The following is a 56177-nucleotide window of genomic DNA, read 5'->3' as shown; positions in this document are numbered from 1 at the left end:
CCCTTCGCTGAAGGGCTTTCCCCGGCACTGCTTCTTCCCGATTGGTCTATCTCAAGCCAAGCCCGAAAGACTGGCTGCTGTCACGTTATTATTTTTTATTGGTAAGCGCCTCATCCAAAATGCGCGCCTGTTCCACTTTATGCGCTTCTCCGTCGCCTTCTGCAGGGCTCGAACGTTTGATGCGGCCATAATAAGCCACATCTTTGCCGGCTGCGATTTCACGCAGATACGGTTCTGCAAACGTCCAAGAACCCATGTTTTGCGGTTCTTCCTGGACCCACGCCAATTCTTTTGCATTCGGGTAACGGTCCACGATCGCCTGGATTTTCTCAGCAGGGAACGGATACAATTGCTCCACGCGGACGATGTGCGCCCAGTCGAAGCCTTTGCCGTCTTTTACCCGCTCAGCCAGATCAATGGCCATTTTGCCGCTGGCAAAGAGAATGCGTTCCACTTTCTTGTCTTTCGTGCCCATTCCCGGCTGCTCAATCACAGTCTGGAATTGGCCTTCAGCCAAATCATCCACTTCGGCTCCGACTAGCGGATGGCGAAGGAGCGATTTCGGCGTGACAATGATCAGCGGACGGATAGCTTCTTCTCCAAGCATTTTCGCTTGGCGGCGAAGAATGTGGAAATAGTTGGCGGCGCTTGAAAGGTTGGCGACCGTCCAGTTGTTTTCGCCTGCCATTTGCAGATAGCGTTCCAGGCGTGCGCTGGAGTGTTCCGGCCCCTGTCCTTCGTAGCCGTGCGGCAAGAGCATGACAAGTCCGGATTTCTGGCCCCACTTCGAGCGGCTGGCAGAAATGAACTGGTCGAACATCATTTGGGCCATATTGGCGAAATCGCCGTATTGTGCTTCCCAAAGGACAAGCGCTTTGTCGTTTTCAACGTTGTATCCGTATTCGAATCCAAGTACAGATGACTCGCTGAGCGGGCTGTTGTAGACAACAAATGAAGCGTTCGCTCCTGAGATATGGTGCAGCGGAACCATTTGTTCGCCGGTCTTTTCATCATGGAGCACCAGGTGGCGATGCGCGAATGTTCCGCGCTGTGCATCCTGGCCAGTCAGGCGGACTGGCGTGCCTTCCTGCAGGATGGCTCCGAATGCCAATGTTTCGGCATGCGCCCAGTCGATTTTGCCTTTGCCGTTGAACGGATCTTCACGGCGCTTCAGAATACGTGCCAATTTACCGAATGCAGAGAAGCCGGTCGGCCATGAAAGAAGTTCTGCGTTCATTTTTTCGAGCGCGTCGCGGCCGACGCCTGTCTGGATTTCCGGGAAACCGTTCAATACCGCTTCCGGAATCTCAAGTTTCAAATCGTCATCTGTTTTGTTTTCTTTTACCCGGTCATATGCTGCCTGCATTTCTTTTTGCGTATCTGCATCGAGCGCTTTCACTTCTTCTTCCGTCAAAACGTTCTCGGATGCCAATTGCTTGCCGTAGAGTTCACGAACTGTCCCGTGATTATGGACTCCGTGGTACATCATCGGATTTGTAACGAGCGGCTCGTCCATTTCGTTATGGCCATAACGGCGGTAGCCGATCAGGTCGATAAGAATATCTTTGCCGAACTTCTCGCGGTATTCGAATGCCAGGCGGGCAACAGCCACCACTTCTTCCGGATGGTCAGCGTTGACGTGGATCACTGGCACTTCAAATCCTTTGGCCGGATCAGAAGAATAATGCGTGGATCTCGAATCATATTGTTCAGTCGTAAAACCGATCAAGTTGTTGGCAATGATGTGGATCGATCCGCCGGTTTGGTAGCCGCGGATCCGGCTGAAGTTCAAGGTTTCCGTTACGACACCCTGGCCCGGGAAAGCTGCGTCGCCGTGCACAAGAATGGCATACGCTTTCTTTGCATCGATTTCAGGGATGCCTGCTTTGGATGTCAATTCCTGCGCTGCACGGGTCTGGCCGGCAACGACCGGGCTGACAATTTCCAAATGCGACGGGTTGTAGGCCAATTTGATGTTCGTCCCTTTAGGCGAAGTGTAAGCTGCACCCATATGGTATTTCACATCGCCGAACCAGCCTTTGGTGATTTTCACCGAACCGTCTTCCGGGAGGAAGGCTTCGTCGCCGACATGGGCGAATCCGGCAAACATCATTTCATACGGCTTGCGCAGGATATGCGTAAGCACATTTAAACGACCGCGATGAGCCATCCCGATCATGATTTTTTCTGTACCTTTTGTCTCGGACTGCCGAACCAATTCGTCGATGAGAACCACAAGCGAATCCACACCTTCGATGGAGAAGCGTTTTTGTCCGACGAATGTGCGGTGGACGAATTTTTCGAATCCTTCCACGTGTGTCAGAAGGTTCAAGATTTCCTTTTTCTCATCGGCAGCTAATGAAGGCTTGACTTCACCCGCTTCGATTTTGGCCTGCAGCCAGTTCCGCTCCTGCGGCTGCACGATGTGCGAGAATTCAAAAGCGACTTTATCGGTATAAAGGGATTTCAAATAAGAAATCGCTTCAAGTCCGTTGGTGATGTCCTTCGGGGCTTCAGCTAGAAGCAGCGATACCGGCACTTCCTTCAAGTCCTGGTCTGTCAACCCGTATGCCGATGGCTCCAAGCGCGACGTGTCCTTCGGACGGTCGTTCAGCGGATAGATATCTGAAGCAAGATGGCCATGGGCGCGGATCGCTTCAGCCAATTGGATGGCTGCGAGGACTTTGCCGAATTTATTCGAGTCCACAGCAGGTGCTGCCGAGGGTCCTGCAGCCGCTGATGGCTGCTGCAACGCATCGACCGGCGGACCGTATTGTCTGAAGAGCTCAGCAAATTCCGGATCCAGCAATTCCGGCGATTCTTGGAACAGTTCGTACATTTCCATCACATAGCCGAGGTTCGGCCCTGTAATCGAACTCCAAGGTGATTTTTCTTCTGAATAATTGGTAGACATTTAATAACCTCCAACTTATTGCCTTACGGCAGTCACTTTTGTTATATGTGTATCTTCCATATTTTATCACGCCTCCCACTAGACATAAAGCGGAAGGGGCTCAAGGTTTGGAGAACAAATTTCCATATCAATCTTACTACTTCCAGTAAAAAAAACAATGCTTTTGAGCGAAAAGATTCATTCCGATTCCATTAAAGCGCTTTCATTGCCAAAACGTTCCTGAAAATGCGCCGCTACACGTTTTCTATAAGGTCATCTGAATAGAAAAGCAGGGAATTCTTGCCGTTGCGTTTGGCCAGATAAAGTGCTTGGTCCGCCTTTGTAACCAATTCATCCAACGTCTGCCCTTGCTTCGGATATGTCGAAGCGCCCATTGTAGCCGTCGGCGCAAAATGGATGCCGTCGATTTCCCACCCTGCCGCCAATCCGTTCCGGATGCGCTGGACGATGTAGCCGATCTGCTCCTCCGCGCCGGCAGGGTCAAGCCCTGCCAAGGCGATGATGAACTCATCGCCGCCGACTCGGGCGACAATATCCTGTTTGCGGATGCTGTCCTGGATGGATTGCGCGAACCGGTAGATGAATTCATCTCCGACGTCATGACCATATTGGTCGTTTACCTGCTTGAAATCATCCCCGTCCATATAAACGACGGCCATCTGCTGGCCTTTGGCGTCTGCCTCTTTTTTCATCTCGACAAACTTCTTGACGATCGACAGGCGGTTCGGCAGCTTCGTCAGGCTGTCGTGATAGGCCATGAAGTGAAGTTTCTCCTCCAATTCCTTGCGGTCGGTGATGTCGAACATGACGGCGAGCATCTGTTCCGCACCGCCGTCCCGTTCAGACAATGGAATGATCGTGGTATCGATCCAGAAAAATTCGCCGGTCTTTTTCAGGCTTTTCAATTCGCCGCGCCAAATTTTTCCGGAAGAAACCGTCTGGCTGATGGCATTGTACTGTTCTTCCGAAATGACCGCTTTGCCGATCTTCGAAATATGTTCTCCCAGCAGGTCTTCCCTTTCATAGCCGGTCGTCCCTTTGAAATTGTCGTTGACAAACTGGATGGTCCCGGCCGGATCCCAAATGGCCACCAACGCTGCATAATTCAGCGCATCTTTATAGCTTTCAAGGATGTGCTCGGTTTTTTCAAGCTCCTGCTTCAACTGCACTTCATTGGTCAATTCGCGCAGCACGATGTGGAACGCCCGCACTTCCCCCTGTTCCTTGATCGGGGAGTAGTTCACGGAAAACGTCGCTGCCGTGCCATCCTTCTTGTTGCGTTTGATGACCATCGATTTGGCGGCATTTCCGGATTTGAAACTGTCAAGTTCCGCTTCGACTTGGCGGAAAGTCCGGGAATCGACAAATGGAAGCGAACTGTAGGGCTTGCCGACCCATTCCTCTTTGGCAGCACCGAAACTATTGGAATAGGCGAGGTTCATATCGAAGATCACCAGGTCGGAAGTGATCATCAGCATCGGGTCGACCGAGTTCTGGACGAGCGATTGGTAGAACAAATATTCTTCTTCCACTTTCTTCTGCTTGGCGACGTTCTTCGATATCGCCAGCATGAACACGTCGCTTCCGCTGCGGATCGGCGTCAAAAGGGTTTCATTGGTCTCATTGTTTTCGCTGAACAGATTGTAGTCCCGGTAAACATGCGGCGCATCGGTGTCCAGGGCAATGCAATACTGTCCTTTGATGTCCGTCGCCAGATGGGCCGGCATGATGGCATCGAGCGTTTCACCGGTCAAGTCCTTCCCGAATACAGCGATGCACGCCGGGTTGATGTATTCATAAATATAGGTCTCCCCGTCACGCCTCATGTAATAGACCAAACTGTCAGACTTGCCGTACAGCATATCCAATTGCATCTTCGTAAATGGTCCTAACATACACATCTCTCTTTTCTATTTAAACGAATTGATGGGTGATAGCTGAAACCTGTTCGATGAATTTTTCATAGTGCGCCTGCTCGCCGAGTTCATCGGAAGCGGTGAAGCGGCCTTCCCCTGTACCTTCTTCCCAGAGGAAGCTGTGCTTGGACACATACGTCGCATTGCCGGTCAAACGGAGCTCAAAGCTGCCGCCTTTTTGCAGGACATAACATTTGACCATGCCGCCCGGATTGTACACTGCCACTTCGCCGTAAGGCACGATGCCTGCGAGGCAGCTCACCAAGGCAGATGCGGTCATCGCAGTGCCGCAGGCATTCGTAAACCCGACGCCGCGTTCGAACGTTCTGACGAATATGCCGTCTCCCGCCTCGCTGGCATAGCTGACATTGACGCCGTCTGCGAAATACTCGTTCGGTCCGTTAAAAAGTTCTGCCCACTCTTTTTGGTGGCTGCTGTCCTTTTGCATGTCAGCCGGCACGATGCCGATCAGATGCGGATTCGGAACTGCCACCGCTGTAAAAGGGATATCCGCCGATATGAACGGCAAGGGCTTCAAGATCCATTCGCTATGATTTCCATAGGCCATCGGCAAATCTTCCAGACGGAATGATACCGGTGAAATCTCGACCGCATACATTTCGATGCCATCTTCCAGAACCGGTTCTTTTTTCACATGAAGATCTGCTTTCTTCGTTTCGATCACCGCCTCTTCAATGCCGTCCCGTTCACAGACGTAGCGGGCGACACAGCGAAGCCCGTTGCCGCACATCGAAGCTTCTGAGCCGTCCCGGTTAAAGACCCGCATCTTGGCTGCGGCCCTTAGGGAAGGAGCAACCAGCAGCAGGCCATCGGCTGATCCATCCTGCCTGCAAAGCTCAACCGCAAGCCGGCTGTGGCTTTCATGCTCTTCTGCCTCAAGCAGGTAAAACGTATTCATCGATCCATGGACTTTCAATAACTCTAATTCCATTGCCCTTCACCTCTAATTTTTCTTAGTATGCGCCGCCACCAGTTTCGCCATTTCATAAGCGGTCTTCGGCGGCTCTGCACGCGTCATATTTTCGATAAGCAGGTCTTCATCCATGTGCAATTTCTGCATTTCGGCCAGAAAGCGCTCCGGCGTCAGTTCTTCTTCCTCCACGACATGCGCGAATCCTTGCTGCAGGAACAGCCGGGCATTAAGCAATTGGTCGCCGCGGCTTTTCTGCCGTGAAAGCGGAATCAGCAGCATCGGCTTTTTCAATGCCAGGAATTCGAAGATCGAATTGGAACCGGCCCGTGATACCACAAAATCGGTCATGTGCAGCAAATGGGAAAGTTCATGCGTGACGTATTCGAATTGGCAATAATTCGGCACATCGACAAGCGTCTCGTCGATATTGCCTTTGCCGCAAAGGTGGATGATGTTGTATTGTTTCACGAGTTCCGAGAGATTGGTCCGGATCGCATCATTGATCATAGCCGATCCTTGGCTCCCGCCCATGACCATCAATACCGGCAGGTCGTTTTCGAAATGGCAGATTTCCCGACCTTTTGCCGCTGAACCGTCCATCAGCTCACTGCGGATCACCGAACCGGTACAAGTCGACTTTTCTTTCGGAACGTGCTTGAGCGTTTCCGTAAAGACCGTGAAGATATGGTTGGCAAACGGCATAGCAATCCGGTTCGCAAGCCCCGGCGTGACATCCGACTCATGGATGATGACCGGAATCGACAGGATCTTCCCGGCCATGGCGACCGGAACCGACACGAATCCGCCTTTCGAGAAAATCGCAGCCGGTTTTGTCTTCCGGATGACTTGCATCGCCTGCAGCAGGCCGGCTCCTACACGGAAAGGATCCGTAAAATTTTTGACCGAGAAATAACGGCGCAATTTGCCGCTTGAAATCGGATGGTACGGCACTTCAGGGAACGAATCGGGAATCAGTTCGCTTTCGATTCCGTCTTTCGATCCGATATACTCTACATTAAAATCCATTTTCAATAATTCCGGGATCAAGGCCTGGTTCAAGGAGACATGCCCGGCAGTTCCCCCGCCTGTCAATAAAATCGTACGTTTTTTCATCACTTAAATCCTACTCTCTTCTATGGATATTGCGCCAGCTTCTTTCGGGCGCGGCGTTCTGTGCGCCTTCTTCTATGCTATAATTGGTTATATTTGTTTGCATTGCATGGCATTAATGGAGGAATTGAATATGTTCGAAACTAAAACCAGACCAGAGAAACTCAAGATGCTCCTGAAAATCACTTTTCCGATTCTCGTAACGCAGATTGCGATGTACCTGGTCACATTCTTTGATATTTATATGACTTCGCGGTATGGCACTGAAGATCTGGCAGGTGTCTCGATCGGCTCATCATTCTGGTTCCCGGTATATATCGGGCTGGCCGGAATCTTGATGTCCATTACTCCAATTGTAGCACAATTGATGGGTGCCAAAAGAAAAAATGAAGTAAAAGACGCCGTGCAGCAAGGGATTTACCTGGCCATCTTCCTCGGTCTCCTTGTTTTCATCTTTTTCCTGACCGCCATCGATTTCCTGATCGGCATCATGGATCTGGAGCCAGCGGTCGCCGGCGTCGCCAAAGAATATATCTTTGCCCTAAGCTTTGGAGCCGTGCCCTTGTTCGTCTATAACGCACTTCGCTCGTATATCGACGCACTCGGCTCGACGCGGATTTCCATGATCATCTCGCTTTTGTCCGCTCCGATCAACGTCTTTTTCAATTACTTGCTAATCTTCGGAAACTGGGGCTTCCCTGAACTCGGCGGCGCAGGGGCCGGCTACGCTTCTGCCATCACCTACTGGATTGTCTTGTTCATCGCAGCATGGATCATCCAATCGTTGCAGCCCTTCAAGGAATTCGGGATATTCAAAAACTGGGCCCGTGCCTCTTTTGCCCGCTTCAAGGAAATTTGCCTGATCGGCATTCCGATCGGCATTTCACTGTTTGCCGAAACGAGCATTTTCTCCGCTGTCACGCTGATGATGAGTACATATGGCACCATCACAATAGCTGCGCATCAGATTGCGATCAACTTCACTTCGCTCTTGTATATGCTGCCGCTCAGCATATCGATGGGCGCTACGATCCTCGTCGGTTTTGAAGTCGGCGCACGCCGTTTCGGCGATGCCCGGCAATACAGCTGGCTCAGTGTGGCGGCCGCTGTCGGCTTCAGCTTTATATCTGCCTGCATCCTGTTTTTCATGAGAGAACCTATTGCCCGGCTCTACACGTCTGATCCGCAGGTTATTGCGCTCGCCGTCCAGTTTCTGGTCTTCGCCGCCTTGTTCCAGCTGTCAGATGCCATACAGGCCCCAGTCCAAGGCGCGCTGCGCGGCTATAAGGACGTCAATATCACCTTTGTTATGGCATTGATCTCTTATTGGGTCATCGGTCTGCCGGTCGGCTACCTGCTTGCTTCGTTCACTGGCTTTGAAGCGTTCGGCTATTGGATCGGCCTGATTGCCGGACTCACCGCCGGGGCAGCTACACTATCGATCCGGCTTTTGGCAATTCAAAAGAAGATGGCTATGCAATGAGGTTCGGCAAAAAATACCGACAACAAAAAAAGGAAAGTCCGGGCTTCCGCCTCCGGACTTTCCTTTTTCAATTCTGGCTTTTTTTCAGCGTGCCGCGATTTTCTTGTAGAGGGCTGACAAGCTTGCTTTGTCCTCTTCCGGCAGCTCCGATTCGCGGATGCGCCGGAGGGCAAGCTCCAGCTTTTCCGCTTTTGGTTTCCGGACCCGCGGATGCGTCAGTTCATCATCCAATTCGATCTGGATCTTTTTCTCCAGTTCTTCCTGGCTGCCGATCGTTTCGGTCCCGGATCGGTTCGCCCATAGTTTTCGGTAAGCTTCGATCATGGCAATTCCACCCCTTGAAGATTCTCTCCGATGACTACGATCTGCGGCTCAAGCTTCATGTATTCCGGCAGCCATTGTGCCATGCCGTACGCATATTGGAAAGCGTGGGGGTATTTGTCGCCTTCGAGCGGTACGTAGCCCTTGATGCGGTATACGCTCTCAGGCAGTTCCCGCAGCCAGTCTTCGAAACGCTCCCGTTTGACGGGTTCGCTGAATTGAAGGACGACAGCATTCAGATTCAATTTGGAAACCGGGGCTTTTTCAATTTCCCCTTTTTCTCTGGCGGCCATTTTCTGCAATGCGGCAAAAGGCACTTTCGCTTTGACCGTCTGTATAATCTGTGCGGAAGGATTAAGGGACTGGATTTCGTAGGATACTGTCCCTTGTTCGGCCTCCGACAACAAATCCATCTTATTGGCAAGGATCAGGTCGGCATGCCGAATCTGTTCCAGGTATAGCGAACGGACCTGAGGCGACAGCTGGCTGCGGCCGAGCCAGCGTTTGCTGTCTGCGACCGTGACGATGCCCTTGAAATGGAGGCGGTCGGCGAAAAGCGGCGAAAAGATGGCATCCAGCGCTTCAACCGGATGGGCTGCTCCTGTGGTTTCGATCATCAACACATCAAATTCTTCCTCTGCCAGCAGCGTCTGGATCTGGGCTTCGGATTTTTCCGAACCGGTACAGCAGATGCAGCCGTCGAGCAGCTCTTTCAAAGGGACGCCGTCTTCGACTGCTTCCGAATCGAAATTCATCTCGCCCAGTTCATTCATGAATACGGCCGGTTTCAAGCCGGCCTCTTTAGCCTGCTGGATCATGTGCTTCAGAAGCGTGGTTTTGCCGCTTCCCAAAAATCCGCTGAACAAATATACATCAATCATGCAAACCCCTCCTTTTATCCATTCGAAAGAAAAAGCCCGCTTCCGCGGGCTTGTCCTGTTACTCTTTAGGTTCTTCAGCCTCTTCTTCTTTTGCAGGCTCAGCTGCAATGCCGGCTTCTTCCATAACGATTTTCTTCGCTTCGAGAAGCTGTGGATCATCTTCTTCAATTTTCACACGAAGAGCATCCATGATGGCAAAAGCCGTTTCTTCTTTGACGATGCCGGTCGGTTCCAGTTTTTTGTCTTCCTGGAACTTCTCAACTGCTTCGGTCATCGTTTCTTCGAATACGCCGTCCACTTTGCCGACTTCGTATCCGAGGGCATCAAGCATTTGTTCAGCCGTCTTGACTTGCTCCGAAGTGGAACCGTTTTTCAATTCCACCGAGGTGTCAAGCACCGGCAACGATGCGTATTCCGGATAAGCCACTTTGACATCCGGATCGATCCCTTTTTCGTGGATCCAATTGCCGTCCGGCGTGAGCCATTTGGCAGTCGTGAATTTCAGGTTCGAGCCGTCTTCCATATCATTCGCTGTCTGAACGGTCCCTTTGCCGAAAGTTTTTTCGCCGACAAGTTTGACGTCTCCGGACTCGTTCATAGCCCCTGCCAGGATTTCAGAAGCAGAAGCACTGCCGCCGTCAATCAATAAAGTGACAGGCACTTTCACTTTTGTGCCAGGAGAAGACATGTAGATTTCCGGTTCTTCGCCTTTCGATTGCACTTCGAACAACTCTTCGCCTTCATCGATGAACAAGCTGGAGATATCGAGGGCCGTGGTCAAGAGACCTCCAGGATTCTGGCGGACATCCATGACCATTGCCTCCATGCCCTGTTCTTCCATATCGGAAATGGCTCCAAGCAATTCTTCGTACGTATTTTCCGAGAAGCTCGTGACTTGGATATGGGCCACATTATCGCCGATCATTTCAGCGTATACCGTTTCAATCGGAATTTCATCCCGGACAATCGTCACTTTGATCGGATCTGCCATTTCACCGCGCTGGACGGTCAATGTAACTTCCGTCCCTTTTTCGCCGCGGATCAACATGACGGCTTCAGAAGCGCTGAATCCTTGGATGCTTTCCCCGTCGACTTCCGTGATCGTATCGCCCGGCTTCAGGCCGGCTTTTTCAGCAGGTGAATTCTTGATCGGCGTTACGATATTGATATAGCCGTTGCGCTCCTGAATCTCCGCTCCGATGCCTTGAAAACTGGAAGAGATCCCCTCAAGGAATTGAGAAGCTTCCTCCTGGTTCATATAGTCTGAGTACGGATCATCCAATGATTCGATCATGCCGTTTATTGCGCCATTGACCAGCTGTTCGTTGTCAACATCCTCATAGTATTCCTGCTTCAGCTGATCGTACGCTGCGTAAAGTTTTTCAAATTCCCTCCGCTCCGGAGAACTCACTTCCACTGCTTTTTCATCGCCGAACGTCAGCGCAAAAACAGTCAATCCTGCGGTAAATAAAATCAGGGTGAACACAAGCATAATAAAATAGAATGTCTTCATCCGGATAAAATGGGCGGGCTTTTCTTCAACAGGCGATGCCGGCTCGTGGCCTTCGCCTGGGTGTTTTTCATCCATTACTTTCACCACTTTCGTTTATGCCGTTCATGCTGTCTTGATTTTACAAGCTTTTATTAAGATTTAAAAGAAAAAGACTGCAGCAACAGTCTTTTGGCCTTTTATTCTTGGATTGCAGCTTCGAGGGCTACGACGATCATGTCGTTGAACGTCGTTTGGCGCTCTTCCGATGTCGTCACTTCGCCTGTCAGCAAGTGGTCGCTGACTGTCAAGATCGACAATGCCTGGCGGCCGTATTTTGCAGCCAATGTGTAAAGCGCAGCGGACTCCATTTCTAGAGCTAGGATGCCGTATTGCGCCCATTTTTCGTGCTCCGCATAGTCGTTATAGAAGACATCTTCCGTAAAGACATTGCCCACACGCAAGTTCAAGCCTTTTTCAACGCCCGCGTTGTAGGATTTCAAAAGCAAATCGAAATCGGCAGTCGGCGCATAATCGATGCCGCCGAAAATGATTTCATTCATTTTCGAATCTGTAGAAGCGCTTTGGGCCAAGATGACATCACGAACTTTGACATCTTTGTGAATTGAACCGCAAGTGCCTACGCGGATCAGTTTTTTTACGTCATATTCGTTCATCAATTCCGTGATGTAAATTGAAATCGAAGGGGCACCCATTCCAGTTCCCTGCACAGAAATGCGCTTGCCTTTGTATGTACCGGTATAGCCGAACATGTTCCGGACATCGTTGTACAGGACTGCGTCTTCCAGGAAAGTCTCTGCAATGTACTTCGCGCGCAACGGGTCGCCCGGAAGCAGGATTGTTTCAGCGATATCGCCTTTTTTAGCATTAATATGAACGCTCATTTGAAAACCTCACTTTATTTTAGTCGTTCTAATCATACTGTTTTTTTCTTTCATGTGCAACGCATACCCTTAAAGCTGCACATATTCGTCCCACATGGCATCGAATGTGGATGCTTTGATGTGGGGATGCGCTTTCTCTTCAATATAGCGCGAGAGCTTCTCGAAATCCCGGGTTGTTTTCGGGAAGCTATGGTCCAGAAACATAGCTTCTGCAAAGCGCGAAAAGTCGTCCGGGACCAGTTTCCCCCTGTACTGCAATGCAAATTGGTAAAACGAACGGTCCATTTTCCATCCTCCTTACGGGAAGCAAAAAGCCCGGAGCGCAGCCCGGGCCGTTTGTCATTCAAATAATTGCTTGTATTGGGAAAGCCCTTCCGCGTCCAGCTGGTCTTTCGGCACGAAACGGAGCGATGCCGAATTGATGCAATAGCGGAGCCCGCCGAGCGATGATGGCCCATCCGGGAACAGATGCCCCAGGTGGGAATCAGCCGTGGCGCTGCGCACTTCTGTGCGTCTCATGCCGTGGCTGGTATCAAAGCTTTCTTTGATCTCGCTATCTTCGAGCGGCTTGGCAAAACTTGGCCATCCGCAATGTGCGTCAAACTTGTCCTTTGAGCTGAACAGCGGTTTTCCAGAGACGATATCGACATAAATGCCGTCTTCGAAATGCTGGTCATACTCGCCCTGAAACGGCGGTTCCGTGCCGTTTTCCTGGGTCACATGGTACTGCATCGGCGTCAATTTCGCTTTCAGATCCTCTTTCATATTCATCCACCCCAATTTCTTTCTATGAATCCCGCTCTGCCGGAACCGACTGAATAGCGGTTATAGTGAGCCGGGTTTTTCTTATAATAGTCCTGATGGTAATCTTCTGCCAAATAAAACGGCTTGGCTTCCAATATCTTGGTAGCGATCGGCTTATCGAATTTCCCTGATTCCCCAAGTTCCTTTTTCGACTTTTCCGCTGCAATGCGCTGTTCTTCGCTATGATAGAAAATAGCCGTCTGGTAGGATTGCCCGCGGTCGAAAAACTGGCCGCCTTCATCTGTCGGGTCGATCTGAGACCAGAATACATCCAGCAGCTTTTCATACGGAAACACTTCAGGCTGGAAAGTGATCTGCACCGCTTCATAATGGCCGGTGGTTTCGGAGCAGACTTGTTCGTACGTCGGATTCGGCACATGCCCTCCCGTATAACCGCTTACCACGCTTTCGATGCCATCATACGAATCAAATGGCTTGACCATGCACCAAAAACAGCCGCCTGCAAATGTCGCTTTTTCTGTCATCATCCAATCGCTCCCTTTTTATTGTCGAATTGTAACCCTTAGCCGGATATCGTCCTCTTTCAGATCGAACGAGGTCGCTTGGATAGATATGCCTTCCTCGAAAGGAATTTCCGTCAATTTCAGCAGCACATGCTCTTCTTTCGGCAGAACTTCCATAAAATCAGGCAGCTCCACCGAATCACGCAGCATCTTCAATGCCGATTCCGGCGGGATATCGAGCATGCCGACTTCCACTGATTTCTGCTTTAACAGAAGATTGCCGTCTTCCTGGACAAACGGGTCGAACCGCAGCAGGATCGGCAGCTTCACGCCGAATACTTCGAGTTCCGAGGACAAGCTGACATCACCGTTGACCGCCAGCGCCAGCGGCACCGGCGACCGGTCCATTTCCTTTTGGATATACGTGTTCGCAATGCCTTCAAAATCCTCTTTTGTCACGTTGACGACCAGGGAGTTCCCGTCCGCCTCTGTAATCTTCATCGCCGACGACTTGTCCAGGTTATGCCCCTGCGCCGGAATGGTGATGATCAGGAAAAAGCCCAGTATGGCAATTATATTCAAGCCGAGGGATATCAAAAAAGCCGCTCGCCATTTGTTCATTCATTGTCACTTCCTTACTCCGGGAAACTGAAGCCGCATTCCTCCATCCGTTCCAGCACCCGCTCGCTCATCAATTGATAGCCCTTGCTATTAGGATGGAAGAAATCGGTATGATAGACAAGGTTATCGTTCCCGGTGAACAAGTCGCTTACCGGCACGAAACAAGCCATCGGATCATTTTCCGTAATTTCTTCCATTGTACCGTTATAAGAGTCAATAATCTCGTCAAACTCCTCGACTTCATCCGTCACCAGTGAAAAAGGGTTGTAGATGCCAAGCGCAACGATCGGCACCGTGGGATTGAAAGAACGGATCGCCGCGTAGATGTTCTGATAGCGGCTTTCATACAAGACCAGCTCATCCATAAACGCTTCGAGGTTCAACTCGAACAGGTCCCGTTTGACGATTTTCATAATATCGTTGCCGCCGATCGTCATCATTACGTAATCTGCCTCGGCTAAAGGGCCGGCGAGCTCCCCTTTTTGAAACAGCGCAAGCAATTGGTCGCTTCTGCGGCCCCTTTTCGCGGTATTTACAATCATGGTCCCCTGGACTCCGGGCCATTCGCTGATGGCCGATGAAACACGGCCGACATAACCGCCCTCATTTTCTACATCTCCGACACCCTGGGACAACGAATCTCCTATTGCGGTGACCACGAGCGCATCCGGCACAAAGTTCGGCGGGACATTATAATCGGCCACAGCCGGCGGCACCCTTGGCGCTGCTTCTTCATTGCCAAAAATGAAAGATGGGCTGCATCCGGCCAAAACAATGGCAAGCAATAAAGCGGCAAACAGGATGCGTTTCACGAGCCATCTCCCCTTTTAAACAACATGCGCCGCACCCTATTCCGCATAAAACATGAAACCGATGGCTCCGATGCCTGTATGGGTTGAAATGACGGGCGTGGTGTAATCATATTTAATGTCCTGGAAACCACTTTCCCGGATCTTTTCCCGAAGCGGCTCAGCCATGGCTTGGCCGTCCGCATGGACAATCCCGACGCCTTTTACCGTCTTGCCTGCTGTCCGTTCCAAAAAGTCATCCATCAAGTAGGATACGACTTGTTTATAGCTCCTGGCTTTTGAAACCGGCGTGTATTCCCCGCCGTCAAGAGATGCAATCGGCTTGATCTTGAGGAACGACCCAATCATCGCCCTGCCTTTGCCGATCCGGCCGCCTTTCACCAGATTGTCCAATGTATCGACGACAACGAATAATTTCGTGTTTTCGCGCACTTTATTGACACGCTCTACGATTTCCTCCATCGATTTTCCCTGCTGTGCCATCTCAGCCGCTTCAATCACCTGGAAAGACAGCGCATAGGAGATATAGCGTGAATCGATGACCGTCACATCCGTATCGGTCAGCTGCGCTGCCGTACGGGCCGACTCTACCGTCCCACTCATTCCGCCTGTCATGTGGATGGACAGCACCTGCCCTCCGTCTTCCCCAAGCCGGTCATACAATTCCTTGAAAATGCCCGGTGACGGCTGTGAGCTTTTCGGCAGTTCAGGCGTTTTTTTCATCATCTCCAAAAACTCCTGAGGCTGGAGGTCCACCCGGTCAAGGTAGCTTTCCTCTCCGATTTGAATGTTCAGCGGCACGACATGCAGATTGTATTTTCCAATGACATCCGGCCGCAAATCCGATGTAGAATCGGTAACAATATGGATTTTCGACATGCAATCACTCCCTTTCCCCTTTATTCCCTACTAAACGAACGTCTAAAACCCGAATTTCTGGAGGCAAAAAAACAGATCTCCATCGATCTGCTAATCCGCCTTTTCATTCAGTGCAGCTTGGATCCGGCTTCGCACGTTGTCTACTGCCATTTTGGCATCCTTGTCTGCCAGCTCCTGAGCCCCGAAAGGCTTTAATACCTGCACACAGATACTGCCCGGCCTCACTTGGCTATTGTTCTTTTCCATGACTTCCGCTGTCCCGTTTATGGCAATCGGAACAATCGGGACCCCCGCATCGCGGGCAATCCGCATGAATCCGCTTTTGAATTCCTGAAGCCCTTCGCCTTTGCTCCTCGTACCTTCGGGAAAAATCAGAATCGAATGGCCATCCTTCAGCTTCGCCACCGTATCCTGAATGGACTTATAGGCGCTTCGCCGGTCGCTCCGGTCCAGGAAAACGCAATTCATCTCTTCCATATAGACAGGGATGACCGGGAATTTCTTTACTTCTTTTTTGGAAATGAATCCGAAGGGCTTCGGAATCGCTGACAGCAGCACCGGAATATCGAAATTCCCTTCGTGGTTGCTGACCAGCAAAGCCGGCCCCTCTGGAAGCCATTGAAGCCCGCTGACTTCGACATGGCTCCTTGTCCGTTTCATAATGCCTCCCGCCCATTTTTGAGGCTCACTATGAATCAGCTTGTCATACTCAGCTTTGTCCAACCCGTTTTTGCGGGCTTTGAACTTCTTCAGATTCACGGCGGCGATAGGCAGATAGCCGAACAGGTATGAAAATGTTCGCAATGAAGTCAACATGTTCTTATACGCTCCCTTTTCGCTCAAAGACAAGGTAGGAAAACGGAATGCCGTTGGAAACATGCTTTTCCGATTCAGAAACAAGCTCCCATTCAGCCCCATATTCCGGGAAAAATGTATCGCCGTCGTACCGCTTGTCGATCAGGGTTATATACAAGCGGTCCGCCTGCGGCAAAATCGAACGGAAAATCTGTTCCCCTCCGATCACCATCACTTCTTCATGCACTTCTTCTGCCAGGCGGATGGCATCGTCCAACGTATGGACAATGTCTACCCCTTCTGCGGCATAGGATTCGTTGCGCGTGACGACGATGTTCCGCCGTTTCGGCAACGGACGCCCAATGGATTCATACGTATTGCGCCCCATGACCATCCCTTTTCCGACGGTATGCTTTTTAAAATAGGCGAGATCCTCCGGGATATGCCAAGGCAGCTGATTGTTTTTGCCGATCACGCGGTCCGGGTCGTGCGCCACCATCAATGAGATCATTCCTTTTCCTCCTTATACAGCCACCGGCGCTTTGATGCGCGGGTGCGGGTCGTAGCCTTCGATGGTAATGTCGGACAGTTCCAGATCAAAAATGGATGCGACATCTTCATTGATTTTCACAGTCGGCAGTTTTTTCGGCTCCCTTGTCAATTGTTCTTTCACTTGTTCGATATGGTTCGAATAAAGATGGGTGTCGCCGGTGGTATGGACAAAATCGCCCACTTGCAGCTCGCATTCCCGGGCGATAAGATGCGTCAGCAAGGCGTAAGAAGCGATATTGAACGGCACTCCAAGGAATACGTCGGCACTCCGCTGGTACAGTTGGCACGACAATTTTCCGTCAGCCACATAAAACTGAAACATGATATGGCAAGGCGGCAAGGCCATGTCCCCGATAAATTCGGGGTTCCAGGCAGTTACCAGATGGCGCCGGGAATCGGGATTCGTTTTAATCGATTCGATGACATCCTTCAACTGGTCAATGGTCCCGCCGTCTGTTTTTGCCCATGACCGCCATTGTTTGCCGTACACCGGACCCAGGTCTCCGTACTTTTCGGCAAACCCCGGTTCATTCAGGACTTTGTCTTGGAAAATGGCCAATTGCTCTTTGTATGCCGCTGCAAATTCTTCATCTTTTTGCGACCGCCGGCCAAAATCGCTCATATCCGGACCTTGGAATTCATCGCTTTGCACCCATTGTGCAAACGCCCATTCATCCCAGATATGGTTGTTTTCCGCAAGCAGCGCCTTGACGTTGGTGTCCCCTTTTATGAACCAGAGCAATTCCGACACGATCAGGCGGAATGCCGTCTTTTTCGTGGTCATCAACGGGAAGCCTTCGTTCAGGTCATAGCGCATCTGATAGCCGAATACGCTCAATGTCCCGGTTCCTGTGCGGTCTTCTTTTTTAGTGCCATTATGTAGTATATGCTCGCATAAATCCAAATATTGTCTCATTTGTGTTCGCCTCCATTGTTATATTAATCATAACAAAAACACACAAAAAAAACTCCCCAAAAGCTAGGGAGTCAAGAAAGCCATTTCGGCGGTGTATTTTTGGACCAATAAATGTCGCCAAGCGCGATATGCTGCTGGAAACCATCATCGGCAACGTGATAGTGGAAGTTGAAGAAATAGCCTTCCTGCGGCTTTTTCTCAGTTCTCACATGAAACCGTATGGCATCTTCGTTTGTTTCCGTGTCGTAAATATGGAAAATCTTTTCGGAATGGTCGCCGGATGGTTTTTCCGAAATCGCCAGCTTGGCGATTTTACCGCTGTCGACCCTTGCCAAATACAGATCGATTGCACGCTGCATATTGGGCAGCACGGCCGTCTGGAATTCATCGCGGATCACCGGGCCGACCCGGGAGCCGAATTTCAGGTAAGCTTGCTCTTCAGCCCTTTTATGTACGGTATCCAAAATCGTGGTGGATTCGTAATAATATTCGCTCGGGTCTTGCCAATCATAAATAAATTGCTTATGCTGGTCGTCTTGAGCATGCGAATTGCTGGATGCTTTTTCATCTAGAAGCGATTCCCAGAGCATATGGCTTGGCGGGATTGCGCCTAATGTCAGAACAGCTACTGCGATAATTATGGACTTTTGCCACCAATTTTTCATCGTCATCACCTTCAATTTTGAACATTTTCGCAAATCTTTCTTTTCTGCGTTCCTTTAATTATACGATTTTCATGGGTAAAGGTTTCATCTTCTTGAAATTCATTGTACAATAAAGCTAATCATTTAGCTCTGTTTTTTCGAAAAAGGAGGAACTTTTACATGGATGCATCGTTGCTTATCGGAATTGGCCTATTATTCTTGATCGGTTATTTGACTTCATTAAGTTTTACCGACTAATTATTTCAAAAAAACTTCCTGCTGCCGGCAGGAAGTTTTTTCGTTTATTCCATAGTGCAATCGATTACTCCATAGTGGAATTTCGTATTCGGACGGACGCGGCGGGAAAATCCGAAGCGCTCGAAATCCCCGGACCGGAAATGCGCTTTTAAGACGACGCTTTTTTTGGCGACCCGCTTCGCCTCCTCGACCCACTCCTTGTCCAGTTGGCCTCCATCGGCTGCCGGCCGCAATGGTGAAAAGTTCGAAGCTTCTTGGATTGTTTCCGTGAACATCGGATCCATATAGACAACGTCCGCTGATTTTCCGGGCATGTTCCGCAAGATATTCACGGCTTTACCGCGATTCACTTCGATGCGACGCATGGCATCCGTCAGATGGGGCATAGCGGAATATTCCTTCAGCCCGTCTGCCACCACATAAGCGAGCACTGCATGGCTTTCACAGCCGATTACTCGGCCGGCCGCTCCGGTATGCACCGAAGCCACGATGGCATCCGACGCCATCCCGAGCGTGCAGTCGATAAACGTATCTCCGGGCGCCAGACCAGAAACTTCAATCAGCGGGTCTTGGTCAATCGGCCGTTTGGTACGGAAAGCGGAGGAGTTCGGATGAAAAAAGAACGGCTCGGTTTTGCCCAGAGGGTAAAACTCGAGCCGTTCTTTTGCTGCAACCAGGACATCAGCGCCTTCTTCAAGATGGATCTTGCCGATTGAACGCTTACGCCTGCTGACGAATGGCAACGATAGATCCGCCGCAGCTTTGGCAGCCAGCTCATCGGTCTTTCCGTTGGGCCGGTATGCCGTTGTCACGATCGTTTTCATTTTGCGGCTACCTGTCCCAGCACATCAGCCAGATGATTCGTAATTTCTTCCACGTCATGGTCTTCAATTTGTTCACGCGGAATGAAATATGCCAATTCTCCATCTTTCAAGAGTGCAATTGAAGGAGAGGAAGGCGGAACTTCTTCAAAAAAGCTGCGCATCTGCGCGGTCGCTTCCTTGTCCTGCCCGGCAAATACCGTCACCAGATGGTCCGGCTTGACTGCAGATCCTTTCAACGCTTCAATAACAGCCGGACGTGCAAGGCCTGCTGCACATCCACAGACGCTATTGATGACGACAAGGCTGGTGCCTTGCGCTTCCGCCATGTGGCTATTCACCTCTTCAGCTGTCAAGAGCTCCTTAAAGCCGTGAGAAGTCAACTCCTGGCGCATCGGCACCACGATGCCCTTCATGTATTCATCATATGCATTCATTTGTTCATCCCCCTTTATTATATTTCTTCCTTTTCATTCTATCGCACTTGCCGGAGAGATTCACGCTCTTCCACTTTTTTGGGGTTCTATAGCATCCGAAAATACGAAATTAGAATATTCTAAAATTAGTGTTACATTTATATTATATTTTCGTAAAAGCGCAGTTTTTTTGATAATTTTGTGGTATCTTGAAAACAACAAGATGTATGGATTCTTCAGACTTTTCTTAGTCACTTTCCATTTCCGGAAAGGAGAATGTCAAATGACGTTAGACAGCATTAAAGAAATGCTCAAGACCGTCCATTACTACAACACCGTCAACATCACCCAGACTTTCAGCAGAGAGGACGGGGCCAGCATCACCGCAAGATGCCTCAAAAACACAAAAATTCTGGAGGTTACATTTCCGGAAGAACAGAAAATCGAACAATTCACTTGTATCGAAAAAGCTGCAGCTGCCATTTACCAAGCGCTTACAGCCAATTCGATGTCTACAAGCTCCTGACGCTTCAGGGGCTTTTTTTATTCTTCGTGACATAGATGTATCAATCAAAAACGCCTGAAACGGCGTTCTCAATGGTCGTAATGCTTGTTGATGAAACCCAGCATGTCTTCGAACGAATCCTGATCGTACCATTCATAAGGCACCTTCTGATCGGCGATTCCGCTTTTGATCTGCAGGCTGGTTGCTGATAGCTGAACGATGCGCAAATCGTCCACGTCCTCCTCTTTTTCCCGGATTTCATGACCTGAAAAATGATCTTTGACTTTGCTGAAAAAAGCATCGCGTTCCGCCTCGTCTTTAAAATCCCATGATTCATATTTCCCCTGATGCAGCAATTCAATCGAAAAAATATCTTCTTCCATGGATATATCCCTGTCTTTTGCCATACCTGTCACCTCTCCTATTTAAGTCAGCTTACAGCAGTTTACCTTTTTCTCCCCTTGCGGAAACCTTTTTCCAAAATAAAAACCGGCGGATCGTCCGCCGGTTGCCTGCTTATTCTTCTTTCATCGATTGGCGCGCTTCGGTCATCTGCTTCCAGACCGACCCTTGCGCTTCTTCGCCTTGTTCGATTCGGGCGATCGCCATCTTCACTTGCAGCTTCACTTCAAACTCCGGATCATTTTCTGCCCGCTTCAACGCCGGCAATGCCTCTTCTGTCCCGGTTTCAAACAAGAACATAGCTGCACGCCAACGGACAAGCTTGTTTTTGTCTTCTAGGGCTTCCATCATGACGGGCTCAAACTCTTCGAACCCAAGATCGCTGATGGCATCCCCTGCGGTTCTCCGCACTGCCCAGCTCTTATCTTTCATCGCCCGGGCGATGTACGGAACGACTGCCTTGTCTTTGATGTCGCCTAAATAAATGACGGCTTGGCGCCGAATCGACATTTTTTCATCTTCTATCGCTCGAGCAAGCAGCGGCAGATCGTCCAGGCTCCCTTCGCCCATCTGTTCAAGCAATTGGAAGCGGGTCTGCCAATCGGGCACATTGAATTCTTCGATGGCTACTTTTCTTCCGCGCACCACTGCTCCCTGTACCTGTTCCTCGGACGGAGACACAAGCTGCTGCAGCCGTTCATCCGGATACGCTGCATTCAATTCTTCGACGACATGCTGGCCGATTTCCTCTTTATCGCCGTAGCGGACGCCATAATCCGCCCATTTCCGTTGAAGCAGGTAATTCTCTTCTGTCGGATCCATGGCTTTGGCCATGGCAGCTGTGAAGCGCTCCGGCATACCGAAGCGTTGTTCAGAAGAGCTGTCGAATACTTTCACTTGCAGCGGTATTCCTTTGAATTGCTGGACATGGACATAGACTTCACCAAAATGCTCATCCATCTCCATTTCTGCTCCGGCTGCTCCGTCCCCTTCACCGAAAACGCGCCGGACTTCTGCCAGAATCCCTTCCCAGTCAACTTTCGACAAGCGTTCCACCGCCAAGAAATCAGCTACGTGGTAAACGCCTTTCACGCCTTCGATATCCATGATTTTTCGGATTTCCTGCGGAGCCCCTTCCAAGTTTGTTTTTGAATAATTATGGCTCTTGCCGAAAGGCAATTCCTGGTCGATGATGACTTTCATTGTATTCGGGCTTGGTGTCGGTTCGATCGTTTTGATTTTCATGAATGTTCCCCCTGCTGAAATTTTATGATTCTGCAATTTCCTGGAGATACGTCCACCGCTCGATGAGACGGTCGTATTCTTCCGTCAATGCGTCGATTTCCTGAGTGAGTTGGTTCAGTTTTTCAAAATCCGCGCCTGCTCCTGACATATCGCTTTCTTTTTGCTCTATCTGCTGCTCCACTTCGGCAATGACATCAAGGATTGAATTAAACTCTTGCTGTTCCTTGAACGTCAATTTCTTTTTCTGCGCTTCCGGCTTCACGGGTACGGGGGCAGGTTCGAAAACTTCTGCCTCCGCCATTTCAGGCACAGCCTTCTCTTTGATGAATTCGGAATACAAGCCTTGGTATTCGACAATTTTGCCGGTCCCTGTGGTCCATAATTTCTGGGCGATCCGATCCAGGAAAAACCGGTCATGGGAAATCGTGATGACGACGCCCGGGAAGTTTTCCAGAAAATCCTCCAAAACGGAAAGCGTCTGGATGTCCAAGTCGTTCGTCGGCTCGTCAAGCAAGAGAATATTAGGCTGCTCCATCAACAGCTTTAGCAAGTACAAACGTTTCCGCTCGCCGCCCGATAGTTTACCGATTTGTGTGCCGTGGCCGTTTGAGGGAAACAGAAAGCGCTCGAGCATTTGGGTTGCCGACAAACGGACGCCTTTGGCCGCCTCATAATCACTTGATATTTCCTGGATATACTCAATCATTCGCTGTGATTCGTCCATTTCCGGCAAGTGCTGAGTGAAATGGGCAATCTTCACGGTGCTCCCATATTCTAATCGCCCTTCAGTCGGCTGGTACTCGCCAGCCAAAATTTTCATGAGCGTGGACTTCCCAGCTCCATTCGGACCGACGATGCCGATGCGGTCGCCTCCCTGCAAAAGAAAATCGAATCCGCTGAAAATGACATTGCTGCCAAAAGCCATGCCGACGCCTTCACCTTCAATGATTTTCTTCCCGAGGCGCTGGCTTTGCATAGAAAGCTCCAAAGACGTATTGTCGCTTTCCTTTTGGACGTTCTCCTTGATTTCATCAAAGCGCTGAATCCGGGCTTTCTGCTTGGTCGACCGGGCTTTGGCGCCCCGGCGGATCCATTTGAGCTCTGAACGGAAGCGGTTTTCCAGCTTCTGTTGGGAAGAAGCGGCCATTTCATCGCGAATCGCTTTGTTTTCCAGGTAGTCGCCATAGTTACCTTTATGTGTATACATTGTTTGATCGGCAATTTCAAAGATATGCGTCGACACCGCATCCAGGAAATAGCGATCGTGCGTCACGAAAAGCATGGCGCTGTTCATGCGAAGCAGTGTTTCCTGAAGCCACTCCGTTGAGACAGCGTCCAGATGGTTCGTCGGTTCATCGAGGAGAATTAAATCCGCCGGTTCGATCAACGCTTTTGCCAGCGCCACCCGCTTCCGCTGCCCGCCGGACAATTCGCTTATGTTCTGGTCGAACATGTCGATGCCGAGTTTTGTCAGGGCCGTTTTAGCAAGGGCATTGATGTCCCAGGCATTTTCTTTTTCCATCCCTTCCTGGATTTTCATCAATTCATCCTGCAATTGAGTTGAACTCGAATCGACCATCATGTTTTTCAAGGCTTGCTCATAGGACCGGTTCAGTGCCAGGATCGGCGAATCGCCTGAAAAAACCGTCTCAAGGACGGTGAGCGATTCGTCGAATTCCGGTTCTTGCTTTAAATACGTGATCTGGTATTTTTTCGGATGGTCCATCGTCAAGGAATCCGCTTCAACTTCACCGGCCACGATGGACATTAAGGTCGACTTCCCCGTACCATTAACGCCGATCAGACCCGCCCGTTCTCCTGGATAAAGTGAAAATTCGACTCCTTTGAAAAGCGTTTTAGCTCCAACCGTCTTAGTTAAATTTGTAATATTTAAGTGGCTCATTTATTCCCATCCGTTTCTTTTTGTAGTTGCTCTAAAAAGGATAGCATAAAAGCGTGACGCTCTTCAGCAATCTGCCTTCCGGCCTCTGTATTTATGCTGTCCTTCAGCTTCAGCAGTTTCTCATAAAAATGCGTCGTGCTGCTGGTCGGCTTGGACCGGTACTCCTCCTCGGTCATTTCCAAACGGGGCTCTTCCTGCCAATCATAAAGCTTGCGCCCTTTTGCCCCGCCGTATGCGAACGTCCGGGCAATGCCGACTGCCCCGATGGCGTCCAGCCGGTCTGCATCCTGCACAATTTCGGCCTCTATGGATGCAGGCGCTTTACCATTGCCGCCTTTGAACGAAACGGCTGAGATGATGTCGGTGATATGCTCCTTTTGTTCTTCATCCAGTCCGAGGCTTGCCAAAATTTCCGCTTCCGGATCTTCTCCGTGCTTTTTATATTTTGGATCGGAAACGTCATGGAGCAATACGGCCATTTCCACTACAAAAGCATCGGCCTTCTGTGTTTTAAGGATTTCTCTGGCATTTTGCCGTACCCGTTCAATATGCTGCCAATCATGGCTTGCATCAAATGTATCGTAGATCGCTTTTGCCGCTTTTTCACATTGCAGCAATTGTTCAGTCTGCATAAATACAACTCCTTTCCTACTATTATAACATCCTTTGGAAAACGGCTTTCCCTCCAGGTGTTATTGACGATTGGCGGCCATTCGGGTATAGTATAGCCATCCATTAAACGGGTTTTAATGGTGCCACGACATTACTCAATAATAGGGGGAACGCGCATGCACCAAGGTACAGTGAAATGGTTCAACTCGGAAAAAGGGTACGGCTTTATTGAGCATAATAATGGTGATGACGTATTCGTCCATTTTACAGGCATCCAAGGCGATGGCTTCAGGACGCTGCAAGAAGGCAAAACCGTGTCGTTTGAGATTATTGACGGAAATCGTGGTCCGCAGGCATCGAATGTTAAAGAGACTAATACGTGAAAAAGCGCATATAAAAAAAGGGAGCCTCGAAAAATTCGAGGCTCCCTTTTGCATTTCATGTCCATGTATAGTTTTTGCCCCAGCTTTCGCGCGACAGCCGTTCGATTTCTTCAACATCGGCGTCTTCCACCATATAGGTGTCGCCTTGTTCATAAGGGTTGTAATGGAACGCATACATCCGCGCCGTGAATTGATGGAACGGCAAGGAAGACTCGCCTTCCTGCTCGCCGTGCCCTTGGACGCTCGTTTCGATCCCCTGGCCCCAATTCTGGCCGCTGTCGTTGTTCGGGTTGTAGAAATAGACCCGGAATTCCCCTTGCTCATCCTGGTCGATTCGCTGGATGGAAACTGCATGCAGACCTAGTAATTTGCCATGTACATTGGTGATGTAGATGCCTACCGGGTTCGGATAGATCATTTCATAGCCTTCATTGTATTCCGGGTGATGGGTCGCGTAGAAGAGGCGCACAAACGCTTCGTAGTCTGTCACAAAGCCGGTATACTGATCGATGATGCTGGCAAAACCACGGGAGATCCATTCGCCGTAAAACTCGGGATTGACCCATTTGTGGCCGTCCTCTCCCCTTAACAGCGTCTTTTTCATCATTTCATTGTAGATTTTGTCCAGGTGTGGAACAAGGACCACTGAGACCGGATCAAGTTCGCGATGGATTTCATCTGCCACCCCGCCCTGAATCATATTCGAATGGATTTCTTCCCCTTCAAAAGTCATGTCAATATCATTTTCTCTCACGGCCCGTGCAATATATTCGAGAAGCTGGCCGACGCCATGCTGGGCCCATAAACTGATCGCCCTCGCGGACTGGCATGTCGGATTCAGCCCTTGCCCGATGCCGAGAGGTTGTCCTAAAACATTGACAACACCGCCCACCAGGACGCCATTTGCCGTGATGCCGCCTTTTCGGTGTTCCCGGCGGAGCAAATGCTTTTTGACGTCCGGGTGCACATCGATTTCAAAAAGCCGGCGCAGCGCAGGCAATAAGGGCTCCTGTGTCAGGACGCCGCGGTCAAGCATGCGGGACAAGCCATAGATCACTTTGCTCGTTTCCGGATGGACCGATATTTGGATGATGTCCCTGATCAGCTCGGTATTGGCATTGAAACTTGCGATGCCCATTTCAGACAATGCCAATGCTTCCGGGATAATATCGGAGTATTTCCGGTTCAGGAAGCGGATGAAGATGGCATTTGCCGGTGCCACCAATCCCGTAGCGTTCATCGACTCCGCAAACGCCTGCGCTTCCTCGTGAAGTGTTTCTTCGTCGGCCTCCGTCAGTTTTTTCCGGTATTCGCGCAGATTCGGATACTGTTCACTGAGCGGCGTCGATGTAGTTATGGCTTTGTTGAATGATTTCAATTTATCTTTCGTACTTTCATCGATTTCCTCGTCAAGCATCTGGTTGGCGGTCTCAATCATCGTTACGATCCGCTCCACCATGATCGGCCGCTGGACAGTCAAGCGCTCAATCTCTTCGACTAGCTTGCCCGCGACCGCTTTATAAGAAAGGCGGGCGCCAAGGAAGCGGAAGAGCCGTTCCGCCCGTTCGATATGCTCGCCGCCTTCCACCCGTGCGGCTTCCGTTTCAGCCGGAAACAACAGATCCATATTCAACGCCAGCACTTCGTTCAAAAAAGAGGCAGCTTCTTCTTGAGGCACTTCCGGGTGTTCATATTGCCCTTCAGCGATTGACAGCATGCGCAATTCGCTCAGCATTTCCACGAGCGAATTGACCCCCCTGATTTTCAAGGAGCCGCCGACAAACGGCGGTTCCAGGTTGTCAGCTTCAGCCCATGGCCCGCCATGGAAAACACCAGCCGCATCAAAACGTCCGGCATAGCCGTAAAGGGCTTCAAGGCCGTCATCGGTTGCTGCTAGCTCGCCTGCTAGCTGAAAAACAGCCGTCTGGTACATGCTTTTCGCAAATGGCTTGGCTTCTTCCAGCACCGCAAGGGCTTGTTCGAATTTATTTTTGGTCAGTGTTGATTCAGTAGTCATGGCCATTCCCCCAGATGTTAGATATAGAAATCGAATTTTTCATATTGCTGAAGCAATTCCTTCATCCGGCCGCTGTCTTCCCCAAAGAAGAACAGCGTGCCGTAATGGTTCCCGAAGCCGACGCGTTCCGCCACTTTCGAGGTGACCGGTATGAACATATCGTGCTTTTCAAAATAAGGGTCGTTCTTCAATTCATCAGGCACATTCAGCTTCTCAATCAGCCTCACGCGCGGATAGACCATCAAACTTCCGGCATAGCCTTTTGCATCATCCACTTCTTTCGGGAAAAAAGCTTCCAGTTCTTCAGCCGTCGTATCCGGATCGCTGCAGAGAATCTGTGCTTGGAAAGCACTGAAGCCGTAAGCCCGTTCGATCAAATCGAAAATGTGTCCGCCGGGCACCCGGGCTGCCACTTCCCCGAAGTTTAAAGTGCCGTCATGTGAAATGAAATATTCCGGATGGATGACGCCGTATTTGATTTCAAAAGCATCTACAAGTTTCTGGATTTCCTTTAATATTGTAGGACGGTAAGATTCAAGTGCCGGGGAAGCAGGGACGAAATTCGAGTGGCCCAGTTTGACGTATTCTGTGATGTTCAGGAACTTCACCTCGCCGTTATGGATAAAAGCTTCACAAGAGAATTCCTGGCCGTCCAGATGGCTTTCCATCAAATACGGGAATTCCTGTTCTTCCATTTTCTCGATATCTGTCGCGTCCCGAATGACCATGTGCCCAACCGTGCCTGCCTTGTTCAGGGGCTTGATATGTATCGGATCATTCAGATCGCCTTCAATTTTGATCAATGCATCATTCACCCGCTTCAAGAACCGGTGGATGTCCTCTTTGGAATGCGCTTCTTCGAAAACCCCCACTTTAATGCCTGCCATCTGGGCTTTCCGCTTCATCAGCCCTTTATCCCTCATCAACAGCGAACGGTTGAAGACCCGCGGATCATCGAAGAAGCGGGCATTCAATGCGCCTGCCCATTCCACCGTTTCTTCATAGATCGGCACCGCGACTTTGGTGTCCATCGCCTGAAGCTTTTCATACAATTCATCCGACCCTTCATTGAGCCGTTCAAAATCCCATGGCACAAAATTGATGCCATTCTCTTTTGCGAATCCCTCAAAATCAGGCGGGCCCACCACAACGAACGGCCGGTCCAATTTATCAATCGCCTCAATTGCCGGCAAACTCCACCCTAAAATTGCTGTCAATCTTCCTTCTCCTGCATTCGCCATCCAGACACTCCCTTTGCAAAATGATATAAGCCTGTAAATACCTGTATTATTGCCTGTTTTCAGACGATTCAAACCTTAGCCCGGTAATCGGGTTTAAACAATTCGGCAAACGGAAATAATCTTAGTAACAAATCCGTAGGTGCAAAAAGCCAAAACAGGAGGAAACTTTATGGACTCATGGTTTATGAAGCTGAGGGAATATTTCCCGGCTAAAGAGATGAAATCCCATGCGCATATGAAAGGGTTGTTCACGGACAAAAGCGAAGTCTACAAATTAGACGAAGGCCCGGAATACACATTAGTCTATTTTGAAAAGGAGGATTTCCTGTTCGTCGATTATATCCTCGTCTCCAGTTCATCACGCGGCAGCGGCCTGGGCTCCAAAGTGATGGAGCGCGTGAAGAAGAAAGACAAAACGATTATCCTTGAAGTCGATCCCGTAACACCGGAAGATCCAGAATCAGGCAAGCGCGTCCGCTTTTATGAAAAACAGAAATTCAAGAAAGTTCCGTCCATAACTTATGTGCGGAACCACCCTGTTACCGGCGAAAAGAGTGAAATGGACATTTTCTATTGGTCGCCCGATGCCGTCACGGAAGAATGGATATTCGAAAAAATGAAAGAGGCGTATGAAGAAGTACACGCATTCGGCAATGAAATCTTCTACAACAAAGCTCCGCAGCCTCCGGAAGAAGTGCTGCAGCTCGAAACAGCCCATCCACGGCAGCGGGCAAAATAAAAAAACGGCAGCGGGTTCCGCTGCCGTTTTCCTATATTCATTTATGTCCAGTGCCTACTTTGTTCAATTCATTCCCCAAAAACTGCAGCTGTGTGCCGACGGAGCAATTGCTGATGCAGAAACGGTGCGCAGCGGTTTTCCCTTGCTCTTTCCGAAGTTGTTTCCGGATAAAACAGCCTTCGCAGTATGTCTCTATCATTTCGTCGATTTCATTAATGATTGAAAGTTTGTTCAACCCGTCACCCCTTTGAATTGCCATTCGCTAATTTTACTACTGATTTGTGATTTTTTGCAACAATAGTTATACTAGCAAAGGACATTTTTGTCTTTGCGGCGGTTCGCAAACTCCCGCCTCACCAAAACTAAGGAGGATTTTTTAATGTTCAATGAATTTTTTGGACTTGGCTTCGCCTTGGCCAATTTCGTCCTGCTCCTGCTGATGTATAAATTCTTCGGCAAGACCGGTTTGTTCGCTTGGATCGCCATTGCAACCGTGCTGGCAAACATCCAGGTGACGAAGACCATCGAAATCATCGGCCTGACTGCGACGCTCGGGAACAGTCTGTATGCTTCCACGTTCCTGGCGACCGATATACTCAATGAAAAATACGGGAAACAAGACGCACGGAAAGCGGTCTGGCTCGGTTTCGCCTCGCTTTTGATCATGGTTCTTGTTATGCAGGCCGGGCTTCAGTTCATCCCAGCCGAGAGCGACATCGCCAACTCATCGCTTGAGACCATCTTCGGGCTCATCCCGCAGATCGCCATTGCAAGCATGATCGCTTATCTGGCAAGCCAGCATCTGGATGTCATCATCTTCACCGCCATCCGCAAAGTTTTCCCGAAAGACAGCCAGTTCTGGATCCGCAACAACGGCTCGACATTGATCAGCCAGCTGCTGGATACATTGATTTTTACGAGCATCGCCTTTTACGGCGTTTTCCCGTTCGACGTCTGGCTGGAGATATTCATCTCAACGTATATTTTGAAGTTCATCGTTTCCGTGCTGGCCACGCCATTCGGCTATATGGCCAAAGCCACCACTCCGTTCGATGAAAAGCAGGTGAACTGATGCTGGAAGTGTTCATTGATGCAGCTACTGCCGGCTCTCCGCAGGTGAGTGCATGCGGCGTCTTTATCCGGGGGGAAGGGCATTCGATCAAGTGGAGTGAATACCTCGGCGAAATGGACAACCATACTGCCGAACTGACGGCTTTGGTGAAAGGGCTGCAATTGGCCAAGGGCCTGACCGCCGGCATGGTGTCGATCAAATCCGACTCGCAGGTGACCGTGGATGCTTTTGAACGGGAGTACACCAAAAATCCCCGTTTCAAACCGATCCTCGAAGAAGCGCTCGCGCTCAGCAAGTCATTCGAATATTGTTTCATCAAATGGATTCCGGATTCGCAGAACCGGGCAGCCGACGACTTGGCAAGAAAAGAATTGCGGGCACATAAATGAGAATCCAAAGAAAACGGCCAACAGCTATGGAGGCGCTGCCCGTTTCTTCCGAGATGGTGAGAGACGGCTTCCGGAAAGTCTGGTAAACTGGATACAGCTGAACTTAATGGAGGCAAAATTATGAGATCGAAAATTGGCATCATTCTCGATATTTTTATCCTGCTGATCGGCCCTTGGATCCTGTACACGCGCGTTGTGGAAATCATGGAGAACGGTGTATCCGTTTATCCGGTCATTTCGATTATCATCATTACGCTTGCGGTGCTCTTCTCCATTTACAACTTGTACTTGGTCCTGGCGTCAAAACAGCAGCAAACTCCGAAAAAATAGTGTGCGAAAGGTGATTCGTTTTGAAATCCGTCCTGTTTTATCTTGTGCCATTGGCTGTCTTTGCACTGGTCAATAATTTGGTTGACCGCCTCTACTGGCCCTGGTTTGTCACTCTCTTGCTGGCATTCCTGATGTTCCAGCTGGCACGCCTCCGCTATCCGAAAGATGGCGTGCCGCCGATTGCCAAGGCCTCCCAGGCCTTCTTCTACATATTGACCGTCGCTTTCATCTTCCGTGACCAATACCTGGATCCGTTCATTATCAACCTGCTGCTCGGTGTAACGCTTGGAATCGTCATCGTGGAGCTCATGAAGCACAGAAAAAAGCCGTCAGCTTGACGGCTTTTTTCATTGGAGAGAACCTTCACACGACATACCATATCAGAAAAAGTGCAATCGCGATGGCGATCCACGTAATGATCCGGATCAGATTCCGTTTTTTGCGGATTTCTTCTTCTTCTTTTACATCTTTTAGAAACGGCATAACCTCTCCCCCTCTCCTGCGTTGCCTTTTGCCGGGACCATCCATTATGATTGAACAAAGGAGGTATTCCGGTGAGAAAATTCATGATTCCGCTGCTCTTCCTTAGTATAATCGCCGGCTGCAACGATGCACCAGCGAAACCTGAAGAAGCGACCGCTCCGACCGAAGCGATCGCCTCCGGCTTGGATGCCCCATGGTCCATCAACAAGTCTGATGAGGAGTTTTATATCTCTGAACGCTCCGGTACCGTGGCGCATATCGACAGCGCCGGCAAGGTGACCCAACAAGCGGTGGAGTTCTCCGACCCCTTGTCTGATGCGGCAGAAGCAGGATTTCTAGGATTCGTGCTGGCTGACGATTTTTCTGACACGGCTCAGGCCTATGGATATTATGTATACGACCGGGACGGCAGCTCATACAATAAAATTGCCAAGTTCCAACTGGAGAACGGCATATGGAAAGAAAGCAGTGTGCTGTTGGAAGGGATTCCGACCGGCAATGTCCATCACGGCGGACGGTTGGAGATCGGAGAAGACGGGGCGCTTTATGCTACGATCGGCGATGCCTCAGATCCTGATCTTGCCCAGGATATGGGATCCGTCAATGGCAAGATCCTGCGGTTGAATGAAAACGATGAATTCCTCATCTATTCCAGCGGGCACCGCAATCCGCAAGGCATGGCCTGGGACAGCGGCACCATGTACGCCTCCGAACACGGCCAATCCGCCAATGATGAAATCAACATCATCGAGGAAGGCAATAATTACGGGTGGCCGATCACCGAAGGTACTGCTGAACTGGACGGCCTTGAAACGCCGTTTTACACGACCGGTTCCGGGGATACTTGGGCGCCCAGCGGGATAGATGTACAGGACGGCATGCTCTATGTCGCAGCACTCCGAGGTACCGCCCTGAAAGTGATCGATCTGGAAACGGGTGAAGTAGCCGATTCCATCGAAGGCTTCGGGCGCGTCCGCGATGTCTATGCGGCCGGAGAAGAAATTTACTTCATCACGAACAATACGGACGGCCGGGGCACGCCCTCTGAAGGCGATGATAAATTATACCGCCTCAGCCGTGAATGAAAAAAGCGCTGGATCGCCAGCGCTTTTTTCTATGCTTTAAAGAAATTTGACCATCAAGTCCTCGTCGATATAGCGGTCCTCCGCTTTCATTGCGCGGAGGTCGACGCCATATTTCAAGAAACCCAGATGCCCGTATAATTTTACTGCCGGGACATTGGCCGAGTTGACCATCAAATACAATTGCTCAATTTCTCTGTGCCGCTTGGCATAGCCGATCAATGTTTCCATCAACCTCCGGGCAATTCCTTTGCCGCGGGCAGAAGGCGTCACATAAACGGCATAGACCGAAGCGCGGTGGCCTGTTTTGGTTCCCATCTCCATGGCTAACGTGACATTGCCGACAAGCTTTCCATCTTCAAAAGCGCCGAACGTCACAGCGGCTTTGTCCGAAAGGCGGCTCTCCGTTTTCTGAAGCGGCGCCTTCAGCGCATCTTCAAGGGACGCGCTAAAGGCATCCGGGTCTTTCGTCAAAGCTTCGATCCGCAACGTCCTATATCCCGCAGCATCTTCCGGCCCCAATTTTCTAATTTCCATCTTTCCGACTTCCTTTTCACCTGAATTCCTGTTTCACTGTCCCTTTGCCGTTTTCCACATCAATCGTGGCATATGCGCCGTTGATGAACGTGATTTGCGGCGGCATATGGCCGAGGTCGATATCATAAGCGATCGGTACGCCAAGTTCATCCGACAGATCGGCGTACATTTTTTCTATGGTATACCCTCCGACTTCTTGATTCGCCGGGCTTCTGCCGAAAACGATTCCGGATATATGGCTGAACCAGCCTGCGTATTTCATCTGGGTAAGCGAACGCTTGAGATCGGCAACATTCATCTCGCAGTTCTCCAGATACCAGACTACCGGCTCTTCGGGAATATGCTCCTCCCGAAACTTGGCGATGTCCCCATAAGGCGTGCCGATTACATGGCGGATCACGTCGATGCACCCTCCGAGTAAGCGGCCTTCAAACCGCTCCCCTTCGCCCGAGACCGTCTTCCACTCCGTCGGTTCCGTCAAATGGAAAACGACCGGCGATGGCGCTTCGTGGCTCCATTCCAGCTGATACTTTACCGAAGATTCCTGCTCAACAGACCCTCCCGGATTTGTTCGCAGCACATCGAGCCAGCGGCCAGTTGTGGAATCGGATGCCTCCCCCCTCAGATCGATCAGGTTCGTGCCGTGGGCAGTGGCAATTCCAGTGTTCAATGTAATCGCAAGCAGCAGCAAGCTCACATCTGAATATCCGAGCACCCATTTCGGCTCCAAATCGGCAAAGTCGAGAAATTCCAGGGTTTCTACCAGCAATTCTCCACCCCATGGAGGAAGGATCAGGTCGATTTCGGGATCCTTCAGCATGCGCATCAGTTCCGCAGCACGCTGTTCTGCCGGCGCTGACTTCGCCTCGGTTTGTGTCCAGGCTGTCTCACCTGTCTGGACGAGAAATCCCTGTTTTTCAAGCCGTTCTTTTGCTTGTTGCAATAAATGATGGTGCTCCTGCGGGACGCCAGAGGATGGCGCAGTCACTCCAATGGTCCGCAAAGCGCTTTCCGGATATCTGATCATCGAATTGCCCCTTTCGGTGTTGCGGTTATGTAAAGGTTACTAAAGCATAAAGCAATCCGCAAAGGATCGCTCCGCCTAATAAGAAAAGAAACGCTTGGGTTATAAAGTCCCAAAACATGTTCGGTTTCCGGTCCAAGCTTTTTTCCTTCGACTGCGACAATCCATATGACAAGCCTGTGGGCGCAGTGTCATTCATCATTTCACCTGTCTTCCTGATGCGTCGGGTTTCCATTGTGTTCCTCCTTTGGCTAAATCAATAAGAAATTTGTGTTTAGAAATATTATACTAAAGAGTCCAAAGATGGAAAGGCGAAATTTCAAAATTATTGAAAAAGCTCCTTTTCTCCCCCTACGGTTATCCCTTCATATGGAGGGTATAAAAGGTATAAGAAGATCACGTATACGGAAAGGAGACTGTAAAAATGAAAGTACTGGTAGTAGGAGCCAACGGGCAAATCGGCCGGCAGTTCGTCCAGATGCTTGACAAAAGCGGGACGCATACGCCCAAGGCGATGGTGCGCAGACAAGATCAAGTCAGCTTTTTTAATGCATTAGGCGTGGAGACGGTATTGGCCAGCCTCGAGGGTAGCATCGATGAAATCGCTGAGGCCATGGCTGGCTGCGATGCGGTCGTTTTCACTGCTGGCAGCGGAGGGGGAACGGGCGCTGATAAAACTTTGCTCGTCGATCTTGACGGTGCCGCCAAAACTATTGAAGCGGCCCAACGGACCGGCGTCAGCCGATTTTTGATGGTCAGTGCCATCTATGCCGACCGCCGGGAAAACTGGGTCGATGAAATGGCCCCTTATTATGTTGCAAAACACCATGCTGATAACATACTGCGGGCAAGCGGCCTGACGTATACCATCATCCGCCCGGGCCTTCTGACAAACAGCCGTGGAACCGGCCTGATCACCGCTTCTGAACAGCTGGACGGCGGACCGATTCCGCGTGAAGATGTGGCTGCCGTCCTTCTCCATTCCCTTTCAAATGAACATGTCTTTAACAAAGCGTTTGAAGTCATTTCTGGGGATGATCCCATCGAAGAAGCGTTGAACCGTCTCTGATGATAGTGCCAGGCACTATTCGGGCATGGCATTGACAAAGAAGATCTTTTTTCGCGCATCAAAAAAGATGGCCCTCAGCAATGAGGTGCCATCTTTTTCATCAAGCCTGAACTCTTTCTTTTCCTTTGAGGCTTTTCACACCAAGCACCAATTGGAAAACAGAAGCGATCGAACAAATGATAATTGCCGCATAGCCGAGGCCATTGATCGGCTGCAGAAGAAACGTTCGAAATACGATCAATAGCAGCATGGCCGCCAGCGCGAAATTGACAACATACGGCTTGTCATAAAATTTCTTTAGCGAGATTCCTGCGAATATTGCTGAAGCAACAATCAGTAAAGTTAAAAACATTTCCATTCCGGTCCCTCATCCCCTAAGCTTTTGACCCAATTTTAGCACAGTTCGCTCCATTAAAGTAGAACCTCTCGTTACGGGAGTTCCTTATATGCGAGGAGCTTAATCACGCGCTCATGCTGCGGATATTCAACTGTGAGTTGCGCTTGCGAGAAAAGTTCGAAATCCTCGAATACAAAACCTGGTGCGACCATGCAGCCGACCAGCGCAAACGTATCCGGACGGTCGACAGAAGAACCGAAAATGCTGCCTTTTTCCACACGCACCTGCGGCTTTTCGCCTGCCTGAACGTCTAACCCTAATTTTTCCTCGCGGTATGCCCCGTCGGCCCCGATGATGTGGACCGTGAGCGGACTGCCTGCATGGTAGTACCATAACTCATCCGACTTCAGCCGGTGCAAGTGCGAAACTTCCCCGGACTGCAGCAGAAAATAAATGCTTGTATAAAGAGCCCTTTCACCCGAATGGAAAGCTGCCGTCTCTTCCGAACGGAAAGACGGTTTATAGAAGCCGCCTTCCGGATGCGCCTCCATTTCCAAAAGCCGGATCCAATCTTTCGCGTCCATCAAATCCGCTCCTTTCTCTTGCCAGCAGAAAATCCTTCAAACAGCCTGCCGCCAAAAGGAGATAAAGCCTCTTCTGCCAGCCGGATCACCGGGTCTTTATCGCCGGTCCGGTAAAAATGTCCGAACGCTTCTGATAACGCCTCCGCAAAGTCCGGATCAAATTTTTGCAGCGACCGGTAAACCCACTTGGATTGCCCGGTCCATTGCCGGTTGGTGCGCAGCACGAATTCCGCAAGGAGCTCCGCTAAATGCCCCGCAATGAATAAAAGTTCCGCTTTTGACTCGCTGCCGGTAAAATCGTCCAGTGCATCTGTAATAAAGTATCTCTTGGCGCCGATTTCATCAAGGGTCCATTTTTTCGGGCCCGCTGCCAGCAAAAGATCCGCTTCCGCTTTGATCCCAGCCAGTACTCCCAGGTCCTTGAGCACCATGCCTTCCGAAACCATCGCCGGCAATGAAGGGCGCGAGCGGGCACAATCACTTTCAAAAAACGGCTGGTATGATGAAAGGTTGTGGACAAACACCTCTATTGGCCAATCTTGAAAAAGAATGGACTCCCTGTAGGACGCATGAACGCCTTTATCGAAAACCACAATGTCCAAATCTGAAGTCGCTGTCGCTTCCCCTCTCACTACACTTCCGGCGAGAACTGCCGCTTCGCAGTCCGGATGGAATTTATCTATGTACATGGCCGACGCCACAATCGGTTCAATTCGCATGTTCTTCTTCCTTTCGCAAAAGTTTTCATTCGGACAGGTTTTCGTGAAACCTTGTCCTGTGCAATACCGTATTAATTATATAGCAGAAACACAATCCTAGGAGGAAAAAACATGAACAATCACGAAATCGACTTTAAACTGCACGGCGATGACATGCAATTTGTCGAAGTGGAACTTGATCCGAACGAGACCGTCATTGCCGAAGCAGGAGCTTTGATGATGATGGAGGACGGCATTGCAATGGAGACTATTTTCGGGGACGGGTCGAAAAACAGCGGATCGGGATTGATGGGGAAACTGATGGGAGCCGGAAAACGCCTAGTGACAGGGGAAAGCCTGTTCATGACCGCTTTCACTAACCAAGGGACCGGCAAACGGAACGTATCTTTCGCCGCCCCTTATCCCGGAAAGATTATTCCGCTGGATTTAAGCACGCTAGGCGGTAAAGTCATCTGCCAGAAAGATTCGTTCTTGGCTGCTGCAAAAGGCGTATCGATCGGGATTGAACTGCAGCAAAAACTCGGGACCGGCTTTTTCGGCGGCGAAGGCTTTATCATGCAGAAACTTGAAGGCGACGGGCTCGCTTTCGTCCATGCAGGCGGCACGCTTTACCGCAAAAATCTACAAAAAGGTGAAGTGCTCCGAGTCGACACCGGCTGCCTGGTCGCGATGACTGCAGATGTCGATTACAATATCGAAATGGTGTCTGGGGTCAAAACCGCCTTGTTCGGCGGCGAAGGCTTGTTTTTTGCCACTCTCCGCGGTCCCGGAAGTGTATGGATCCAGTCCATGCCGTTCAGCCGTCTCGCCAGCCGCGTCTTCGCAGCTGCTCCGCAGAACCCTGGCGGCAGTTCGCAAGGCGAAGGCAGCATTGCCGGCGGCTTGTTCAATATGCTCGGCGGAAAATGATGCAGCTGGCCGGCAGATTTGCAAGGTTTACAGATTCCCTCTTTCCCAGCTGCAACACGCTTTTATAGCCCTAAGCCAAGGGACTGAAAAAATCGGCGCAATCCGGAAGGAAGAGGTGCTATCCATGAAAGTGCTTGCTAACTTTTTGAAGCTTGTGGTTTTGCTTATCGGCCTCCCCGTTCTCGCTGCCTGCCTGTATGGCTTGACGCGGTTCGATCCGGACTCCCCATACTGGGCATTGCCGGAGCTGGCGGAATTGCAGTACCCCGTATTAATCGGCATGTATGCAGCGATGATCCCTTTTTTCTATGCCCTATATCAAATTTTCAAGTTGTTGGGCGCCCTCGCCAAAGGGAGAATTTTTACTCCTTCTTCCATAATGGCCGTGCGCAACATCAAATATGCTGCGCTCGCTATCTGCTTTTTGTATGTGCTGGAGCTGCCGTTCTTGCACCGCCTTGCCCAAGTGGACGATGCTCCGGCGACGTTGATCGGTTTGTTCGTCATAACCGTTTCCGGCGTAATTGCCGTAATAACCGGTTGGCTGCAGAAACGCATGCGGAAAAACATACCGGAGCGGGCGGCATATTAATCCTTGAACAAGAAAAAACGCTCAGATTCTGAGCGTTCTTTTTTTGGTCCATTAAAGTTCTTTCTGTTTTGCTTGGCGCATTTCCTCTACGGCTGCATGGTATTTCCCGAAATCGAACTCCACGCTTTTCGGTTTGTAGAAATACAAGATCGACTCTTTTTCGCCCTGGGACAGCATAAAATCGACCACTGCTTTCGGGCTCTTCATATCTGCCCCCGCTTTTTCCGCAGCCGCCAATTTTTCGAGAATGGCCTCTGGTGTTGCTGGCATCCAATCATCCTTCCTTATTGGTTCACGCTGATTTTGCTGCTGTACATGACATCTCCCGCAACGATTGTCATGGCGACGTTCGCTTCAAGGAATTGCTCCGGCTGCCCTTCGAACAGATTCCGGTCTAGCACCGTAAAATCGGCGTCATAGCCGTCCAGGATCTGACCGCGTTCATGTTCTTTGCAAATTGCCGCTGCGCTGCCGCTCGTGTACAATTGGATCGCTTCGAAACGGCTCAGCTTTTCATGCGGCATATAGCCCTCATGGGTTTCATATGGCTTTCTTCTTGTGACCGCCGCATACATGCCCAAGAGCGGATTCACGTCCTCGATCGGCGCATCGGAACCGCCTGCCGCAATGAGCCCTTTATCGATCAAGCTCTTCCAAGCATAAGCCCAATTGATGCGGTCTTCGCCGAGGCGTTCGATGACCCACGGGAAATCGGAAGAAACAAAGCTCGGCTGCAGGTCAAGCGCCACATCCAGCTTCACGAGCCGTTCCACGAGATCTTCCCTGACAACCATCGCGTGGATCAGCCTGTCTCGCTTCCCTTTCGGCACCGGATGCGCTTCGATGGCATCCAGCGCTTTTTCCATGCCCAGATCGCCGATCACATGGATGGCCACAGCTTCTCCGTGCTTCCGTGCCATGGCGACCAAGTTCTTCAATTCATCATCGGAATGGATCGCCACGCCGTTCGTAGTCGGATCGTCGTTGTATGGCCGGCTTAGCAGGGCGGTTTTCCCGCCGATCGAACCATCTGCAAAGATTTTCATTGCGCCCGGATCGATGAAAGGTTCGTTGTATTCAGCCGTTTCGATCATCTTTTCAAAAACACTGTGCGCCCGGAGCAGGTTCGCCCGGAACTTCAATTTTTCACCGATGACATTTTTGAACGCTTGAAGCGGGCGCGAGTAATCGCCGTAATAACCCATGTCTTCAGTATGGGCGCCCGTCAACCCGAGCGACAGCAGATCTTCTACCGACGTCTTCAAAGCGTTCGTCAAATAGCCGATGCTCACTTCAGGCACTTGATTCGCCACCAAATCTTGTGCGGCGTCCAGCAAATAGCCTGTCGGTTCCCCGTCATAATCGCGCACAATCACACCGCCGTCCGGATCCGGCGTATCTTTGGTGATCCCGGCAAGCCGCAGAGCACTCGAATTCGCCAAAATCGCATGCCGGCAAACGCGCTTCAGCAGCATCGGGGATTCGGTGATCTGATCGAGTTCGCTGCGATGGAAAATTTTCCGGTCAGGGAAATTGTTTTCATTCCACCCTTCCCCGATAAACCATTCATCTTTTGCCAGATTTTCGGTAGAACGGATGAGCTGGTTCTTCATGTCTTCAGCTGATTCAATTTTGGACAAATCAACCCGCAAGAGCTTTTCGCCATGGCCAATCATGTGCATATGGCTGTCCACAAAACCCGGATACATGACTCTCCCGCGCAAATCTTCTTCGCGGTCAGCTTCCGCTTTCAGTTCTTCGTAGCTGCCGATCCTTTCTATTTTACCGCCGGAGACGAGTACCGCCTCCACCGTTTCTCCTTCTGTTGCCATTGTATAGATCTTCCCGCCATGCCATAGGGTTTTCATGGTGTCACTCCTTTTCTAAAGATAATCATAAATCCATTTCATGCTGCGTTCAACCACATTCACTCCGAAAAACCTAATTTTTTGCGCAATTTGCGCTGGGAACATAAAACCGCTAAAATATGCTATAATTAAACCCATATTTTAGAAAGCTGAGGTGAACCCTCCAAGCCGGAGGGAACAATTGGACAGTATACTCATTTTGAATTTAGTTTTGGTGGCTTTTTTAATTGCATTGACCGCTTTGTTTGTCGGTTCCGAATTCTCGATCATCCGGGTGCGCCAATCCCGCATCGATCAGCTGATCTCGGAAGGCGACAAACGGGCCGTGCTGACGAAGAAAATCTCGGACAACCTGGATTATTACCTCTCGGCCTGCCAGCTGGGCATCACAATCACCGCCCTCGGCCTTGGTTGGCTCGGCGAACCGACAGTCGAGCGGATTTTGCATCCTGTTTTCGAAAACTTCGGCATCCATGACCCGACCGCTTCGATTTTGTCGTTTGCGATTGCGTTTGCCAGCATCACGTTCCTCCATGTCGTTCTGGGTGAATTGGCTCCAAAAACGCTAGCCATCCAATATTCCGAAAAAATGGCTTTGTTCTTTTCGCGGCCGCTGATCATTTTCGGCAAGATCATGAATCCGGCTATCTGGCTGATGAACGGTTCAGCCCGTCTGCTCCTTCGGGCATTCGGCATTGAACCTGCCGGGCATGAACAGGCCCATTCGGAAGAGGAATTGAAGATCATCATGGCCCAGAGCTATCAGAGCGGCGAAATCAACCAGACGGAATTGTCGTATATGCAGAACATCTTTTCTTTTGACGAGCGTTTGGCAAAAGATGTCCTCATTCCGCGTACCCAGATGGAAACGGTCTCGCTTGAAATGGACCATGAAGATTTGATGGAAATCGTCGCTGAACACCAGTACACGCGCTATCCTGTAACGGAAAACGGCGACAAGGACAATATCATCGGATTTGTCAATGTCAAAGAAATGCTGACGAATTTTACGGTCACCCGGAATATGAAAAACAGCATGGTGGTCCACGATATTCCATTTGTTGTCGAGCGCGCTCCTATACAGGATGTGCTCGTCACGATGCAGCGCGAACAGGTCCATATGGCAATTGTCATCGATGAGTACGGCGGCACTTCCGGCGTCATCACGATGGAAGACATTTTGGAAGAGATCGTCGGAGAGATCCGCGATGAGTTCGATGACGACGAACCGGATGAAATCAAAGCGCTTGATGAAAACAATTATCTGCTGAACGGCCGGGTCCTTCTTTCCGATCTGGAAGAACGTTTCGGGCTGACGTTCGAAGAAAGCGAAGATGTGGATACGATCGGCGGTTGGGTGCAGTTGAAAAACACGGAGATCACAGAAGGCGAATCCGTCTCCCTGCCGCAGCACATCATCACTGTCATTGAGATGGAAAACCATCAGATTATCACTGTCCAATTAACCCGTATCGAACAACTGGAATCCGAAGAATCGGACGAAGGAAAGCAAGAATAGCAAAGGGGCCGTCTAAAAAGGCCGCTGTCCATTGCGGCGGACGCTTTCCGCGGGCTTGCGCCGAACTAACTCGGACTGCCGTCCGAGTGGATTTCGGCACTTCGCTGTCCCGCTGGAGTCGCCGCCTCCATTCCCAGCAGCCATTTATAGCAAAAAGAAAAGTCCGGAGGAGAAAAAGCATTGCTTTTTCTCCTCCGGTCTTTAGTTTGGAGCTTTTTAGACAGCCCATTTTATTTTATTTATCAGCAAGCAGCGATTTTTCATATTCGAATTTTTTCATGAGCATTTCCCCGGAGTAGCCTTCTTCGATCAGGCGTGCAAGGATCGCTTTTGCGTCTTCTGTTTCTGCCTCCGGCTGGGACAATGAATCGATTTCGACCACATTGGAGCTGTCGGAAATCCAGTCTGAGAAGCTGCCGACATACAGCCGAAGCGATTCATGGCCGGCTTCCGCCAATGCGGCAAACAATGCAGCAGCGGACACGCCGCTGCCGCAGTAAACGACTGCAGGCTCCTGTTTTTGCAGGACGTCGGAAAAATCGGTGTCCTCTTTGAATTGATGATTGCTGACCAGCTTTTCCCAATCGAAATTCCGCGCACCGGGAATGCGCCCCGCAACGGGATCAATCGGTTCTTCAATCCCCGAGTAGCGCTTAGCAGAACGGGCATCCACCAGCACGCCAAGCTCATCGCCTTCGATTATGCCCTTCACGTAGCTTTGGTCAGCATAGAGAGAATCATCGAAGCTTAGTGCACAGTCAGTGCGCAGAAATTCCCGAATGTCCGAAGCCACTTCGATGCCATCCGCTTTTAAAGCTTCAAAGCCGCGCTTTGAAATAAACACATTCTTAAAGCCGGCATATTTCAAGAGCCACCAAGCGCGTGCCGCAAATGGCGCGCCGCCCTGGTCGTAGACAACCACAGAATCTTCGGGATCCAGGCCGCTCACATGGATCAGTTCAGCCAGCTGCTCCTTTGAAGGCATCGGATGGCGTCCGCCTTCGGCTCCCATATCGGATAAATGCTTTTCCAGATCCCAGAAAATTGCACCTTTCACATGGGATTCCGCGTATTGGCGTTCGCCCGCACTTGGATCCTTCAAGTCGAACCTTGCATCAATCCAACGGTATTGCTGCGTATCATTCGTGTCGATAAATACTTTCATCTCCTACACCCTCTCAGCTACCAGATTATCATACATTTTTTTCCATTCTCTTAAGATCTCTTCCTGCTGCAATAGCGTACGTTCGGAATCGATCTGGTCCATCGCCTGGCGGAGAATATGCTGGCGCAGCCCTTCCGCTTCCTGGTCCACAAAATGTTCTGCCCAACCCGCGAGTTTGGCTTTCTCCTGCTTCAGGTAAAGCGCGGCATCCCGCTCCATCAGCGCTTGAAGTGCATCGCGCAGCTTCTCTTTTTCATTCTTCTCAAAGAAGGTTTTATTGTTTCGGTAAAGCGATTTGACGGAATTGTAGTTCGCTTGGCCGAACGGTTTCCCGGCTTCCACAGTCCCCGCCTCTTCCACTTCGTATGGCGTGAAGGCGAACTCCGGGTTCATCTCCTTGAGTTTGGCCGTATCGTCTTTGAACCGGCCGGCGATCCGTTTTTCGATAAACTGCGACAAGCGGAAATTGGTGACCCGAATTTCCTGTTCAAAATCGAATGCCGTCATTTCGACAATATCCGCTAGTGCTGTATCCAGCGCTCCTTGAGCCGGTTTTGAAGAAAAGAGCGACGGGTTGAATGCTTCCTTGAAAAAGTCGTTAAAGCGGTAGAACACCCGCTGGTTGACGTAATAAAGCAATTCATCAAGTTCCTGCAGCGCTTCTTTTGTCAGGAGCTGGGAGGCAGAAGCCCCAAAAAGAATGCGGAGCTGCTGTTCAAGGCGTTTGAGCTCATCGAGCCGTTCGTCTTTCCGGACGAGGTTCTTCTCGGTCTGCGTGATCAGCGCTTCAAAACGGTTCACCGCTTTCTGCTCTTCCTCCGACAGCGATTGGACGGCCAGCCCCTTCAATTCATCTTTCAGGAAATGCTGGAAGTCCGACTCGAATGCCGAAAGCCCCGACACGTTCCGGTCCTGGAGCGCCAGCAGGCTAGAAACTCCATACAGGCGCGGGAACCGGATGCCGAACCGCTGCAGTTCATCCCGGACATAGGTGATGACCGCTTCTTTTTCGGCTTCGTCGCTCGCCAGGTCAATGGCGTTGACGATAAAGAACATCTTATCCATTTCGAACGCATCCTTGACACGCCCGAGCTGGATGAGGAATTCCCGGTCTGCGCGGGCGAAAGCATGGTTATAGTACGTTATGAACAAAATTGCATCCGCGTTCCGGATGTATTCGAACGCGACATTGGTATGGCGCGCGTTGATCGAGTCCGCGCCGGGCGTATCGACCAGCGTGACGCCGCTGCGCGTCAATTCGCAATCGTAATAGAAATCGATTTCATCGACAAAGCAGCTGCGCTCTTCTTTGGCTACGTATAAGCCGAACTCTTCCCGGTCCGTCCGGAGCGTAGCGCCGAGCTTTTCTTTGAATTCGGGATAGCCTTTGCGGAAGGCGGCGATGAAGGATTTATGGACTTGCTGCTCCGTCGCTTCATTTGCCGGCAGCTCCCGCGATTTGCTGTACGCTTCTTCGAGCGACCGCGCTTCGATACCCAATGCCTGGAAGGAATTGCGGACGTCCTCAAGGAGCTGGGCGGCTGTCTTGAGCCGGACATCCGCCGTTTCGTGCGGATGCTTTTCGGTCACGGGACGGATCCGGTTGATGGTTGCTGTTGTCGGGTTCGGCGATACCGGAAGGACCGTTTCGCCTAACAGGGCGTTCGAGAAAGAAGATTTTCCTGCGCTGAACGCACCGAACAAAGCGATCGTGAATTCCTGGTTTTCGAGCCGGGCAGCTTTGCGCTTCAAATACTGCGCCGTTTCTGCAAAACCTTTGATCGGCTCAAGCACCCGGGATGTCCGCGTGGCACGGCCGATGACGGCCGCTTCATCCATCGCTTCAGCAATGCGCTGCACTTCCTGTTCAGGCGCGCTGCTTTCCGCCTTCTCCGTCTTCAACATGGACGGGTCGAACTGGATCATTTCTTCAATGGTGATATGGAATTCACTTTCCCAAAGAGCCACCTGCTTTTCTGCTGCTTCCTGCTGTTTCGGCAGCATAGCGGAAAATGCCCGCTTCACTTTGACAATCCGCTCATCCATTTGTTCAAGTGTCTGGATGGCGAGAATCTTTTGGTTCAGCTGTTCCGCTTTCATGCCGATCTGCACGCTGGCATCGTCGGAGAGCTCCTGGAATTTCGGTTCCTGCCTGTCTTTCCAGCTTTCCGTTTCTTTGATGAACCAGCGCTGGACCAACGTCTGGATGGCTTTTGCCACATTCAAAACCGTATCGCCCGTAATCTGGATTCCTTGGGGAATGCCTTCATCAACAAGCGAAAACGGTACGTCGAACGGCATTTCATCGATCGCAAGCGACTCACTGTCTGTCAAGAGCCCAGCTTGTTTCAGCGACGTCTTCATTAATTTTTTCAAGTGCCCGGTGATTTGGGAAGCCGCAACCGTGGAAAGGCGGTTTTCCACTTCCCGTTTCCGGTTCTCGCGCTCTTCCTGTGTCTTTTTCGCACTGAACAAGAGGCCGACCTTGAAGCTGGGCTGCACTGATTCCAGATAGTTTGTCAGCGCATTGCGCAGTTCATACGGCATCAGGTTGGCATTTTCGACAAGCTCTTTGCGGTTTTTCTCAAACGCTTTGCGCCAGTCTTCGAATTCCAGAACCGACTGCCGCTGCTCCACTGAAGCGCTTTCCGCTTTCAGGTCATCCCGCATGGCCCATTCTTCTTCCGTCAAAACGGAGGAGAATGCCTGCAGCCGCTCAATCTTTTCATCTTCCAAAAAAACCAGATGCTCATCTTTCAGTTGCTCGAGGGCCGACCCGGCCGCTTCTCCCACATGGCCTTCCCAGCCATGCATGGACTCGGACACCAGTTTTTTGACCTCGGCAAAGTCATTGCCGGGAAAGTCGAAATCCTTCAGGGAAGTGTAGAAGATCCCTTTCGGCTCTACGCCCCAAGCGGCGAACGAATCCTTGACGGATGCTTTGAATTCGCTGAACGGAAGTTCTGCCGCCTGGTGTTTGTCGATCTGGTTGATAATCAAATACAAATTGGTGTATTTCTGCAATTCTTTGGTGAAGTTGAAGTTCAATTCGGATTGAACATGGTTGTAATCCATGACGTAGAAAACCATATCGGCCACATGGAGCGCAGATTCGGTAGACATGCGGTGCGCATCATCCGTGGAATCGACACCGGGCGTGTCCATGACGGTGACGCCGTCAGGAAGGACCGAATCTTTGTGTCCGATTTCAATCTGGGTGACATCGCCGTTCTTGCAATAGGCTTTGACTGCTTCAAAATCATAATTTGCCGGGAAATAAACCGGCTTGGTTTGCTTCATGTTGACGATTGCGTAATCGCCGTCAGCCTTGTGGACATTGACGATGTTGGCACTCGTCGGGATCGGGCTTGAAGGCAGCAAGGTTTCACCTGTCAGCGCATTGATCATCGATGATTTCCCGGAAGAGAAATGGCCGGCGAATCCGATGATGAATTTGTTTTTCAGAATCTTTTTGGCAAACAGTTCGGCTTTTGCGGCCCGTTCGCTGTCTTCATTTTCTTCAAAGATGTGGTAGAGCCTGGCCGTTTCTACTAATTCCTTTTTGTGTTCGAGTGCTGTCATGTTGTATATCCCCTTCTTCCAATTCTGTTAACATCATAACATTTTTTTCGGAGGAACGAAAAAAATCCTTTCCCCGAAAGGAAAGGACGCGTTGCGTTCAGGAAAAACCGTGGATCGACATACCGCCGTCGACAAACAAGGTCTGACCGGTAATATAACTTGCGGCATCGGACGCCAGGAATACAACCGGCGTCGCCACTTCCGGCAATTCCCCGACGCGCTTCATCGGCGTAACAGCCAGTATCGAAGCAAGATAGTCTTCGTCCGCCAGAATCTTTTCCGTGAGCGGTGTACGAAAATACCACGGGCCGATGGCATTGACGCGGATGTTCTTCGGTCCCCATTCCATCGCCATGACACGCGTCATCTGGATGATGGCCGCTTTGGAAGCCGCGTAGACGACCCCTGTCTTCAGCGCGCGTTCGCCGCCGACTGAACTGATGTTGACAATCGAACTTCCCGCTTTCATCCGCTTGGCGGCTTCCTGGGAAAATATGAATACACTGTGCGTGTTGGTATCCATGATTTTATGCCATTCTTCATCACTTGCTTCTTCCAGCTTCGACCGGATGTTAATGCCGGCATTGTTGACCAGGATGTCGAGGCCGCCGAATTTCTCGACGGTTTTATCGACCGCTTTTCGGATTTCTTCCCGCACTGTGATATCGGCTGCCACGAATGACGTTCGGCTATTGCCGATCTCTGCTTGCACCTGTTCGAGATCCGCTGCCGTCCGGGCGACCAGCATGACGTTGGCCCCGGCTTCAGCCATGGCAATCGCAATCGCCCGGCCGATCCCTTTGCCTGCACCGGTCACGATTGCAGTTTTTCCTTCAAGGCTCATTGATTTCAACATTATATCCCCTCCTTTTATCATTATAAGCAATATTCGGGGAATTGGTTTATAAAAAAGAAGAAGCGGAACCGTGAGTTAATAAAAAAACGGAAAAGGATTCCCTTTTCCGTTCCGCCACTCAGTTTAATTGATAGATCTTGGTGTATTTCTGCTCCAGATAGCTGGCCAGGTGCTCAGCATTCAGCCCTTCGCCGGTCGCATCCCGGAGGATCTCCAAAGGCTTTTTCATGGCTCCGTGGCGATGGACATGTTCTGTCAGCCATTCACGGATCGGCCCGATATTCCCTTGTTCCAGCAGATCTTCAAAATTCGGAAGATCCTGGAGCATGGCATTCTTGAACTGGGCTGCATAGATATAGCCCAATGCGTAGGACGGGAAATATCCGAAGCTTCCGCCAGCCCAGTGGACATCCTGAAGGACCCCTTCTGCATCGTTGGCCGGCCGGATGCCCAGATATTCCTCGTATTTGTCATTCCAGAGCTGCGGCAGATCCTTGACTTCCAGATCGCCGTTAAAAAGCCCTTTCTCCAGCTCATAGCGCACCATGATGTGGAGCGCGTACGTCAGTTCATCTGCTTCAATGCGGATGAGCGACGGTTTTGCTTCATTGATCGCCCGCAGGTAGTCCTTTTGAGCCACATCAGCGAAAAGATTCGGTGCCGATTCCTTTAGCAGGCGGAAATTCTTCTTCCAAAACGCATCGCTTCGGCCGATAAAGTTTTCGAAAAACAGCGACTGAGATTCATGGATGCCCATGGATGCGCCGGTCTCGACCGGCATGCCGGCAAGTTCTGCCCCCAGATTCTGTTCATACAGCGCATGGCCCGCTTCATGGATTGTACCGAATACGGCTGAACGGAAATCATGTGCATCGTACTTCGTCGTCACACGGATGTCCTGGCGGTTGATGTTCGTCATGAAAGGATGGACGGTTTCATCCAGGCGCCCTGCCTCAAAATCATAGCCGAGCTGTCCAAGGATCCGATAGCTGAAATCGCGCTGTGCCTCTTTTGGAAAATGGCCGAAAAGAAAGGCGGTTTCCGGCTTGTCCGTTGATTCGGAAATCTTCCGGACAAGTTCCACGATGCGGCTGCGCAAAGCCCCGAACACTTCATCCAGCACTTCTGTCGTCATTCCGGGCTCATATTGATCGAGCAGCGTATTATAAGGGCTGCCGTTCTTTTCACCCCAATAGCCGATCATTTCCTTCGTCATGGCAACAAGCTTTTCCAGATAAGGCTGGAAAATCGAAAAGTCGGCAGCCTCTTTCGCCTCTTCCCAGACGGATTCCGCTTTGGCCTGGAGCACAACAAACTCCTTGAACTTTTCAGGAGGGATTTTTTTGCTCAAGTCATATTCTTTTCTTGACTCTTCCACGGAGCGGCGCAGCACAGGATCCAGCTCTTCTTTCTTCGCTTCCAGTTCAGCCAACATGTCGCCGAAGCTGTCGGAAGTTGCAAGTGCAAATTCTTCAGCTGACAAAGTGCCGATTGTCTCGGACCGGAGATCCACCCCTTTTTTTGGAGCTCCGGTGCGCAAATCCCAATACAATAAAGAAAGCGCCTCCCGGTATGCACGCAATTTATTGACATGCGCACTGTATAGTTGTTCAATCGCCACAAATATCCCTCCACATCCAATTTAGACTAATAGTGTATCATATCACCTTGCGGCTATTAGAAATTTTCCGTGGGAACAGGCAATATTTTATCCCACAGATGCTGTACCGCCAATTCTTCTTCATTCAGCAGCAGATGGATTTCTCCATGATCGCTTGAGGTACGGATCAAACGGCCGATGCCCTGCTGGATGCGCAGCTGCATAAACGGCAAGTCGATTTCCTCAAGTGGGTTGTTGCTGAAACGCCGCTTCGCTTCGAATACAGGGTCCTGCGGCGGAAATGGCAGATCGACGATGATGACTTTCGTCAAAGCTTCTCCTGGCAAATCGAGTCCTTCCCATAAATGGTAAGAGCACAAGATTTGGAACTTCCCTTCCTGGAAATCCTTCACCACGGTCGATAATTCGCGGTCCCCTTCAAATTCAATCGTGTATTGATGATCCAATGGCAGGGAGCGCTTGAAATTGTCCATATCCATTTTGGATTTGAACAGCACCAGGGTCTGGTCGCCGGTCGAGAACAAGTCAAAGACGCGGCCGAATTTTTCGTTTTGCTCAAGCGGATGCTTGAAGATTTTCATTGTATCTTCGTAATCGAATGGCGACGGAACGGAAAACGACTGGAAATCATCAATCCCTAAGCTATCTGCGATGTAGGTGAAATCCTTCTGAATCGACAGCGTGGCAGAAGAGAAAATGATCGGCATCTTGCCGTCAAAAAAGTTTTCTTCCAGAATATCCGTGACCAGGCGCGGCATGATCACCAATGTTTCGATTTCGTCCTTCACTTCCAGCCAGTTGATGGCATCGCCTTCTTCAACGAATAAATTCATTGCGAATGTATACACGTCGAAGTATTCCTCGGCAAGTTTCAGGTCGTATTCCGGAATGGTGTACAACTCGCCTTCAAAAACGAATTCTTCCATCAACGCATCGATTTTCCGGATCAGCTCACGGCCGAGCGCCAACAATCCTGCCGGCTTTCGAATGCCTTTGCGGTCTTCATCGGAAGCGATGGTGTTCTTCTTCAATTCCCGGAAAAATTCATTGTGCAGGTCGATGATTTCCTCGATCAGCGACAAGGTTTTCTCCCGTACGCCGTCGACCATAACGCGGTCCGTTACATTTAAAAGCGTCATTTCCTGTACTTCGTAAGTCAATGCACGCTGTGCGGCAAACTCCAGCAAATGGCCTTCGTCTAAAACAATTTGCGAAACTTCCGGCAAGAGCGGCGTCTGGCCTTCCCGGATGCGGGTCTCTTTTGTCCAAATATGCTCCATCAGGAAATCATGCGAGCAGATGACCAGGTCGGTCGCCTGGCGGTAATGGTTGCGATGGATCGTCTGGCCGCATTTATTGCGCAGTTCGCACGCCGTGCAGTTCTGGATCGGGTGGTAATTGACCTGTTGCCATTCTTCATCGGTGACGTCCGGATAGCTCGAACGTTCGCCGTATGGGTAGGTATTTTGCATCGAGTACGTTTTGTTGACGAATTCAGGCAGACTGAATTCGATGTCATCCAGGAAATCCGCATCGCTCCGCTTTTGTGCGCCTTCAAGGCGCTGCAGGCAGAGATACTGGTCGCGGGATTTTGCCAATCGCACGTCCAGCTTTAAATCAAACAGGCTGTTGAGACGGTCGATGTCCCCGCCCTTTTTCACCAATTGTTCGATAAGCGTTTCATCGGCACACGAAATCAGTGCCGGTTTGCCGGTGTACCGCGCATACGCGATGGCCGGCAGCAGATATGCCAAGGTTTTCCCGGTGCCCACGCCCGCTTCTGCAAACAGCACCGATTTGTCTTTTAACGCCTGTTCGATCTGGAACGCCATGAAAATCTGTTCATCGCGCAGATCGAAGCCTTTTTCCGGCAATTCATCGTAGAATACATCCCCGATCCAGTCGTTTAGCGATTCGAAAAAGGTTTTTTCCTTGGATAACGGAAAAGGTAGTGGCTGTCTCATAACATTCTCCTCACAGAGAAACGGAAGGGCTCTGGCCCTTCCGTTCTCGCGTCATTTATTTTTAGGGCGTTCTCCCCAGAATTGGAATAGGTCTGTGCGGATAAAGCCGTTGAAGAGCTTCCGCTTTTTCGTAGCCGGCTGTCCGTAAAGTGTTTCAAAACGGGCCATTGATGACAGCATATACACCGACCAGGTCGGATGCTGTGCAAATATGCGTCCCATATCCTGAATCATTTCTTCAATCACTTCGATTTCACCGATCCGTTCGCCATAAGGCGGGTTTCCGACGACAACGCCGTTTTCCCCGGTTGCGACAAAATCCTTCACTTGGCGCTGCTGGAATTTGATGATATCTGCAAAACCGGCTTCGCGTGCATTTTCTTCCGCCAGCTTGACCATCTTATGGTCGATATCTGTCCCAAGGATGTTCAGCGGCTGGTCATAATCCGCCAGCTCTTCCGCTTCTGCACGGACATCGTCCCAAATCTTAGCTCCCATCCATGGCCATTCTTCACTGTCAAAATCGCGGTTATAGCCGGGGGCGATATTCTGGCCGATCATGGCTGCTTCGATGACAATCGTGCCGGATCCGCAGAACGGGTCTACGAACGGCCGGTCCGGCGTCCAACGGGACAGCTTCACAAGGGCCGCAGCAAGTGTTTCTTTCAATGGCGCTTCCCCTTGGTCAAGGCGGTAGCCGCGTTTATGGAGCCCGGCGCCGCTTGTGTCGATCGACAATTGGACTTTGTCCTTCAGGATCGACACTTCGATTTTAAAGCGGGCTCCTGACTCATCGAGAAAAGAATTGCGGTGGTATGCTTTTTTCAGGCGCTCGACAATCGCTTTTTTGACCAAAGCCTGGCAATCGGGGACACTGTATAATTTGGATTTGACCGACTTCCCTTGGACCGGGAAGCTGGCATCGACCGGAAGGAACTTCTCCCATTCGATCGCCTTCGTCCCTTCGAACAATTCATCGAAGGTGTAGGCGCTGAATTCGCCCGCGATGATTTTCACGCGGTCAGCCGTGCGCAGCCAAAGGTTCGTTTTGGCGATATCGCGCTCATCGCCTTCAAAAAACACTTTTCCGTTCTCTGTCTGGGTTTCATAGCCCATTTGCTTCAGTTCATCCGCCACAATCGACTCCAAGCCCATTGCCGCGGTTGCGAGTAATTTAAATTTAGCCATATTGACTCCTTTTCCTCTTGCAAGTTGTTCTATACTGACGGGTTTTCAATCCCTTTTCCTTTATAAGCAGAAAAGCTCCCCGGAAGGAGAGCCTTGAAAAAGCATGTTAAAGCCAAACGAAATTCTATAAGCCATGTTTTGTTTCCACGTACTCAATCGGTTTGCACCTCGTACTGGTGGACGGCAATCATCTATCTGCATGCCTAAAGCCTGCCTCTTCCTCGGTTCAATTCCTTTGGAAAAGTGCCCCTACCATAATTTGGGTTTCTCACTCGCGGGGTTTACCTCGTTCCACCTGCATAATTTCTTATGCAGCTCCGTCACTGTGGCACTTTCAGGGTATTTCGGCCATATCCGAAGACTTAGGCGTTCTACCCGCCGTCAACTGCAAAGCAGCTGCCTTAGCTTATTGTTTCGCTAAGCGCGATCACTACGGCCATCGCAGGTCCGTGTGAGCATGGACTTTCCTCTCCAGGCCAAAACCTGGAGCGATTGCCAGAATTTCAGATGGCTTAACAAGTATACGCCATTCGCGCGGGAAATTCAAATCCCATTAATTATTGTTCAGCTTGCTGCCGAAAACGTGGTTTTCAAGATGCGACAAGCGGCGCAGGATATCGAAATTCGTGGTTCCCGGTGCCGGAGCCGCCTGTTTTTTCGGCATGTCTTCCAGTTCCGCACGCAGCCGTTTGTTCTCGGTCTGCAATTGTTCAATCTTTTTATTGAAGATTTCATAGTCCTGGATGATTTCATCTAAAAAATGGTCCACTTCGTCTTGGTTATAGCCGCGCATTCCAGTTTTAAAGTCTTTTTCCAAAATGTCTTTCGCTGTGAATTTATTGTCCATTTTTATCGTCCTTCCGTAACGTCCCGCTGTAGACTGACGTTAATGCAAAATAAAAACTTGCTTTACGCTAAGTATAGCATAAGGCAAGTTTTCCGTGTCTAGTTCTTCTCAACTTCCGGGCGATTTTTTCGGATTTTATCTTCCAGGCGCACCAGGCGTTTCTGGATATCGCGGATGGTGGACTGGCGCACTTTGGTATGTTCGCTTGCTTCTCTCGCAAAACCCGCCATGACCAGCGCTTGGCTGAGGTCTTTCAGCTGATGTTCATACAGCTTTGAAGCGTGGACCCAGGCCTCCACTTCCACCGCGCCGCGCAGATGGGGAGCAGCTTCTTTAAAGAGCTGTACGGCTTCCAGGTAGCGGCCCCCCCTTTTTTTCTGGATGGCCAGCAAATAACGGGCCATGGCCCCTGCGCTACCCCGCTCCTGTGTGACGTGCTCGAGGTAGGCGGCGCTTTGGTCGAATTGTTTCAGGTCCGCATACCATTTGCCGATGTTTGTATAAGCGCCGCTCGTCTCCGACAGAAGATCCTGCATCAAGAGGTCCGAAGACAATACGTACAGCGACACCAGCGACAGGATATCCAGTTCATTGTGGTACAGCACTTTTGCAAGGCCGTCGGAATAGCCGCTCTTCACCGCATCCAGGTAGATCGGCGGAATCAGGAAGCCGGGCACATCGCCGACACGCTCAAAGCCGAGCTTCTCTTCTTCGATTGTGCTGAGCTTCATGCGCTCGAGTTCATTTTTCCAGATGCGCTTTGTGCCGTGGAAAAGGTCAACTTGCCGGGGTTCAGGCAGTTTCGGAAGGATGTTCCGGTGCATCGTCCAGCGGGAAGTCAGCTGCGGCCAGTCAAAACTTTTGCCATTGTAGGAAAAAATGATCGGCTGTTCTTCTTTCCATAAGCCGGTCTCATAAAGAAAGGCGGCTTCGTGGGAAGGGTCCGGCATGATGTACTGGGTCATCTCGAAGGAGTCCTCTTTCCGGACGAGCAGGCCGACCAGGAAAATATAAGCTCCTGTGCCGCTGAGTCCTGTCGTTTCCGTATCGAAAAAAAGGATCGGGTCTTCTTTTTTCAGCTTGAATGGATGTTCGAACGGCGTTTGTTCCCATGCCTCGAGCACCCTGTCCAACTCGGAAAGGAGCACTTTCCCGTGGCGCGTATCAAGCGGATAAGTGATTTTCTTTTCAAAGACGAAACCGAAATGGTTCTCTTTCAGCTCAAGGCCAATTTCCCGCCATGCATCGGCATGCTGCGGCCGTTGGATCGCTGCCGGCGGCCGTTTTTTGGCCGGCTGCTTTTTTAGCATCCCTTTCATCTGGAGCAGTTTGTTTTCAAATGACATCGGCCGTTCACCTCTCTTTGCGGAGCTCGCCGAGCAGATCGATCACGTTGTGCTTCCTGCTGACGGCTGCATCCTGTGCACCGATGCACGACGGGCAGCCATCAAGGCACGGACATTCCTCGACATGCTGCTGCGCTTTATCGAGGAGCGGCTGCCACAAATCGTAGATGCGCTCGCTGATGCCGATGCCGCCCGGATAGGAATCATGGATGAAAAACGACGGCAAGTCGTTGTGCGGCGATTTCACCTGCGGCACCACATGCACGTCGCGGCGGTCGCATTGCACGAATATCGGAATGAACGACTCGATGGCATATGCGGCACCGGTCATCGTATCGGACAATTCGGAAGCACTGAACTCTTCGGGTTTTGTAAAGCTCAGCCAAGTGGACGAAGTATGCAGTTCCTCGGCGGGCAGTGAAATGGGACCCGAACCTATATTGTCATGGCTGTCGAAGCGGATTTTCTTGAAAATGGTCGGCATCGCCAATACCGCAATATCGCCGTATTGGACGTCCGCCCCATTGAATTTCCGCGTCTTGTCTTCGCTCATCACTTTCAGTTCGACAGCCAGATTGGCATCCGTGAAATAATCGACATCAACTTCCGTGACATAAGCTTTCTTTTCTTCCCAATCGAGGATCTCGACTTGGTACTGGGTGCCTTGGTGCAGGTAGATCGCTTCCTCATGCAGCAGCGTCATCGCACTGAAGCGGTCCATCTCGCCGATGACGCGCGTATTCGCCGGCACCGACTGGTCGATGATGACCACGTTTTCCTGCGAAGCGGAACGCAGCGAGATGTCGTGCGCAGGGAAACGGTCGCTCATCCAATGCCATCGCTCCGATGTCCGAACGAGCACCCCTTGCTCCTGCAGGTATTCCAACAGTTCCTGCACGTCGAACTCCCCGTACTGGTCGTCGGTGGAAAACGGCAATTCGAACGATGCGCATTTCAGATGGTCCATCAGGATGATGATGTTCTCCGGGTGGATGCGTGCTTCTTCCGGAGATTGGTCCAGCAAATACTCCGGATGGTTGATGATGTACTGGTCCAGTGCCGTGGATTGCGCTACATAGATCACCAGCGACTCATCCTGCCGGCGGCCGGCGCGTCCTGCCTGCTGCCAGGCACTGGCGATATTGCCCGGATATCCGGTCATGATGCACGCCTGCAGCTGGCCGATATCGACGCCGAGTTCAAGTGCATTGGTCGAAACCACACATTGGATGCTGCCGTCGCGCAAGCCTTTTTCGATGGCGCGCCGCTCAGTCGGCAAGTAGCCGCCCCGGTATCCCTTGATCGATTCGTCCTGCAGCTTTGTCTTGGTGATGGCCTGCAGATACGTCACGAGCATTTCAACGCGAACCCGGCTTTTCGCGAAGACGATTGTCTGGATGCCCTGCTTGACCAAGTGGGTCGCCAAATCCCGCACTTCCAGGATGGCGCTCCGTCTGACGCCGAACGTCGGATGGATGATCGGCGGATTGTAGAAGAGGATGTGCTTCTTGCCCGAAGGCGCACCGTTCCGGTCGATCAATGCATGTTCTTCATTGGTCAGGTTCTCTGCAAGCTCTTTCGGGTTTGCAATCGTTGCCGACGTGCATATAAACACCGGGCTGCTTCCGTAAAATTCGCAGATGCGCTTTAAACGGCGGATGACATGTGCCACATGAGTACCGAAAACGCCTTTATACGTATGGAGCTCGTCAATGACAATATAATGAAGGTTTTCAAAAAGGGAAACCCACTTCGTGTGATGCGGCAAAATCGCCGAATGCAGCATGTCCGGGTTGGTCATGACAATCTGGCCGGCTTTCCGCACTTTGGTGCGGATGGCCGGTGACGTGTCGCCATCGTAAGTGTACGACAGGATTTCCTTTTCGGTTTTCTCGATCAGGTCGTGCAGGTCGCTTTTCTGGTCTTGTGCCAGCGCTTTTGTCGGAAACAGATACAAAGCGCGTGCATTCGGATCGTTCAAGATCCGGTGCAGGACCGGCAAATGATAGCAATACGATTTGCCGGATGCGGTCGGCGTCACCGCCGTAAAGGACGTTCCCGCCAACGCCAAATCGAACGCTTCCCTCTGGTGTGTATAGACCTTTTCAATCCCTT

At 50.6% G+C, this 56177-nt stretch carries 57 protein-coding genes and 1 other RNA gene (1 of these 58 running past the window's edge); 13 read left to right on the top strand and 45 right to left on the bottom strand.

The features are described 5' to 3' along the window. Positions 1–88: 88 nt before the first annotated feature. The 4 genes from ACTL32_RS13140 to ACTL32_RS13125 form a co-directional block, all read right to left on the bottom strand. Positions 89–2914 (bottom strand): 2-oxoglutarate dehydrogenase E1 component, encoded by a 2826-nt coding sequence (locus ACTL32_RS13140; RefSeq protein ID WP_441341905.1) that lies wholly within the window; start codon positions 2912–2914, stop codon positions 89–91. A 233-nt stretch (positions 2915–3147) separates the two neighbouring features. Next, entirely contained in the window at positions 3148–4809 is a 1662-nt protein-coding gene (locus tag ACTL32_RS13135) for a sensor domain-containing diguanylate cyclase (RefSeq protein WP_441341904.1), read from the bottom strand. Between the two features lie 19 nt (positions 4810–4828). Beyond that, positions 4829–5782 (bottom strand): diaminopimelate epimerase, encoded by a 954-nt coding sequence (dapF, locus tag ACTL32_RS13130; protein ID WP_441341903.1) that lies wholly within the window; start codon positions 5780–5782, stop codon positions 4829–4831. A 12-nt stretch (positions 5783–5794) separates the two neighbouring features. Further along, positions 5795–6877 carry an undecaprenyldiphospho-muramoylpentapeptide beta-N-acetylglucosaminyltransferase gene (locus ACTL32_RS13125; protein ID WP_441341902.1) on the bottom strand — a complete coding sequence of 361 codons (1083 nt, stop codon included), beginning with the start codon at positions 6875–6877 and terminating at the stop codon, positions 5795–5797. Positions 6878–7007: 130 nt separating this feature from the next. On the opposite strand from ACTL32_RS13125, the gene ACTL32_RS13120 reads away from it, so the two are divergent. Continuing rightward, positions 7008–8357: an MATE family efflux transporter gene (locus ACTL32_RS13120; RefSeq protein WP_441341901.1), complete on the top strand. Its 1350-nt coding sequence runs from the start codon at positions 7008–7010 to the stop codon at positions 8355–8357. 84 nt (positions 8358–8441) lie between these two features. On the opposite strand, the gene ACTL32_RS13115 is transcribed toward ACTL32_RS13120, so the two are convergent. The 16 genes from ACTL32_RS13115 to ACTL32_RS13040 all read right to left on the bottom strand — a co-directional run bounded on the left by ACTL32_RS13115 (position 8442) and on the right by ACTL32_RS13040 (position 19953). Continuing rightward, a complete protein-coding gene (locus tag ACTL32_RS13115; protein ID WP_441341900.1) occupies positions 8442–8681 on the bottom strand; it encodes a hypothetical protein in 240 nt (79 codons plus the stop codon). Next, the gene (locus ACTL32_RS13110; RefSeq protein ID WP_441341899.1) at positions 8678–9559 is read right to left on the bottom strand and encodes a CobW family GTP-binding protein; all 882 of its coding nucleotides are present in this window, start codon (positions 9557–9559) and stop codon (positions 8678–8680) included. The genes ACTL32_RS13115 and ACTL32_RS13110 overlap by 4 nt, the downstream gene beginning before the upstream one ends. A gap of 58 nt (positions 9560–9617) precedes the next feature. After that, positions 9618–11147, bottom strand: a complete 1530-nt coding sequence (locus ACTL32_RS13105) for a S41 family peptidase (protein ID WP_441341898.1) — start codon at positions 11145–11147, stop codon at positions 9618–9620. A 101-nt stretch (positions 11148–11248) separates the two neighbouring features. Next, a complete protein-coding gene (gene deoD, locus ACTL32_RS13100; protein ID WP_204892259.1) occupies positions 11249–11953 on the bottom strand; it encodes a purine-nucleoside phosphorylase in 705 nt (234 codons plus the stop codon). Positions 11954–12022: 69 nt separating this feature from the next. Then, positions 12023–12238, bottom strand: coding sequence for a YozE family protein (locus tag ACTL32_RS13095; RefSeq protein ID WP_441341897.1), 216 nt, complete (start codon positions 12236–12238; stop codon positions 12023–12025). Positions 12239–12292: 54 nt separating this feature from the next. Then, the gene (msrB, locus tag ACTL32_RS13090; RefSeq protein WP_441341896.1) at positions 12293–12724 is read right to left on the bottom strand and encodes a peptide-methionine (R)-S-oxide reductase MsrB; all 432 of its coding nucleotides are present in this window, start codon (positions 12722–12724) and stop codon (positions 12293–12295) included. Next, positions 12721–13245, bottom strand: a complete 525-nt coding sequence (msrA, locus tag ACTL32_RS13085) for a peptide-methionine (S)-S-oxide reductase MsrA (RefSeq protein WP_441341895.1) — start codon at positions 13243–13245, stop codon at positions 12721–12723. The genes msrB and msrA overlap by 4 nt, the downstream gene beginning before the upstream one ends. Before the next feature lie 15 nt (positions 13246–13260). Then, a complete protein-coding gene (locus ACTL32_RS13080; RefSeq protein ID WP_441341894.1) occupies positions 13261–13842 on the bottom strand; it encodes a YpmS family protein in 582 nt (193 codons plus the stop codon). 14 nt (positions 13843–13856) lie between these two features. Next, positions 13857–14654: a GDSL-type esterase/lipase family protein gene (locus tag ACTL32_RS13075; protein ID WP_441341893.1), complete on the bottom strand. Its 798-nt coding sequence runs from the start codon at positions 14652–14654 to the stop codon at positions 13857–13859. Between the two features lie 36 nt (positions 14655–14690). After that, the gene (locus tag ACTL32_RS13070; RefSeq protein ID WP_441341892.1) at positions 14691–15530 is read right to left on the bottom strand and encodes a DegV family protein; all 840 of its coding nucleotides are present in this window, start codon (positions 15528–15530) and stop codon (positions 14691–14693) included. A gap of 90 nt (positions 15531–15620) precedes the next feature. After that, positions 15621–16346 carry a lysophospholipid acyltransferase family protein gene (locus ACTL32_RS13065; RefSeq protein WP_441341891.1) on the bottom strand — a complete coding sequence of 242 codons (726 nt, stop codon included), beginning with the start codon at positions 16344–16346 and terminating at the stop codon, positions 15621–15623. A gap of 4 nt (positions 16347–16350) precedes the next feature. Beyond that, positions 16351–16836 (bottom strand): dihydrofolate reductase, encoded by a 486-nt coding sequence (locus ACTL32_RS13060; protein WP_441341890.1) that lies wholly within the window; start codon positions 16834–16836, stop codon positions 16351–16353. 12 nt (positions 16837–16848) lie between these two features. After that, the gene (locus ACTL32_RS13055; RefSeq protein ID WP_441341889.1) at positions 16849–17793 is read right to left on the bottom strand and encodes a thymidylate synthase; all 945 of its coding nucleotides are present in this window, start codon (positions 17791–17793) and stop codon (positions 16849–16851) included. A gap of 71 nt (positions 17794–17864) precedes the next feature. Then, positions 17865–18458 (bottom strand): YpjP family protein, encoded by a 594-nt coding sequence (locus ACTL32_RS13050; RefSeq protein WP_441341888.1) that lies wholly within the window; start codon positions 18456–18458, stop codon positions 17865–17867. Between the two features lie 281 nt (positions 18459–18739). Next, complete coding sequence (locus ACTL32_RS13045; protein ID WP_441341887.1) at positions 18740–19519, bottom strand: class I SAM-dependent methyltransferase; 780 nt, start codon at positions 19517–19519, stop codon at positions 18740–18742. Then, on the bottom strand, positions 19516–19953 hold the full coding sequence (locus ACTL32_RS13040; protein ID WP_441341886.1) for a BrxA/BrxB family bacilliredoxin: 438 nt from the start codon (positions 19951–19953) through the stop codon (positions 19516–19518). Before ACTL32_RS13040 ends, ACTL32_RS13045 begins: the two co-directional genes overlap by 4 nt. Positions 19954–20215: 262 nt before the next feature. Between ACTL32_RS13040 and ACTL32_RS13035 the strand changes: the two genes are divergently transcribed. After that, the gene (locus tag ACTL32_RS13035) at positions 20216–20458 is read left to right on the top strand and encodes a hypothetical protein (protein WP_441341885.1); all 243 of its coding nucleotides are present in this window, start codon (positions 20216–20218) and stop codon (positions 20456–20458) included. A 68-nt stretch (positions 20459–20526) separates the two neighbouring features. Here ACTL32_RS13035 and ACTL32_RS13030 read toward each other — a convergent pair whose 3' ends face one another. The 4 genes from ACTL32_RS13030 to ACTL32_RS13015 all read right to left on the bottom strand — a co-directional run bounded on the left by ACTL32_RS13030 (position 20527) and on the right by ACTL32_RS13015 (position 24619). Continuing rightward, the gene (locus tag ACTL32_RS13030; RefSeq protein ID WP_441341884.1) at positions 20527–20844 is read right to left on the bottom strand and encodes a hypothetical protein; all 318 of its coding nucleotides are present in this window, start codon (positions 20842–20844) and stop codon (positions 20527–20529) included. Between the two features lie 109 nt (positions 20845–20953). Continuing rightward, entirely contained in the window at positions 20954–22084 is a 1131-nt protein-coding gene (locus ACTL32_RS13025; protein ID WP_441341883.1) for a conserved virulence factor C family protein, read from the bottom strand. Positions 22085–22106: 22 nt separating this feature from the next. Further along, positions 22107–23987, bottom strand: a complete 1881-nt coding sequence (locus ACTL32_RS13020) for an ABC-F family ATP-binding cassette domain-containing protein (protein WP_441341882.1) — start codon at positions 23985–23987, stop codon at positions 22107–22109. Further along, complete coding sequence (locus tag ACTL32_RS13015) at positions 23984–24619, bottom strand: HD domain-containing protein (RefSeq protein ID WP_441341881.1); 636 nt, start codon at positions 24617–24619, stop codon at positions 23984–23986. The genes ACTL32_RS13020 and ACTL32_RS13015 overlap by 4 nt, the downstream gene beginning before the upstream one ends. Positions 24620–24775: 156 nt before the next feature. Between ACTL32_RS13015 and ACTL32_RS13010 the strand changes: the two genes are divergently transcribed. Continuing rightward, positions 24776–24982, top strand: coding sequence for a cold-shock protein (locus ACTL32_RS13010; protein WP_441341880.1), 207 nt, complete (start codon positions 24776–24778; stop codon positions 24980–24982). Between the two features lie 55 nt (positions 24983–25037). Here the strand turns inward: ACTL32_RS13010 and ACTL32_RS13005 are convergent, their stop codons facing one another. Together ACTL32_RS13005 and ACTL32_RS13000 are read right to left on the bottom strand one after the other, a co-directional pair. Further along, the gene (locus ACTL32_RS13005; RefSeq protein ID WP_441341879.1) at positions 25038–26999 is read right to left on the bottom strand and encodes a hypothetical protein; all 1962 of its coding nucleotides are present in this window, start codon (positions 26997–26999) and stop codon (positions 25038–25040) included. Between the two features lie 17 nt (positions 27000–27016). After that, a complete protein-coding gene (locus ACTL32_RS13000; RefSeq protein WP_441341878.1) occupies positions 27017–28216 on the bottom strand; it encodes an ATP-grasp domain-containing protein in 1200 nt (399 codons plus the stop codon). A gap of 193 nt (positions 28217–28409) precedes the next feature. Between ACTL32_RS13000 and ACTL32_RS12995 the strand changes: the two genes are divergently transcribed. After that, positions 28410–28979 (top strand): GNAT family N-acetyltransferase, encoded by a 570-nt coding sequence (locus ACTL32_RS12995; RefSeq protein WP_441341877.1) that lies wholly within the window; start codon positions 28410–28412, stop codon positions 28977–28979. Between the two features lie 37 nt (positions 28980–29016). Here ACTL32_RS12995 and ACTL32_RS12990 read toward each other — a convergent pair whose 3' ends face one another. Further along, positions 29017–29214: a zinc-finger domain-containing protein gene (locus tag ACTL32_RS12990; protein ID WP_441341876.1), complete on the bottom strand. Its 198-nt coding sequence runs from the start codon at positions 29212–29214 to the stop codon at positions 29017–29019. 144 nt (positions 29215–29358) lie between these two features. Between ACTL32_RS12990 and ACTL32_RS12985 the strand changes: the two genes are divergently transcribed. The 5 genes from ACTL32_RS12985 (at position 29359) to ACTL32_RS12965 (ending at position 32338) form a co-directional block, all read left to right on the top strand. Further along, positions 29359–30051: a queuosine precursor transporter gene (locus ACTL32_RS12985; protein ID WP_441341875.1), complete on the top strand. Its 693-nt coding sequence runs from the start codon at positions 29359–29361 to the stop codon at positions 30049–30051. Then, a complete protein-coding gene (locus ACTL32_RS12980) occupies positions 30051–30440 on the top strand; it encodes a ribonuclease HI family protein (protein ID WP_441341874.1) in 390 nt (129 codons plus the stop codon). Before ACTL32_RS12985 ends, ACTL32_RS12980 begins: the two co-directional genes overlap by 1 nt. Positions 30441–30560: 120 nt before the next feature. After that, complete coding sequence (locus tag ACTL32_RS12975) at positions 30561–30770, top strand: hypothetical protein (protein WP_441341873.1); 210 nt, start codon at positions 30561–30563, stop codon at positions 30768–30770. 20 nt (positions 30771–30790) lie between these two features. Further along, entirely contained in the window at positions 30791–31108 is a 318-nt protein-coding gene (locus tag ACTL32_RS12970; RefSeq protein ID WP_441341872.1) for a hypothetical protein, read from the top strand. Between the two features lie 216 nt (positions 31109–31324). Beyond that, positions 31325–32338 (top strand): PQQ-dependent sugar dehydrogenase, encoded by a 1014-nt coding sequence (locus ACTL32_RS12965; protein ID WP_441341871.1) that lies wholly within the window; start codon positions 31325–31327, stop codon positions 32336–32338. Between the two features lie 36 nt (positions 32339–32374). Here the strand turns inward: ACTL32_RS12965 and ACTL32_RS12960 are convergent, their stop codons facing one another. From ACTL32_RS12960 to ACTL32_RS12950, 3 genes are read right to left on the bottom strand one after another with little or no spacing between them, the layout of a single operon-like run. Continuing rightward, positions 32375–32872: a GNAT family N-acetyltransferase gene (locus ACTL32_RS12960; protein ID WP_441341870.1), complete on the bottom strand. Its 498-nt coding sequence runs from the start codon at positions 32870–32872 to the stop codon at positions 32375–32377. Positions 32873–32888: 16 nt separating this feature from the next. Then, positions 32889–33899, bottom strand: a complete 1011-nt coding sequence (locus ACTL32_RS12955) for a S66 family peptidase (protein WP_441341869.1) — start codon at positions 33897–33899, stop codon at positions 32889–32891. A 25-nt stretch (positions 33900–33924) separates the two neighbouring features. Next, complete coding sequence (locus ACTL32_RS12950) at positions 33925–34131, bottom strand: hypothetical protein (protein ID WP_441341868.1); 207 nt, start codon at positions 34129–34131, stop codon at positions 33925–33927. A 189-nt stretch (positions 34132–34320) separates the two neighbouring features. On the opposite strand from ACTL32_RS12950, the gene ACTL32_RS12945 reads away from it, so the two are divergent. After that, positions 34321–34965, top strand: coding sequence for an SDR family oxidoreductase (locus ACTL32_RS12945; protein WP_441341867.1), 645 nt, complete (start codon positions 34321–34323; stop codon positions 34963–34965). Between the two features lie 100 nt (positions 34966–35065). On the opposite strand, the gene ACTL32_RS12940 is transcribed toward ACTL32_RS12945, so the two are convergent. The 3 genes from ACTL32_RS12940 to ACTL32_RS12930 form a co-directional block, all read right to left on the bottom strand. Continuing rightward, a complete protein-coding gene (locus tag ACTL32_RS12940) occupies positions 35066–35323 on the bottom strand; it encodes a hypothetical protein (RefSeq protein WP_441341866.1) in 258 nt (85 codons plus the stop codon). A 71-nt stretch (positions 35324–35394) separates the two neighbouring features. Next, positions 35395–35886, bottom strand: coding sequence for a cupin domain-containing protein (locus ACTL32_RS12935; protein ID WP_441341865.1), 492 nt, complete (start codon positions 35884–35886; stop codon positions 35395–35397). Continuing rightward, positions 35886–36605: a nucleotidyltransferase domain-containing protein gene (locus ACTL32_RS12930; protein ID WP_441341864.1), complete on the bottom strand. Its 720-nt coding sequence runs from the start codon at positions 36603–36605 to the stop codon at positions 35886–35888. Before ACTL32_RS12930 ends, ACTL32_RS12935 begins: the two co-directional genes overlap by 1 nt. A 111-nt stretch (positions 36606–36716) precedes the next feature. On the opposite strand from ACTL32_RS12930, the gene ACTL32_RS12925 reads away from it, so the two are divergent. Then, a complete protein-coding gene (locus ACTL32_RS12925; protein WP_441341863.1) occupies positions 36717–37514 on the top strand; it encodes a TIGR00266 family protein in 798 nt (265 codons plus the stop codon). Positions 37515–37638: 124 nt separating this feature from the next. Further along, the gene (locus ACTL32_RS12920) at positions 37639–38106 is read left to right on the top strand and encodes a DUF2975 domain-containing protein (RefSeq protein ID WP_441341862.1); all 468 of its coding nucleotides are present in this window, start codon (positions 37639–37641) and stop codon (positions 38104–38106) included. A gap of 51 nt (positions 38107–38157) precedes the next feature. Here ACTL32_RS12920 and ACTL32_RS12915 read toward each other — a convergent pair whose 3' ends face one another. Together ACTL32_RS12915 and ACTL32_RS12910 are read right to left on the bottom strand one after the other, a co-directional pair. Continuing rightward, positions 38158–38376 carry a hypothetical protein gene (locus ACTL32_RS12915; protein ID WP_441341861.1) on the bottom strand — a complete coding sequence of 73 codons (219 nt, stop codon included), beginning with the start codon at positions 38374–38376 and terminating at the stop codon, positions 38158–38160. Positions 38377–38390: 14 nt separating this feature from the next. Continuing rightward, positions 38391–39974 carry an amidohydrolase gene (locus ACTL32_RS12910; RefSeq protein WP_441341860.1) on the bottom strand — a complete coding sequence of 528 codons (1584 nt, stop codon included), beginning with the start codon at positions 39972–39974 and terminating at the stop codon, positions 38391–38393. A gap of 181 nt (positions 39975–40155) precedes the next feature. On the opposite strand from ACTL32_RS12910, the gene ACTL32_RS12905 reads away from it, so the two are divergent. Then, the gene (locus ACTL32_RS12905) at positions 40156–41493 is read left to right on the top strand and encodes a hemolysin family protein (protein ID WP_441341859.1); all 1338 of its coding nucleotides are present in this window, start codon (positions 40156–40158) and stop codon (positions 41491–41493) included. A 235-nt stretch (positions 41494–41728) separates the two neighbouring features. Here ACTL32_RS12905 and ACTL32_RS12900 read toward each other — a convergent pair whose 3' ends face one another. The 10 genes from ACTL32_RS12900 to ACTL32_RS12855 form a co-directional block, all read right to left on the bottom strand. Beyond that, on the bottom strand, positions 41729–42658 hold the full coding sequence (locus ACTL32_RS12900; RefSeq protein ID WP_441341858.1) for a sulfurtransferase: 930 nt from the start codon (positions 42656–42658) through the stop codon (positions 41729–41731). 3 nt (positions 42659–42661) lie between these two features. Continuing rightward, complete coding sequence (locus ACTL32_RS12895) at positions 42662–46240, bottom strand: dynamin family protein (protein WP_441341857.1); 3579 nt, start codon at positions 46238–46240, stop codon at positions 42662–42664. A gap of 97 nt (positions 46241–46337) precedes the next feature. Further along, positions 46338–47096, bottom strand: coding sequence for an SDR family NAD(P)-dependent oxidoreductase (locus ACTL32_RS12890; protein WP_441341856.1), 759 nt, complete (start codon positions 47094–47096; stop codon positions 46338–46340). A gap of 118 nt (positions 47097–47214) precedes the next feature. Beyond that, positions 47215–48717, bottom strand: a complete 1503-nt coding sequence (locus ACTL32_RS12885; protein WP_441341855.1) for a carboxypeptidase M32 — start codon at positions 48715–48717, stop codon at positions 47215–47217. A gap of 56 nt (positions 48718–48773) precedes the next feature. Further along, entirely contained in the window at positions 48774–50681 is a 1908-nt protein-coding gene (locus tag ACTL32_RS12880; protein WP_441341854.1) for an ATP-dependent DNA helicase, read from the bottom strand. A 51-nt stretch (positions 50682–50732) separates the two neighbouring features. Then, positions 50733–51869, bottom strand: coding sequence for a THUMP domain-containing class I SAM-dependent RNA methyltransferase (locus ACTL32_RS12875; protein ID WP_441341853.1), 1137 nt, complete (start codon positions 51867–51869; stop codon positions 50733–50735). Positions 51870–51991: 122 nt separating this feature from the next. Beyond that, positions 51992–52373: RNase P RNA component class B (gene rnpB / locus ACTL32_RS12870), an RNA gene on the bottom strand. Between the two features lie 49 nt (positions 52374–52422). Next, a complete protein-coding gene (gpsB, locus tag ACTL32_RS12865) occupies positions 52423–52716 on the bottom strand; it encodes a cell division regulator GpsB (protein ID WP_441341852.1) in 294 nt (97 codons plus the stop codon). A gap of 98 nt (positions 52717–52814) precedes the next feature. Beyond that, complete coding sequence (locus ACTL32_RS12860; protein ID WP_441341851.1) at positions 52815–54062, bottom strand: ribonuclease H-like domain-containing protein; 1248 nt, start codon at positions 54060–54062, stop codon at positions 52815–52817. A gap of 7 nt (positions 54063–54069) precedes the next feature. Beyond that, positions 54070–56177, bottom strand: partial view of a DEAD/DEAH box helicase gene (locus tag ACTL32_RS12855; RefSeq protein ID WP_441341850.1) — the 3' portion only. 163 nt of this gene lie beyond the right edge of the window; only the last 2108 of its 2271 coding nucleotides appear in the window; its start codon lies beyond the right edge, outside the window; the stop codon is at positions 54070–54072.

The sequence above is a fragment of the Planococcus sp. FY231025 genome (assembly GCF_052078085.1).
In the GTDB taxonomy this organism is placed as follows: Bacteria; Bacillota; Bacilli; order Bacillales_A; family Planococcaceae; genus Planococcus.
The sequence above is the reverse complement of the archived record's forward strand: the minus strand, read 5'-3'. Positions and strand labels throughout refer to the sequence as shown.

What these genes read in the sequence shown, in the direction of transcription:
- ACTL32_RS13140 (WP_441341905.1), bottom strand. Translation starts at nt 2,914, where the DNA reads ATGTCTACCAATTATTCAGAAGAAAAATCACCTTGGAGTTCGATTACA.
- ACTL32_RS13135 (WP_441341904.1), bottom strand. Translation starts at nt 4,809, where the DNA reads ATGTTAGGACCATTTACGAAGATGCAATTGGATATGCTGTACGGCAAG.
- dapF (WP_441341903.1), bottom strand. Translation starts at nt 5,782, where the DNA reads ATGGAATTAGAGTTATTGAAAGTCCATGGATCGATGAATACGTTTTAC.
- ACTL32_RS13125 (WP_441341902.1), bottom strand. Translation starts at nt 6,877, where the DNA reads ATGAAAAAACGTACGATTTTATTGACAGGCGGGGGAACTGCCGGGCAT.
- ACTL32_RS13120 (WP_441341901.1), top strand. Translation starts at nt 7,008, where the DNA reads ATGTTCGAAACTAAAACCAGACCAGAGAAACTCAAGATGCTCCTGAAA.
- ACTL32_RS13115 (WP_441341900.1), bottom strand. Translation starts at nt 8,681, where the DNA reads ATGATCGAAGCTTACCGAAAACTATGGGCGAACCGATCCGGGACCGAA.
- ACTL32_RS13110 (WP_441341899.1), bottom strand. Translation starts at nt 9,559, where the DNA reads ATGATTGATGTATATTTGTTCAGCGGATTTTTGGGAAGCGGCAAAACC.
- ACTL32_RS13105 (WP_441341898.1), bottom strand. Translation starts at nt 11,147, where the DNA reads ATGGATGAAAAACACCCAGGCGAAGGCCACGAGCCGGCATCGCCTGTT.
- deoD (WP_204892259.1), bottom strand. Translation starts at nt 11,953, where the DNA reads ATGAGCGTTCATATTAATGCTAAAAAAGGCGATATCGCTGAAACAATC.
- ACTL32_RS13095 (WP_441341897.1), bottom strand. Translation starts at nt 12,238, where the DNA reads ATGGACCGTTCGTTTTACCAATTTGCATTGCAGTACAGGGGGAAACTG.
- msrB (WP_441341896.1), bottom strand. Translation starts at nt 12,724, where the DNA reads ATGAATATGAAAGAGGATCTGAAAGCGAAATTGACGCCGATGCAGTAC.
- msrA (WP_441341895.1), bottom strand. Translation starts at nt 13,245, where the DNA reads ATGATGACAGAAAAAGCGACATTTGCAGGCGGCTGTTTTTGGTGCATG.
- ACTL32_RS13080 (WP_441341894.1), bottom strand. Translation starts at nt 13,842, where the DNA reads ATGAACAAATGGCGAGCGGCTTTTTTGATATCCCTCGGCTTGAATATA.
- ACTL32_RS13070 (WP_441341892.1), bottom strand. Translation starts at nt 15,530, where the DNA reads ATGTCGAAAATCCATATTGTTACCGATTCTACATCGGATTTGCGGCCG.
- ACTL32_RS13065 (WP_441341891.1), bottom strand. Translation starts at nt 16,346, where the DNA reads ATGTTGACTTCATTGCGAACATTTTCATACCTGTTCGGCTATCTGCCT.
- ACTL32_RS13060 (WP_441341890.1), bottom strand. Translation starts at nt 16,836, where the DNA reads ATGATCTCATTGATGGTGGCGCACGACCCGGACCGCGTGATCGGCAAA.
- ACTL32_RS13055 (WP_441341889.1), bottom strand. Translation starts at nt 17,793, where the DNA reads ATGAGACAATATTTGGATTTATGCGAGCATATACTACATAATGGCACT.
- ACTL32_RS13050 (WP_441341888.1), bottom strand. Translation starts at nt 18,458, where the DNA reads ATGAAAAATTGGTGGCAAAAGTCCATAATTATCGCAGTAGCTGTTCTG.
- ACTL32_RS13045 (WP_441341887.1), bottom strand. Translation starts at nt 19,519, where the DNA reads ATGAAAACGATCGTGACAACGGCATACCGGCCCAACGGAAAGACCGAT.
- ACTL32_RS13040 (WP_441341886.1), bottom strand. Translation starts at nt 19,953, where the DNA reads ATGAATGCATATGATGAATACATGAAGGGCATCGTGGTGCCGATGCGC.
- ACTL32_RS13035 (WP_441341885.1), top strand. Translation starts at nt 20,216, where the DNA reads ATGACGTTAGACAGCATTAAAGAAATGCTCAAGACCGTCCATTACTAC.
- ACTL32_RS13030 (WP_441341884.1), bottom strand. Translation starts at nt 20,844, where the DNA reads ATGGCAAAAGACAGGGATATATCCATGGAAGAAGATATTTTTTCGATT.
- ACTL32_RS13025 (WP_441341883.1), bottom strand. Translation starts at nt 22,084, where the DNA reads ATGAAAATCAAAACGATCGAACCGACACCAAGCCCGAATACAATGAAA.
- ACTL32_RS13020 (WP_441341882.1), bottom strand. Translation starts at nt 23,987, where the DNA reads ATGAGCCACTTAAATATTACAAATTTAACTAAGACGGTTGGAGCTAAA.
- ACTL32_RS13015 (WP_441341881.1), bottom strand. Translation starts at nt 24,619, where the DNA reads ATGCAGACTGAACAATTGCTGCAATGTGAAAAAGCGGCAAAAGCGATC.
- ACTL32_RS13010 (WP_441341880.1), top strand. Translation starts at nt 24,776, where the DNA reads ATGCACCAAGGTACAGTGAAATGGTTCAACTCGGAAAAAGGGTACGGC.
- ACTL32_RS13005 (WP_441341879.1), bottom strand. Translation starts at nt 26,999, where the DNA reads ATGACTACTGAATCAACACTGACCAAAAATAAATTCGAACAAGCCCTT.
- ACTL32_RS12995 (WP_441341877.1), top strand. Translation starts at nt 28,410, where the DNA reads ATGGACTCATGGTTTATGAAGCTGAGGGAATATTTCCCGGCTAAAGAG.
- ACTL32_RS12985 (WP_441341875.1), top strand. Translation starts at nt 29,359, where the DNA reads ATGTTCAATGAATTTTTTGGACTTGGCTTCGCCTTGGCCAATTTCGTC.
- ACTL32_RS12980 (WP_441341874.1), top strand. Translation starts at nt 30,051, where the DNA reads ATGCTGGAAGTGTTCATTGATGCAGCTACTGCCGGCTCTCCGCAGGTG.
- ACTL32_RS12975 (WP_441341873.1), top strand. Translation starts at nt 30,561, where the DNA reads ATGAGATCGAAAATTGGCATCATTCTCGATATTTTTATCCTGCTGATC.
- ACTL32_RS12960 (WP_441341870.1), bottom strand. Translation starts at nt 32,872, where the DNA reads ATGGAAATTAGAAAATTGGGGCCGGAAGATGCTGCGGGATATAGGACG.
- ACTL32_RS12955 (WP_441341869.1), bottom strand. Translation starts at nt 33,899, where the DNA reads ATGATCAGATATCCGGAAAGCGCTTTGCGGACCATTGGAGTGACTGCG.
- ACTL32_RS12950 (WP_441341868.1), bottom strand. Translation starts at nt 34,131, where the DNA reads ATGGAAACCCGACGCATCAGGAAGACAGGTGAAATGATGAATGACACT.
- ACTL32_RS12945 (WP_441341867.1), top strand. Translation starts at nt 34,321, where the DNA reads ATGAAAGTACTGGTAGTAGGAGCCAACGGGCAAATCGGCCGGCAGTTC.
- ACTL32_RS12940 (WP_441341866.1), bottom strand. Translation starts at nt 35,323, where the DNA reads ATGGAAATGTTTTTAACTTTACTGATTGTTGCTTCAGCAATATTCGCA.
- ACTL32_RS12935 (WP_441341865.1), bottom strand. Translation starts at nt 35,886, where the DNA reads ATGGACGCGAAAGATTGGATCCGGCTTTTGGAAATGGAGGCGCATCCG.
- ACTL32_RS12930 (WP_441341864.1), bottom strand. Translation starts at nt 36,605, where the DNA reads ATGCGAATTGAACCGATTGTGGCGTCGGCCATGTACATAGATAAATTC.
- ACTL32_RS12925 (WP_441341863.1), top strand. Translation starts at nt 36,717, where the DNA reads ATGAACAATCACGAAATCGACTTTAAACTGCACGGCGATGACATGCAA.
- ACTL32_RS12920 (WP_441341862.1), top strand. Translation starts at nt 37,639, where the DNA reads ATGAAAGTGCTTGCTAACTTTTTGAAGCTTGTGGTTTTGCTTATCGGC.
- ACTL32_RS12915 (WP_441341861.1), bottom strand. Translation starts at nt 38,376, where the DNA reads ATGCCAGCAACACCAGAGGCCATTCTCGAAAAATTGGCGGCTGCGGAA.
- ACTL32_RS12910 (WP_441341860.1), bottom strand. Translation starts at nt 39,974, where the DNA reads ATGAAAACCCTATGGCATGGCGGGAAGATCTATACAATGGCAACAGAA.
- ACTL32_RS12900 (WP_441341858.1), bottom strand. Translation starts at nt 42,658, where the DNA reads ATGAAAGTATTTATCGACACGAATGATACGCAGCAATACCGTTGGATT.
- ACTL32_RS12895 (WP_441341857.1), bottom strand. Translation starts at nt 46,240, where the DNA reads ATGACAGCACTCGAACACAAAAAGGAATTAGTAGAAACGGCCAGGCTC.
- ACTL32_RS12890 (WP_441341856.1), bottom strand. Translation starts at nt 47,096, where the DNA reads ATGTTGAAATCAATGAGCCTTGAAGGAAAAACTGCAATCGTGACCGGT.
- ACTL32_RS12880 (WP_441341854.1), bottom strand. Translation starts at nt 50,681, where the DNA reads ATGAGACAGCCACTACCTTTTCCGTTATCCAAGGAAAAAACCTTTTTC.
- ACTL32_RS12875 (WP_441341853.1), bottom strand. Translation starts at nt 51,869, where the DNA reads ATGGCTAAATTTAAATTACTCGCAACCGCGGCAATGGGCTTGGAGTCG.
- gpsB (WP_441341852.1), bottom strand. Translation starts at nt 52,716, where the DNA reads ATGGACAATAAATTCACAGCGAAAGACATTTTGGAAAAAGACTTTAAA.
- ACTL32_RS12860 (WP_441341851.1), bottom strand. Translation starts at nt 54,062, where the DNA reads ATGTCATTTGAAAACAAACTGCTCCAGATGAAAGGGATGCTAAAAAAG.